41 protein-coding genes (1 of these 41 cut by a window edge) are annotated in these 44,225 nt (G+C 63.8%); 29 read left to right on the forward strand and 12 right to left on the reverse strand.

Translation table 11 applies throughout. The annotated features are described in order from the left end of the window. The 5 genes in view from CN97_RS09540 to CN97_RS09560 are tightly spaced (at most 52 nt apart) and all read left to right on the forward strand, a layout consistent with a single transcriptional unit that may run on beyond the window. Positions 1-296 carry the 3' end of an NRAMP family divalent metal transporter gene (locus CN97_RS09540; protein WP_035710411.1) on the forward strand. It extends 934 nt beyond the left edge of the window, so 296 of the gene's 1,230 nt are visible here — the last part of the coding sequence; its start codon lies beyond the left edge, outside the window; it ends in the stop codon at positions 294-296. A gap of 52 nt (positions 297-348) precedes the next feature. Beyond that, on the forward strand, positions 349-1,116 hold the full coding sequence (locus CN97_RS09545; RefSeq protein WP_035710418.1) for a LamB/YcsF family protein: 768 nt from the start codon (positions 349-351) through the stop codon (positions 1,114-1,116). After that, positions 1,113-1,898, forward strand: a complete 786-nt coding sequence (locus CN97_RS09550) for a putative hydro-lyase (protein ID WP_035710424.1) — start codon at positions 1,113-1,115, stop codon at positions 1,896-1,898. Before CN97_RS09545 ends, CN97_RS09550 begins: the two co-directional genes overlap by 4 nt. Position 1,899: 1 nt before the next feature. Further along, positions 1,900-3,468, forward strand: a complete 1,569-nt coding sequence (locus CN97_RS09555) for a 5-oxoprolinase subunit B/C family protein (protein WP_035710429.1) — start codon at positions 1,900-1,902, stop codon at positions 3,466-3,468. Continuing rightward, on the forward strand, positions 3,465-5,237 hold the full coding sequence (locus CN97_RS09560; RefSeq protein ID WP_051911113.1) for an acetyl/propionyl/methylcrotonyl-CoA carboxylase subunit alpha: 1,773 nt from the start codon (positions 3,465-3,467) through the stop codon (positions 5,235-5,237). Before CN97_RS09555 ends, CN97_RS09560 begins: the two co-directional genes overlap by 4 nt. A 186-nt stretch (positions 5,238-5,423) precedes the next feature. Here the strand turns inward: CN97_RS09560 and CN97_RS09565 are convergent, their stop codons facing one another. Next, positions 5,424-6,410, reverse strand: a complete 987-nt coding sequence (locus CN97_RS09565) for a TerC family protein (protein ID WP_035710433.1) — start codon at positions 6,408-6,410, stop codon at positions 5,424-5,426. A 653-nt stretch (positions 6,411-7,063) separates the two neighbouring features. Between CN97_RS09565 and CN97_RS09570 the strand changes: the two genes are divergently transcribed. Then, a complete protein-coding gene (locus CN97_RS09570) occupies positions 7,064-7,390 on the forward strand; it encodes a DUF1330 domain-containing protein (protein ID WP_035710439.1) in 327 nt (108 codons plus the stop codon). Between the two features lie 14 nt (positions 7,391-7,404). On the opposite strand, the gene CN97_RS19855 is transcribed toward CN97_RS09570, so the two are convergent. Next, a complete protein-coding gene (locus CN97_RS19855) occupies positions 7,405-8,022 on the reverse strand; it encodes a LysR substrate-binding domain-containing protein (RefSeq protein WP_051911114.1) in 618 nt (205 codons plus the stop codon). Positions 8,023-8,060: 38 nt separating this feature from the next. After that, complete coding sequence (locus CN97_RS21455) at positions 8,061-8,360, reverse strand: helix-turn-helix domain-containing protein (protein WP_084684074.1); 300 nt, start codon at positions 8,358-8,360, stop codon at positions 8,061-8,063. Between the two features lie 229 nt (positions 8,361-8,589). Here CN97_RS21455 and CN97_RS09580 point away from each other — a divergent pair, with 229 nt between their 5' ends. Then, positions 8,590-9,168, forward strand: coding sequence for a hypothetical protein (locus CN97_RS09580; protein WP_035710440.1), 579 nt, complete (start codon positions 8,590-8,592; stop codon positions 9,166-9,168). Between the two features lie 52 nt (positions 9,169-9,220). Here CN97_RS09580 and CN97_RS20630 read toward each other — a convergent pair whose 3' ends face one another. Beyond that, positions 9,221-9,700 carry a hypothetical protein gene (locus CN97_RS20630; RefSeq protein WP_131389659.1) on the reverse strand — a complete coding sequence of 160 codons (480 nt, stop codon included), beginning with the start codon at positions 9,698-9,700 and terminating at the stop codon, positions 9,221-9,223. A 320-nt stretch (positions 9,701-10,020) separates the two neighbouring features. Between CN97_RS20630 and CN97_RS09590 the strand changes: the two genes are divergently transcribed. Both CN97_RS09590 and CN97_RS09595 read left to right on the forward strand, forming a co-directional pair. Continuing rightward, entirely contained in the window at positions 10,021-11,211 is a 1,191-nt protein-coding gene (locus CN97_RS09590) for an acyl-CoA dehydrogenase family protein (RefSeq protein WP_035710454.1), read from the forward strand. Further along, a complete protein-coding gene (locus CN97_RS09595; RefSeq protein WP_035710462.1) occupies positions 11,208-12,275 on the forward strand; it encodes a phosphotransferase family protein in 1,068 nt (355 codons plus the stop codon). The genes CN97_RS09590 and CN97_RS09595 overlap by 4 nt, the downstream gene beginning before the upstream one ends. 495 nt (positions 12,276-12,770) lie before the next feature. On the opposite strand, the gene CN97_RS09600 is transcribed toward CN97_RS09595, so the two are convergent. After that, positions 12,771-13,166 (reverse strand): VOC family protein, encoded by a 396-nt coding sequence (locus CN97_RS09600; protein ID WP_035710470.1) that lies wholly within the window; start codon positions 13,164-13,166, stop codon positions 12,771-12,773. Between the two features lie 817 nt (positions 13,167-13,983). Between CN97_RS09600 and CN97_RS09605 the strand changes: the two genes are divergently transcribed. After that, on the forward strand, positions 13,984-15,009 hold the full coding sequence (locus CN97_RS09605) for a DmpA family aminopeptidase (RefSeq protein ID WP_035710477.1): 1,026 nt from the start codon (positions 13,984-13,986) through the stop codon (positions 15,007-15,009). 265 nt (positions 15,010-15,274) lie between these two features. Here CN97_RS09605 and CN97_RS09610 read toward each other — a convergent pair whose 3' ends face one another. From CN97_RS09610 to CN97_RS09620, 3 genes are read right to left on the reverse strand one after another with little or no spacing between them, the layout of a single operon-like run. Beyond that, the gene (locus CN97_RS09610; protein WP_035710481.1) at positions 15,275-17,518 is read right to left on the reverse strand and encodes a xanthine dehydrogenase family protein molybdopterin-binding subunit; all 2,244 of its coding nucleotides are present in this window, start codon (positions 17,516-17,518) and stop codon (positions 15,275-15,277) included. Then, on the reverse strand, positions 17,515-18,546 hold the full coding sequence (locus CN97_RS09615; protein WP_035710482.1) for an FAD binding domain-containing protein: 1,032 nt from the start codon (positions 18,544-18,546) through the stop codon (positions 17,515-17,517). The genes CN97_RS09610 and CN97_RS09615 overlap by 4 nt, the downstream gene beginning before the upstream one ends. Then, a complete protein-coding gene (locus CN97_RS09620; RefSeq protein ID WP_035710485.1) occupies positions 18,543-19,040 on the reverse strand; it encodes a (2Fe-2S)-binding protein in 498 nt (165 codons plus the stop codon). The genes CN97_RS09615 and CN97_RS09620 overlap by 4 nt, the downstream gene beginning before the upstream one ends. A 110-nt stretch (positions 19,041-19,150) precedes the next feature. Here CN97_RS09620 and CN97_RS09625 point away from each other — a divergent pair, with 110 nt between their 5' ends. Together CN97_RS09625 and CN97_RS20635 are read left to right on the forward strand one after the other, a co-directional pair. Continuing rightward, entirely contained in the window at positions 19,151-19,702 is a 552-nt protein-coding gene (locus CN97_RS09625; protein WP_035710495.1) for a TetR/AcrR family transcriptional regulator, read from the forward strand. Between the two features lie 188 nt (positions 19,703-19,890). Further along, positions 19,891-20,106 (forward strand): hypothetical protein, encoded by a 216-nt coding sequence (locus tag CN97_RS20635; RefSeq protein ID WP_131389661.1) that lies wholly within the window; start codon positions 19,891-19,893, stop codon positions 20,104-20,106. 28 nt (positions 20,107-20,134) lie between these two features. On the opposite strand, the gene purU is transcribed toward CN97_RS20635, so the two are convergent. Then, positions 20,135-21,019 (reverse strand): formyltetrahydrofolate deformylase, encoded by an 885-nt coding sequence (gene purU, locus CN97_RS09635; protein ID WP_035710507.1) that lies wholly within the window; start codon positions 21,017-21,019, stop codon positions 20,135-20,137. A 225-nt stretch (positions 21,020-21,244) separates the two neighbouring features. Between purU and CN97_RS09640 the strand changes: the two genes are divergently transcribed. Beyond that, positions 21,245-22,105, forward strand: coding sequence for a glycoside hydrolase family 25 protein (locus tag CN97_RS09640; RefSeq protein WP_248700077.1), 861 nt, complete (start codon positions 21,245-21,247; stop codon positions 22,103-22,105). A gap of 24 nt (positions 22,106-22,129) precedes the next feature. Here the strand turns inward: CN97_RS09640 and CN97_RS09645 are convergent, their stop codons facing one another. Next, the gene (locus CN97_RS09645; protein ID WP_035710510.1) at positions 22,130-24,127 is read right to left on the reverse strand and encodes a BCCT family transporter; all 1,998 of its coding nucleotides are present in this window, start codon (positions 24,125-24,127) and stop codon (positions 22,130-22,132) included. A gap of 611 nt (positions 24,128-24,738) precedes the next feature. Here CN97_RS09645 and CN97_RS09650 point away from each other — a divergent pair. The 14 genes from CN97_RS09650 (at position 24,739) to CN97_RS09710 (ending at position 40,523) form a co-directional block, all read left to right on the forward strand. Next, entirely contained in the window at positions 24,739-25,818 is a 1,080-nt protein-coding gene (locus CN97_RS09650; protein ID WP_035710589.1) for a LacI family DNA-binding transcriptional regulator, read from the forward strand. Then, positions 25,815-26,840 carry an ABC transporter substrate-binding protein gene (locus CN97_RS09655; protein WP_035710512.1) on the forward strand — a complete coding sequence of 342 codons (1,026 nt, stop codon included), beginning with the start codon at positions 25,815-25,817 and terminating at the stop codon, positions 26,838-26,840. The genes CN97_RS09650 and CN97_RS09655 overlap by 4 nt, the downstream gene beginning before the upstream one ends. Before the next feature lie 70 nt (positions 26,841-26,910). Next, entirely contained in the window at positions 26,911-27,738 is an 828-nt protein-coding gene (locus tag CN97_RS09660) for an ABC transporter permease (protein ID WP_035710514.1), read from the forward strand. After that, positions 27,735-28,514 carry an ABC transporter permease gene (locus CN97_RS09665; protein ID WP_035710516.1) on the forward strand — a complete coding sequence of 260 codons (780 nt, stop codon included), beginning with the start codon at positions 27,735-27,737 and terminating at the stop codon, positions 28,512-28,514. The genes CN97_RS09660 and CN97_RS09665 overlap by 4 nt, the downstream gene beginning before the upstream one ends. Continuing rightward, positions 28,507-29,532, forward strand: coding sequence for an ABC transporter ATP-binding protein (locus CN97_RS09670; protein WP_035710518.1), 1,026 nt, complete (start codon positions 28,507-28,509; stop codon positions 29,530-29,532). Before CN97_RS09665 ends, CN97_RS09670 begins: the two co-directional genes overlap by 8 nt. 4 nt (positions 29,533-29,536) lie before the next feature. Continuing rightward, the gene (locus CN97_RS09675) at positions 29,537-30,457 is read left to right on the forward strand and encodes a nucleoside hydrolase (RefSeq protein ID WP_035710520.1); all 921 of its coding nucleotides are present in this window, start codon (positions 29,537-29,539) and stop codon (positions 30,455-30,457) included. Further along, positions 30,454-32,235, forward strand: a complete 1,782-nt coding sequence (locus CN97_RS09680) for an adenine deaminase (protein ID WP_211253667.1) — start codon at positions 30,454-30,456, stop codon at positions 32,233-32,235. Before CN97_RS09675 ends, CN97_RS09680 begins: the two co-directional genes overlap by 4 nt. Positions 32,236-32,237: 2 nt before the next feature. Then, a complete protein-coding gene (locus tag CN97_RS09685) occupies positions 32,238-33,416 on the forward strand; it encodes a M20 aminoacylase family protein (protein WP_211253668.1) in 1,179 nt (392 codons plus the stop codon). Continuing rightward, the gene (locus CN97_RS09690; RefSeq protein WP_211253669.1) at positions 33,403-34,068 is read left to right on the forward strand and encodes a phosphoribosyltransferase; all 666 of its coding nucleotides are present in this window, start codon (positions 33,403-33,405) and stop codon (positions 34,066-34,068) included. Before CN97_RS09685 ends, CN97_RS09690 begins: the two co-directional genes overlap by 14 nt. A 106-nt stretch (positions 34,069-34,174) precedes the next feature. Beyond that, on the forward strand, positions 34,175-34,321 hold the full coding sequence (locus CN97_RS20215; RefSeq protein WP_211253670.1) for a hypothetical protein: 147 nt from the start codon (positions 34,175-34,177) through the stop codon (positions 34,319-34,321). 363 nt (positions 34,322-34,684) lie between these two features. Then, positions 34,685-35,074 (forward strand): acyl-CoA thioesterase, encoded by a 390-nt coding sequence (locus tag CN97_RS09695; protein ID WP_035710528.1) that lies wholly within the window; start codon positions 34,685-34,687, stop codon positions 35,072-35,074. A gap of 689 nt (positions 35,075-35,763) precedes the next feature. Next, positions 35,764-38,001, forward strand: coding sequence for a FepA family TonB-dependent siderophore receptor (locus CN97_RS09700; protein WP_035710530.1), 2,238 nt, complete (start codon positions 35,764-35,766; stop codon positions 37,999-38,001). Positions 38,002-38,047: 46 nt separating this feature from the next. Further along, positions 38,048-39,337 (forward strand): class I SAM-dependent methyltransferase, encoded by a 1,290-nt coding sequence (locus CN97_RS09705; RefSeq protein ID WP_051911116.1) that lies wholly within the window; start codon positions 38,048-38,050, stop codon positions 39,335-39,337. Between the two features lie 226 nt (positions 39,338-39,563). Beyond that, positions 39,564-40,523 carry a dihydrodipicolinate synthase family protein gene (locus CN97_RS09710; protein WP_035710534.1) on the forward strand — a complete coding sequence of 320 codons (960 nt, stop codon included), beginning with the start codon at positions 39,564-39,566 and terminating at the stop codon, positions 40,521-40,523. A gap of 17 nt (positions 40,524-40,540) precedes the next feature. Here the strand turns inward: CN97_RS09710 and CN97_RS09715 are convergent, their stop codons facing one another. Continuing rightward, positions 40,541-41,563 carry an Ldh family oxidoreductase gene (locus CN97_RS09715; RefSeq protein WP_035710537.1) on the reverse strand — a complete coding sequence of 341 codons (1,023 nt, stop codon included), beginning with the start codon at positions 41,561-41,563 and terminating at the stop codon, positions 40,541-40,543. Between the two features lie 134 nt (positions 41,564-41,697). Between CN97_RS09715 and CN97_RS09720 the strand changes: the two genes are divergently transcribed. Both CN97_RS09720 and CN97_RS09725 read left to right on the forward strand, forming a co-directional pair. Further along, positions 41,698-42,972: an NAD(P)/FAD-dependent oxidoreductase gene (locus tag CN97_RS09720; protein ID WP_051911117.1), complete on the forward strand. Its 1,275-nt coding sequence runs from the start codon at positions 41,698-41,700 to the stop codon at positions 42,970-42,972. Positions 42,973-42,982: 10 nt separating this feature from the next. Further along, positions 42,983-43,984, forward strand: a complete 1,002-nt coding sequence (locus CN97_RS09725) for a 4-hydroxyproline epimerase (RefSeq protein WP_035710539.1) — start codon at positions 42,983-42,985, stop codon at positions 43,982-43,984. A gap of 61 nt (positions 43,985-44,045) precedes the next feature. Here CN97_RS09725 and CN97_RS21110 read toward each other — a convergent pair. Continuing rightward, the coding region (locus tag CN97_RS21110) for a hypothetical protein (protein ID WP_211253671.1) at positions 44,046-44,225 on the reverse strand (180 nt) is incomplete at its 5' end.

The following is a 44,225-nucleotide window of genomic DNA, read 5'->3' on the forward strand; positions in this document are numbered from 1 at the left end:
TGGATGAACGTGCGCGCAACATCGTCACGGTGATTTTCATCGCGGTTTCGCTGGCGGTCTATCTCTCGCTGGGCGCAGCGCCCGCGGCCATTCTGATCTTCGTGGGCGGCTTCAACGGACTGATCCTGCCGATCGGCCTGACCATCTTCACCTATGTGGGCTTTGCGCGGCCCGATCTGATGGGCGGCCATGTTTACAACCGCATGCTTCTGATCCTGAGCGCGGTGGTCTGTGCGCTGACCTGGTACATGGGCTTCATGTCCATCGGCACCATCTTCTCCTTCCTGGGGGTGTAATCATAGGGCGCGCCTCCGCGGCGCGCCCCGGAACTGAGAACGGAGGACCGAGATGCGGAGCATCGACCTGAACAGCGACCTGGGCGAGGGTTATGGCGCCTGGACCATGGGGGATGACACGGCGATGCTCGACATCGTCAGTTCCGCCAATGTCGCCTGCGGATTTCACGCGGGCGATCCGGCAACGATCCTTGCGACGGTCCGCCGTGCGGCGGAGCGGGGCGTGGCGGTGGGCGCGCATGTCTCCTACCCGGACCGGGTAGGCTTCGGCCGTCGCAATATGGACGTGACATCGGAGGAACTGACAGCTGATGTAATCTATCAGATCGGTGCGCTTCAGGGCCTCTGCGCCGCAGCGGGCACGCGGGTCAGCTATGTCAAACCCCATGGCGCCCTCTATAACACCATCGCGTCGGACAGCCGACAGGCCGCGGCCGTGATCGCGGGGATACAGGTGGTGGATCCATCGCTCGTGCTAATGGGCCTCGCCGGGGCGCCGATCCTCGTACAAGCCAGAGAGGCGGGGCTGGCCACTATCGCGGAGGCATTTGCCGACCGCGCCTATACGCCCGAGGGCACGCTGGTCTCGCGGCGGCAGGCAGGTGCGGTTCTCGAGGATGCGGAAGCCATCGCCCGGCGGATGCTGAGGCTCGCGACGGACGGAGTGATTGACGCGGTGGACGGCTCGCCCCTGAGCCTGGAAGCGGAGAGCATATGTGTCCACGGCGCCAGCCCCGGTGCCGTCGCCATGGCCGCCCGCATCCGCGAGGTTCTGCTCGCGCATGGGGTCAAGGTGGCAGCCTTCGGAGGCGACGCATGACCCCCGATATCACCACCGCCCGCGCCGCGCGGCTTGCCTGCCGGAGCAACACACCGCTTCCCACAGCGGGGATGGCGCCGGGGTTCACCCAGTGCAACATGATCTCGCTGCCGAAGGACTGGGCTTGGGATTTCCTGCTTTATGCGCAACGGAACCCGAAGCCCTGCCCCGTGCTCGACGTAACCGATCCGGGCAGTTATCGGACGGCGCTCGCGCCGGATGCCGATCTGCGGACAGATATTCCGCTCTACCGAATCTGGCGGGATGGTGAGCTTGTCGAGGAGGTCGCCGATGCCACGCCGACCTGGGCGGAACACCCTGATCTGGTCACCTTCCTCATCGGCTGTTCGTTTACCTTCGAAACCCCCCTGCAGCAGGCCGGGATCGAGGTGCGCCATATCGCACAGGGGCGCAACGTGCCGATGTTCCTGACCGACCGGGACTGCCGACCGGCGGGCAGGCTGCATGGAAAGATGGTCGTCTCGATGCGTCCGATTCCCGCCGGCCGCGTGGCGGAAGCAGCGATGATCTCCGGGCGGACACCCGCTGTTCACGGCGCGCCCGTCCATATCGGAGCACCGGAGGCGATCGGCATCCCGGATCTTTCCCGCCCCGATTTCGGCGATGCCGTGGATATCCGCGAAGGTGAGATCCCGGTGTTCTGGGCCTGCGGCGTGACGCCACAGGCGGCGGTCATGGCTTCTCGCCCGCCTTTTGCCATCACCCACGCGCCGGGGCACATGTTCATCACCGACGTTCCCGACACGCATTGGCAGGCCTGAGATGCAGGATGACATCCGCTTCCTTCCCGTAGGGCCGCAGAGCCTGCTGGTGGAGCTCGCCGATCTGGGCGAGGCTCTGGCGCTCTTTGACGCGTTGCGGGAGCGGCCGCTTCCCGGTGTGGTCGAAATCATTCCGGCCGCGCGGACGCTGATGATCCGCACCGCTCCGGGCGTGACCGCGGACAGAAACGTTGCACGTGAGATCGTTGCCCGCAGGCCCGCTCCCGGCACGCCTCCCGCGCTTCGCGCCGCCGATATGGTGGAACTTCCGGTGATCTATGACGGCGAGGATCTCGCCGATGTCGCGACGTTCATGGGCCTGTCCACCACCGAGGTAATCGCCGCCCATCAGGAGACCGTCTGGCAGGTCGCCTTCTGCGGTTTCGCGCCGGGCTTTGCGTATATGACATGCGAGGATCCGCGCTTCGATCTGCCCCGGCGAAAATCGCCCCGGACGCGTATTCCGGGCGGCTCCGTGGCGCTTGCCGGCCGGTTCTGCGGCATCTATCCCAAGGAAACGCCAGGGGGCTGGCAGCTTATCGGGCGGACTGAGGTGCCGATGTGGGATCTCACACGGGAGCCGCCTGCGCTGCTGCGACCGGGAGTGCGCTGCCGCTTCGTCCCACAAGGGGGCAAGGTCTATCCCGCCGCGACACCGTCGGCGAAAGCGGAGGCGGTGGAGGGGCTGCGCATCCTTTCCACCGCATTTCCCATCCTCTTTCAGGATGAAGGGCGCGCAGGGCAGGCCAGTCAGGGGGTGTCGGCCTCCGGTGCGCTGGATAGGGCCGCGTTTCGGCGGGCGAACAGGGCGGTGGGCAACGCCTCCACTGCACCGGCGCTGGAGATCACGCTCGGGCCCGTTCGCCTTCTGGCTGAGAGGGCGATGGTGCTCGCGCTGACCGGTGCCGGGGAGGCCCGCCTCGCCGGTCGTCCCGTCCCGCGCGGGACGGCCTTCGCCGTCGATGCTGGCGACGAGGTGGAGATCGCTCCGCCCAAGGCCGGTATGCGCAGTTATCTCGCGCTGAGAGGCGGCTATGACGTCACCCCGGTTCTCGGCTCCGCCGCGACCGACACCCTTGCGCATGTGGGGCCGGAGGCGCTCGTCGCCGGCAGCGTCGTCGCGCCCACGGATCATTCCGTGAGCGCTGTCACCGGGCCGGAGGTGGAACCGGCCCTCCCCACGGCAGGAGATATCGTCGAACTGCCGATCACCCTCGGCCCCCGGACCGATTGGTTCACGCCCGAGGTGGTGGAGCGGTTTCTGACGACCGAATGGCTGGTCACGCCACAGAGCTCCCGCGTCGGCATTCGGCTGGAGGGAGAAACCGTGACACGGGCCGATGCCGATGAGCTGCCCTCCGAGGGCACGGAAACCGGCGCCATACAAATCCCCCATTCCGGCCAGCCGGTGCTTTTCCTGGCCGACCATCCGTTGACGGGCGGCTACCCCGTGATCGCCACCGTGCTGCCGGAAGCGCTGGATCGCGCCGGTCAGATCCCCCCAGGCGCGCGCATCCGCTTTACCGCCGCGGCCCCTTTCGATCCCATCACCCTCGGGAGCCTTGCATGACCCTGTTCCTCGATTCACCGTCCCCCCGTCCGATCCGGCGTCTGCTGATCGCCAATCGCGGCGAGATCGCCGTACGCATCATCCGTGCCTGCCGGGACGAGGGTATTTCCGCCATCGCCATCTATGCCGACAGCGATCGTGACGCGCTCTTCGTGCGTATGGCGGACGAGGCCTATCCTCTGGAAGGCGAAACGCCGGGCCAGACCTACCTCGATATCCCGAAGATCATTGCGATCGCCGGCAGGGCGCGGGCAGACGCCGTGCATCCCGGCTATGGCTTTCTCTCCGAAAGGGCGGATTTCGCCGAGGCGGTGGAGCGGGCTGGCCTCATCTGGATCGGACCGGAACCGCGGGTAATCGAGGCGCTCGGCGACAAGATTGAAGCGCGTCGCATCGCGGAGGCCGTGGGCGCCCCGCTCGTCGCAGGCACGCCCGGGCCGGTCGGCAGCGGAGCGGAGGCCCTGGCCTTCGCCCGTGAAAAGGGTCTCCCCATCGCCATCAAGGCAGCTTTCGGCGGCGGCGGCCGGGGCATGAAGGTAGCGTGGCGGATGGAGGAGGTGCAGGAGCTCTATGACAGCGCCGTGCGGGAGGCAGAGACCGCCTTCGGTCGCGGGGAGTGTTTCATCGAGCAGTTCCTCGACCGCCCGCGCCATGTGGAAGCGCAGGTATTGGCCGACCGGCACGGCACGGTGAAGGTGCTGGGTACGCGGGACTGCTCGTTGCAGCGGCGGAACCAGAAACTGGTGGAGGAGGCTCCCGCGCCCTTCCTGACTGATGAGCAGCGTGACCGTATCCACGATTCTGCCCGCCGCATCTGTGCCCATGCCGGCTATTCCGGGGCGGGAACCGTGGAATACCTGCTTTCCGCCAACGGGACGATCTCCTTTCTGGAGGTCAATACGCGGCTTCAGGTCGAACATCCCGTGACGGAGGAAACGACGGGTATCGACCTCGTCCGCGCGATGATCCGCGTGGCGGAGGGCGCACGTCTTGCGGATGAGACGGTGCCGGCACCGCGTGGCCATGCCATTGAGTTCCGCATCAACGCGGAGGATCCCGGACGCGGCTTCCTGCCCACTCCCGGCCCTGTGGAGGTCTGGGAGGCCCCCTCCGGCCCCGGCGTGCGGTTGGACAGCGGTGTTGCGGCGGGATCGGTGGTGCCCGGCAGTTTCGACTCTCTCATGGCCAAGCTCATTGTCACGGGTGCGACACGGCAGGAAGCGTTGGCCCGCGCCGCCCGCGCTCTGGCCGAGTTCCGCATCGAAGGCGTCGCGAGTGTCCTTCCCTTTGACCGCGCCGTGGTGGAGGCCAAGGACTTCTGCGGTGAGGGTGCGGATTTTCGCGTGCATACCCGCTGGATCGAAACGGACTTCGCCGAGACCTTGGCGAAAACACTGAAGCCCCACCAGCGCGTAACATCTGCCGAGACAGGCGCGCTGCGGCGCTTCCCGGTGGAGATCGATGGCAAACGGCACGAAATCGCGCTCCCCGCTGGCCTTCTTACCAGCCTGACACCGAACGGGGGACACAGTCTTTCACCGGGTGAAAGCGCCGCCGACAAAGGCGCCCTGTCCGCGCCCGTTGCCGGAACTCTCACGCTCTGGCTGATCGGGGATGGCGAGGATGTGGCGGCTGGCGATGCCGTGGCTGTCATCGAGGCGATGAAGATGGAAACACGGGTCGAGGCGCCGCGCGCGGGCAGGCTCCATCATGTGACGGATGCAGGAACGACCGTCACGTATGACGAAATCATAGGGCGGGTGGAGTAACCGGATATCACGACCTTCCGGAGCTTCCCTGTGAACGGGCAACGGCCATGTTGCAGGGAGTCCGGGCATCGTTCCTTCCGTATCGGAGTTCGTGGCTCTCATGAATGGAGTTCCGGCGGCATCTGACCAGCAGACGCCTTGCGCCAAGATCGCGAGGCGACCTTGGCGCAGGGCAGGCAGCAGTGGTCAGGGAGCGGCGTTCCCCTCTTTCCCGCTCTTGGTCTTCAGCAAAGAGACGATGACCCCCGCGCCCAGAATGGCGAAGGTGATGCCGAGCGACCATACCGGCGGGAACTTCTCCCACCCCATCAGGTCTGCGATGAAGATCTTGGAGCCGATGAACACCAGCAGGAGCGACAGCGCGTATTTCAGATAGGCGAAACGGTGAAGGATCGCCGCCAGAGCGAAGAACAGCGCGCGGAGACCAAGAATGGCGAAAATGTTCGACGTGTAGACGATGAACGGCTCCGTCGTGATCGTGAAAACGGCGGGGACGGAGTCCACTGCAAAGATCAGGTCCGCGAATTCGATCATCACCAGCGCAAGGAACAATGGCGTGGCATAGCGTACCATCCGTCCCGCACTGTCGGGCAGCTTGACAAAGAACGCGTTGCCGTGGAGTTCGTCCGTGACGCGCATGTGCTTGCGGGCGAAGCGCAGGAGCGGATTACGGCTCAGGTCAGGCTCCTCATCGTCTCCGGCAAAAAACATCTTGATGCCGGTGAAGATCAGGAACACCGCAAAGACGTATAGCACCCAGTGATAGTTCGATACGATCGTGGCCCCCAGCCCGATCATGATCCCGCGCAGCACGATGACGCCCAGAATACCCCAGAACAGCACGCGGTGCTGATATTTCCTCGGGATGGCGAAAAAGCTGAAGATCAGCGCAATGACGAAGATGTTGTCCAGCGCGAGCGTCTTCTCCACCACGAACGCGGTGAGGTATTGCGCCGTCGCTTCGGGCGTCATCTGCCACCAGACAAAGCCTGCGAAGGAGAGGCCGAGCGTGATGTAGAAGAGCGACATCTTCAGGCTGGCCGCGATCTCGATCTCCTTGTCTTCCTTGTGGAAGACGCCGAGATCCAGCGCGAGAAGGGTCAGGACGATGCCCATGAACACCAGCCACATCCAGACCGGTGTTCCCATGAAGAGTGAAGTAAGTATATCCATATCCGAATCCGACCTCTTTTCCGCATAAACGCGCGAGATCGGCGGATCGTGCCAGGGCCAACCTCGAGCAAGCTCGAAGTGGTCCGACATCACGGCGCAACGCCGTCAGAGGGGCCCGGTCCACGGCGATAAGATAGCAAAGGCCATGCCGCTTTCAACCGGGACGGCTGACGTGCGGCTGCGGCAAAGTGACCCTGTCGTGCATATCTCGCTCACGGCGCAACGGCTCGTCCAACGAGCGAAGACGGGTTCACCCCGGTCGAATAGGGGTGGCGGGTCGCCGACCCGGTCAGGCCCGTCCTCGCCGGCCAGGGCGAGCGGCTGCGGGCCCGCAACGCCGCGCAGAAGGTTACACACGCCGCTACCGTGATCCCCGCTGAGCAAGACACCGAGCCGGACATCCCAGCCTGACTGGAAGACGATGGATCATGCCATGGAGATGGCGTGCGCAATACCATCGTCTCAGGCAATGATTTTTTTCAGCAGCACATTTCGCGCAGCCTCCAATCGGGGAAGGTGCCTTCCCCGATTGGAGGCGCTGAGAACCCTTAGCTTTTCATCGAAGCCGCGTGACATGCGAAGGCAGCTTCACCATTCTGCCTCTTGCCGACCGCCGTCCTTCGACCGCAGCGGCAGTAAGGGAGAGAGACCGAATGACCGCATTCCTGATCGCCGAGGTGAAGGTCACCGATGATACCTGGGTTCCTGACTATGCTGCGCGCGTCCATGACATCGCTGCCCGGCACGGCGGACGCTACCTTTCGCGCAGTGGGAACATCGAAACCCTGGAAGGCGCTGCGACGGATGAGACGTTGATCGCCCTGATCCAGTTTCCCGATCGCGCGGCCGCTCATGCGTTTGCCAACGACCCCGAGTATGCGCCTTTCGGGACGGCGCGGCAGAAAGGGTCGGTCAGCCATTTCCGTGTAATCGACGATACGGATTTGGCGGGTGCCATTCCGTACCTGCCCAAGCCCTGACAACACTTTCATAGTTATTCCCATCCGGCCGGTGGCTTGGGGCGTCTTATCATCACGGCCCAAGCCACCGGCCGGGCGCTGCCGAACGAGTACGAATTCTGACAGGCGATCACCAACCCGCAGCAGGCTTCTGCGGCCAACCGGCTAGTGCGCCTGATACCTCGCTGCAACCAGAGCTTGAAAAGGCTGGCCGAGGGCTTCTGATTTCTGCGCTCTGGCTGGACAATCCAGAAGCTCTCCTCGGTTGCAACCGGCGGCCCGAAAGGACACCAGAGCTGTCCTGTCAAGATTTCCCCCTCCACATAAAGCGCGGGAACCAGAGCGATGCCCAGACCATGGATGGCGGCGGATATAAGCGCCTTACTGTTGTCAAAGCGCGGGCCGATAATCGCACCGCTGTGCTTCTGGCCGGCCAGCCGGAGCCACGTCAGCCACAGGTTCGGTCGACTGGAGTTCTGCAATGTCCGCATCCTACCGAAGTCGGGATGCTCCGGCGCCTTGTCGCGAGGGATCAGAACAGGGGAGGCGACCGCAAGGATCAGTTCCCCGATGAGTTTCTGGTAATGGGCCCGCGCCACGACCGCGGAGGATGACGAGATCCGCGTCGGTATCCTCAAATTTGACATGGCCATCAGTATTTCCGAGCTCAACCATCGCGGTCGGGTTCGCATCAATGAAGCCTGCGAGCCGTGGTGTCAGCCAGCGAGAGGCAAAGGCGGGCAAACTGTCGGTCGTCGAGCTTGCGACCCCGGACTGTACCGATCGACGCCTGCTCGATCTGATCCAGCAGGACTGTGATATCCGCAAGACAGCTGCTGCCCGCCTGTGTCAGAACGATGCGCGAGCCGATCCTCTCGAACAACCGCACGCCAAGCAGGTTCTCCAGATTGGTGATCCGCCGGCTTACACCTCTCTGGCTGATGGCATGTCTTCGCCAGCCTTGGTGAAACTGCCGTAGCGTGCCGCAGATTCGAACGCCTGAAGCGCGGAGAGCGAGGGCTACCTCTCATGAGAGGTAGTCATGACGACGTGCGCCTTTCAAGCATTTTACAACGCAGCGGTCCCAGGTCACATCGAGCAATCGCCTTGCTGACCATGAGAACGACCAATGCGCCATAGGACTGTCGGAGGAAGCCCTGCTGGCGACCGTCGTCTTTTCCGCGGCTCCCCCGCTGAGTTCCGCCCCCGCGATCGCGCTGATGCTGGGCCATGACGCGCGGCTCGCGATGCGGCTGATGTTGACGGGAACCCTGCTCTCTCCGGTAATGGTTCCCGTGAGCTTCTGGATGGCGGACTTGTCCGGCACGCTACCCTTTGCCCTGAGGACCGGCGCCATGCTGGCGGGCGGAGTTTTTCTCGGTCTGGGGATGTGCCGTTTGCTCGGGTCCGAGCGTCTTGCGGCCGAAGCCCGCGCGCTTGACGGCGTTGCGACCGCCTTGATGCTGGCGTTCCTGCTGCCGGTGATCGACGGGCTTGGCGCGCGTATCCTCTCCATGCCGGGTCTGGCGCTGGAGCTTGCGGCGCTGGCCTGCGCTCTAAATTTCGGCGGCAACCTGCTGCTTCGAACGTTCGCAAGGGACCGCGCCTCTACCCCTTCCGCCGCGAGTGCGGGGCTGGTGTTCGGAAATCGCAATGTCTCGGTGGTTCTTGCGGCGCTGCCGGGTCCGACAGTCGCCCTTTTCGTCGGCCTCGCCCAGTTGCCGATTTACCTGACGCCTGTACTCCTTGGCTTTTACGACAGGTTCGTGTCCAGATGTCGCCTTTCATCGGAATCCTGAGCCTCGACACGCGCTTCCCCCGGATCATGGGCGATGTCGGGGATCCCGCGAGCTACCACTTGCCCGCGCGCGTTCGAATGGTCAGCGGCGTCGGCAGTCCCAACATTGTCCGCGAAGAACGCCAGTCGGCAGAGGTTGTGGCACGCTTCATCAACGCCGCGCGCGACGGGAGGCAGAGGGCGCGGTCCTTATCACCTCGACCTGTGGATTTCTCATGCTCTTGCAGGATGAGATTGCCCGAGCCGTTCGGGTGCCTGTGCTGCTTTCCTGCCTCACGCTGATCCCCATCATACGCCGGCTGACGGGGGATCGCCCCTTGGGGATTCTGACGGCCTCCGCGCGCGATCTCGGGACGCAGGCCCTTGCGAGAGCCGGATGCTCCGGCCTGCAGATAGATGTCGCCGCTATGGAGCAGCACCGGATTTTCGCCGAAACCTTGCTCCCACCAAAATCCGCGCAGCTCGCGACGCTGGACCCCATGGCCATGAGCGCTGCCGTCACGGATGTCGCACGGAAGATGATCGCCGCTCATCCGGATATCGCGGCGCTGATTCTCGCAGCTGCGCTCAGCGGCCGGACGGCCCGTGTACTCGATCCTCGACGGACCACGTCTCATCGCCTGACCGGCGGTCAGGCACCGAGCCCCGCGGATCGATAAAGGCCACTTCGAAGGGCGCTTAAGCGATGCCGTACATACCGGCTCGCGCCCCACTCCTATTACAAACATGTCTCCGTGCAACTGCGCCGGTCTGCGTCCTATGCCACTACAGATTGTCTGACAATATTTCCTTTGATAAGGTCTCAGGCAAATCAAACGCTGAGGCCCCGGCTCGACAGCGGAAGGAGATGAACATGACACATACACTCGAACGTGCGGGACTGTCCGACCGGGCGCTGGACATGGCGGACCGGGTGGAGCGGTTCGTCCTGGATATTGTCGCGCCGTATGAGAAGGATCCGCGCCGCACGTCGCACGGGCCGAAGGATGAGCTGGTCACGGAACTGAAGGGGTTGGCCCGTCAGGCGGGGGTACTCACCCCGCATATCCTGCCCGACGGGAGCCATCTGACGCAGAGGGAAACGGCGGCGGTTCTGATCCGTTCCGGGCTCTCGCCCCTTGGCCCATTGGCCTGCAACACCGCAGCGCCGGATGAGGGCAACATGTATCTGCTGGGCCATGTCGCCTCCCCCGCGCTGAAGACGCAGTTCCTTCAGCCGATGATCGAGGGAGAGAAACGCTCCTGCTTCCTGATGACCGAACCTGCAGAGGATGGCGGCGCGGGATCGGACCCGTCGATGATGCTGACGACCTGCCGGCCTGACGGCAACCACTGGGTCATCGACGGGCGGAAGACCTTCATCACCGGAGCGGACGGTGCGGGCGTCGGCATCGTCATGGCGAAATCGGACGAGGGCGCCTGCATGTTTCTCGTCGACCTTCCCCACCCGGCCATTCGGATAGAGCGGGTGCTGGACACCATCGACAGCTCGATGCCGGGAGGCCATGCCACGGTGCGGATCGACAATCTCCGCCTGCCCGCGGATCAGATGCTGGGTGAGAGCGGGGAGGGTTTCCGCTACGCGCAGGTCCGTCTGTCCCCTGCTCGGCTCAGCCACTGCATGCGCTGGCTTGGCGCCTGCGTCCGGGCGAACGAGATCGCTACGACCTATGCCAACCGCCGCATGGCCTTCGGTAAGCCGCTCATCGACCATGAAGGTGTCGGGTTCATGCTGGCGGAGAACATGATCGACCTGAAGCAGGCCGAGCTGATGATCTACTGGTGCGCGGATGTGCTGGACACCGGCACTCTTGGCACGGCGGAAAGTTCGATGGCCAAGGTCGCGGTGTCGGAGGCACTGATGCGGGTCGCAGACCGCTGCGTGCAGATGATGGGGGGTCGGGGGGTCACCGAAGATACCATCGTCGAACAGGTCTTCCGCGAGATCCGGGCCTTTCGCATCTATGACGGGCCGACGGAGGTACACAAATGGTCGCTCGCCAAGAAGATCAAGCGCGACTGGAAGAAAAGGCAGACGGTATGAGCACGACGGGCGGCGACGCGAATCTCGGCGCAGGACCGGTGCGGGAGGGCTTCCACTTCGACGAAGCGGCCCTGAGCCGCTGGATGGCGGAAAACGTGCCGGATTTTGCCGGCCCGATGACGGTACTTCAGTTCAACGGCGGTCAGTCCAACCCGACCTATCGGCTCCACACGCCGAACCGCGACTATGTGCTCCGCCGGAAACCGGCTGGGCAACTCGCAGCCGGTGCGCATGCGGTGGACCGGGAAGCGCGGATACTCAAGGCACTGGGAGGTGCAGGCTTCCCCGTGGCGCATGTTCATGGCCTGTGTATGGATGAGACCGTCATCGGCAGCTGGTTCTATGTCATGGAACTGGTGGAGGGGCGCATCTTCTGGGACGCGGGGTTCATAGAACTGCCGAAGGCGGAGCGGCGGGCCTACTACGAGGAGATGAACCGGACCATTGCCCGCCTTCACGGGTTGGACTATGCCGCGATCGGGCTGGCCGACTATGGCAAGCCCGCCAGCTACTTCGAGCGGCAGATCACCCGCTGGAGCAAATCCTACCTCGCCGATACCGATGCCGGACGGGATCCGGGAATGGATCGGATCGTCGAGTGGCTACCGACGGCCATACCTCCGGGAGACGAAACGAGTCTCGTCCACGGGGATTTCCGCTGCGACAACATGATCTTCCATCCAACGGAACCCCGCATCCTCGCCGTGCTGGACTGGGAGCTTTCCACGCTTGGCCATCCGCTGGCGGATTTTGCCTATCACGCCATGATGTACCGCATGCCGCAGGACATCGTGGCAGGCATCGGCGGGCGGGATCCCGTGGCGCTCGGCCTGCCGACGGAGGAGGAGTATATCACGATGTATTGCCGAAACACTGGCCGAAGCGACCTGCCGCATTACGACTTCTATATCGCGTTCAACTTCTTTCGCATGGCGGCGATCTTCCACGGGATCAAAGGCCGCGTCGCGCGCGGGCAAGCCGCCTCCGCCAATGCCGCGCAGCGGGTGCAGGCCTATCCCCGGCTCGTGAATCTTGCTCTCGATGCGATGAACAAATGCCGCTGAACCGGCGCCCGGCAGCATGCCCTGCAACTGCCGGTTTCAACACAAACTGGCCAGACGGAGCGCCGTCTGCACGACAATCCTGAACCCGGAACGCGCATCATCCAATCGAACAGGCCCCGCCGGCTGCCGCATTGTCGAGCAGTTTGCGCCCCCGTCGTCATACGGGCGCGTCTCTCTCGCCGTATCCAGGGCCTCGCCGGCTCTGGCACAGGACCGGCTTTCCAGCCGGTCTTGGCCGGTGTCGCGCGTCATCCAGACCAGGGCCAGAGCCTAGGGTCTAAGCACATGAGTCTCCAGCAACCAGATCCACATCCCTGACCTATCATCCCTGTGGCCATCCGCCCCTGCTGCACGGATGAGCAGCACGCCGGGTGGTCCCGCGTGCTGCAAGCCATGCGGAGCGCAGCCCTACGGCTTGTCGTCACCCGTGTGTCGCAACATTACGGTGGCACCCCAAGGCATCCGCCGCCGCGGTGAACCCTTGTCGCATCATCACTACAGATAACGTCCGGCGCGCTGCAGCACCTCTATTTCGTAACCGTCCGGATCCTGAATGAAGAAAAACTTCGCAATCACCTCGCCCCCCGGCGCGAAATCGACGAGCTTTCGGGGCTCAAAACCCTGCTGCGTCAACCGCGCATGCTCGCTGACGACATCATCGACGGAAACACCCAGATGGCCATAACCGTTGCCACGCTCGTAAGGTTCTTCCCGCCCCTTGTTCACCGTCAGCTCAAGCTCAAACGTGCTCTCGGCATTCGCGAGGTAGAGCAGTGTGAAGCTTTCGAAATCCAGCCGGTCCGCAACTTTCAGCCCGAAGGCTCGGTTGTAGAAATCGACAGACCGCGCTTCGTCCCTCACCCGGATCATGGAATGGATCATTTTCGCCATGGTCACTCTCCTTGCTGCCAACGAAAACCGCTTTCGACCGGCGGGCATTGCGTCATCTTACCGCCTATTTCGTGAATCCGGGCGGTGGCCGTCCCGCACATATCGCATGGGCGCGCTTGCCAGACCAGCCGAAGCCGCGCCGGGCCCGGCGCCCCTGCGCCGCCCTACCTGATGCTTTGAAGGACGAGGCGGGAGCGTCGTGGCAGCGATAGTCCCGGCCTTTCTGTAAAGCTCCGAAATCGCCTTGTCCAAGGGGGCAGAAACGGCGTCTGTGCACATGGCCTGATCGGTAACCATCTGACATGGGATCGCTCGAAACGCCACTTCCAGTTAGGTCAAAGCGCTCCCTTCTGCCTGAGCCGAAGGGCCCAGGGTGGTATCCGCATCCCTCCGGGAACATCCGTGTCGCCCGCACCGCGAAGTGCTTACCGGAGGTTGCGCTGATCTCGAACAAGCGCCGTGTGTCAGTACCTCGATACTCCCCTTCGATTGCCTCTCCGCATGGATCAGGGCTTCTTCGGCGGGGCCGCTACACGCCAGGGCATCTTTCTCACCGCCTTCTTTCAGGAGGAGTGGACAACTGGCCCACAACCACGGAGCCCTTCCTCTCGATCCTGTCGGCGGCGGCTCGTTACCCTGTGCTCGTCCTGCATGGGATGCACTTCGCACGGGAGGTTGCAGGCCGTATCTGCTTCCTGCAAAACGTCAGTGTCAATGAACACGGTCCGTCGTTCGACCTTCGATGCGCCGCAGAGGGTGAGGAGACAGACCCTCCTGCAATGCGTGGTCGCGGCAGGCCATCCTCGGAGAGGATCCTATGCTCATCCGTGATTTCGGGATCGTCCCCGGTATTCTCCCCCACGGCCCGTTCAACGCGATCACTGATGTAGCCGGCGTCATGGTTGGGCACAGAACGATCCGCGTCGGGCAGATAAATACGGGGGTAACGGCAGTTGTGCCCCATCCGGGCAATATGTTCCGAGAAAAGCTTCGGGCGGGGGTTGCTGTCATCAACGGGTTCGGCAAGTCGGCTGGGCTGGTTCAGGTGGAGGAACTCGGCACTCTGGAAAGTCCGGTCCTGCTCACGAACACCTTCGCGGTGGGCACCTGCACGACGGCCTTGATCCGGCGGGCGCTTGCCAATGATCCCGCCATCGCGCGGGAAACATCGACTGTCAACGTCGTCGTGTGCGAATGCAATGACGGGGTGCTTTCCGACATCCGGGCGCTTGCCGTGACGGAGGCAGATGCGGAGGCTGCTCTCGATGCCGCGCGGGGCGGGCCGGTCCAACAGGGATCCGTGGGCGGCGGAACTGGCATGACTGCCTTTGGCTTCAAGGGCGGCACAGGAACTGCTTCCCGCGTGATGGAGATCGCGGGAGAGCGATTCACTCTGGGCGCGCTGGTGCAGGCCAATTTCGGCAATGCCGGCGATCTTGTCCTGCCAGATGGGCGGCGTCCGCGTCCCGAGGGCATGACGCCTGCGGTGCCGGAGCGGGGCTCGGTCATCATCCTGCTGGCGACAGACCTGCCGCTGGAAAGCCGACAACTCACCCGGATCGCTCGCCGGGCGGGAGCGGGGCTGGCACGGCTGGGGAGCTTCTGGGGCAACGGCAGCGGCGATATTTCGCTGGCCTTCAGCACGGCAGATCCGGTGCCACATGACGGTCCTGCCTTCCGCTTGTCACGCGTACTGGCCGAGGAGCAGATCGACATCGCCTTTCGCGCCGCCGCCGAGGCGACGGAGGAGGCCGTGCTGAATGCGCTGGCCGCTGCAGAACCGTTTGTCGGGCGAAATGGAGCGTGGCGACCCTCGCTTGGCCAATGGCTTGCGGATCAATGATTACGACGCTCTACGCCCGAAGTCGTAGTCTCATCACAAGTATCTGTCTGAGGGCGGGAGGGAGGGGAGCGGCGACCCCAGGGAGGAGGAGGGGGTCGCCGCCATTTTCCGAGGCTCGGGGAGGAGGAGTGAGCCTTGGGAAACCCTTAGCACCGAAGTGCTGTGGGACTTATTTCGTCCATCCGCTTGCAGATTGCAAGTGACCCTTTGAGCAAGTCTGACTTGCTGCAGATGCATAACTCATAACCGCAATCTCACGATGGCGTCAGATCAGGCTCTCTGGATGGATCGGGAACCTTGCAGGCCGCACGCCGGTGGCGTGCCAGACGGCGTTGGCGATCGCGCCTACAGTCCCTGTTATACCGATTTCTCCCACTCCCTTGATGCCGAGCGCATTCACGAAGGGATCGTCTTCATGCACCGTCATCGCTTCCACGAAGGGGGCGTCGGCATTCACCGGGACATGATATCCGGCCAGGTCGGCATTCGTGAAACGCCCCGTGCGGGCGTCATGGATCGCCTCCTCCTGCAAGGCGAAGCCGATGCCCCAGATCATGCCGCCGAGAAGCTGGCTGCGGGCAAGGCGCGGATTGATGATGCGGCCTGCCGCGAACGCTCCGATCAACCGGGTCACGCGAACCTGTCCCAGATCGGGATCAACCAGCACCTCCGCGAATACCCCACCATGAGAGAACATCGCGCGGGCCTCACCGGCCGCGGCCTCCCTCTTGCCCGAGCCTGTGCCCCGCAGCAGGTCCAGCCCCGCACGGGCGAGGATGTCCTCATAGGCCTCGCTCCGGGCATCGTCATCATTGCGCCACAGCCGCCCATCGCGCGCCGTCACCCCGGCGTTGCCCGCACCGAAGAGCGGAGACGCCGGATCCTGCACCGCTAGATCGGCGAGCTGGCGCACCACATCGGCTCCGGCATTGAAGAGCGCAGTGCCCGCCGTCGCGGTATGCCCCGATCCCCCCGCCACGCCCGCATCCGGAAGGTCGGACTGGCCAGAGCGGAATTCCAGCCGCGCGATATCTATCCCCAGCCCGTCCGCGGCAATCTGCGCCAGCGCCGTCCATGCCCCCTGCCCCATATCCGCGGCAGACGTTTCAACGACGGCCCGCCCATCCGCGTGCAGCGTCGCATGGGCGGCAGCCTGAAACATCGGGCAGGGAAACTGGGCAGTGCCCATGCCCCAACCCTTCAGCAGCCTGCCTGCGCGCATCTGCCGGGGCTGCAGAGGACGGTCGTGCCAGCCAAAAGCCTCAGCCGCGCCGGCATAGCATTCCCTGAGCGCCTTGGAGGAGAAATTCAGGCCGGAAGCCGGGTCCGTCTCGGCATAATTCTTCAGGCGGAAGGCCAGCGGATCGATGCCCATCGCAAACGCGGCCTCGTCGATCGCCACCTCCAGCGCTGCCGAGCCAGAGGCCTCCCCCGGTGCGCGCATCGGCCCCGGCGTCCCGGTATCCGCGCTGACTGCACCATGCGTCGTCCTGAGCGCGCGCGTGGCATAGACGCTGTGAGAGGCATTGGACGCGCTTTCGAGAAAGTCATCGAATGTCGAGCCGGCAGACACCGTATGGTGCTCAAGCGCCCGGATTTCGCCCGAGTCATCCAGATCGAGCCGCAGCGTCTGCCGGGTTGCAGGCCGGTGCCCGACGGGGCCGTACATCTGGTCCCTGCGCAGCGCGAGCTTCACCGGTCGATCCAGATCCTTCGCCGCAAGCACCGTCAGAAGCTGAGCGCCGAAAAGGAGCGCCTTCGAACCGAAGCCGCCGCCCAGGAACGGGCTACGGATCAGGACATTGTCGGGATTGATCCCAAGGTAGGTCGCAAAGCTGATCTTTGCCAATCCGATCGCCTGGTTTGGCGTGTCGATCTCCAGCCGGTCGCCTTTCCATTCCGCAGTGATCGCGTGCGGTTCCATGGCGTTGTGATACTGTGCCGGTGTCTCCACCGTGGTGCCGAAATGCCGCGATGCCTGGGCGCGTTCAGCCTCCATATCTCCGGCCTCTAGAGTGGGCTCGCCGCCGATGCCGACGGTTTTCGGAGTATAGGGAACGCCGCCGTCCAACCCCATCCGGGGCGGCTGTGCTTCATATGCGGGGTTCAGGAGCCGCGCCCCTTCCATCGCGGCTTCAAGCGTTTCTGCGACGACCAGAGCGATGGGCTGACCGGCATAGCGCACCGTGTCATCCTGAAGGGCTTCCATGCGCCAGGCAAACCCATGGATCTTCTCGTCAGGTCCCTTGGCGAGCGGTGGACGGTTCCGGGGTGTATAGACCTTGACCACGCCCGAATGTGCCTCAGCCGCTTCGGTGTCCAGCCGCGTGACACGTCCCCGGGCGATGCCCGCAGTGGCGACGACCGCATGAAGCAGCCCTTCGGACTGCCTGTCGGCGGCATAGGGCGCGCGGCCCGTGACCTTCAGCAGACCATCGCGGCGCGTCATCGACTGACCCGCGTTGGAGCCGAGCCGCACATGGCCCTGCAGGGGAAGCACGTCGGTCATGGGGCATCTCCTTCAAAAACGGATGCCGGGAGGGCTGGAAGCCGGTCGGGCGTTCCCAGAGCGGCGCGGCTGAGCGCGAGAACTGCGATCCGTCCAGCCAGCACGATCTTTGCCGCGTTGTCACCTGATGGCGCGGCGTTGGCCAAAGAGAGGGCAACCGCCGCGGTGAAGGTATCCTCTCCCGGAGCGGTGCCCTCCAGCGCCTCCTCCGCCTCCCGGCAGCGCCAGGGGCGGGCCGCAACCCCGCCGAGCGCCAGCCGCGCCGCCATGATCCGGCCCTCCCGCACATCCAGAGCGGCGGCGGCAGAAACGATGGCAAAGGCAAAGGAGGTACGCTCCCGCAGCTTCACATAGCGGGCATGCCGCGCCATTGCCCCGCACTCAGGCAGACGGACGTGAGTGATGATCTCCCCCCGCGCGAGCGGCGGCGGGCCCGCCCCTTCCGCATCGGGGAGCGGGTGGAAGCTCTCCATCGGCACCTCGCGCCTGCCTCCCGGCCCGGCAATCTCGACGACCCCGTCATAGGCGGCAAGCGCCACACAGAGATCGGAGGGGTGGGTTGCGATACAGCCCTCCGTCCAACCGAGGATGGCGTGGTTTCGCGTCACACCGCCAAGGGCGCCGCAACCCGTCCCCGGCTCCCGCCGGTTGCAGGGAGAGAGCACGTCCTGAAAATAGCTGCACCGGGTCTCCTGCATCACGTTGCCACCGGTGGTCGCGGCATTGCGAAGCTGACCGGAAGCGCCCGACAGAACCGCCTCTGCCACGGCGGGATAGCGCGCCAGCACAGCAGTGTTCCGCGCCAGATCGGCATTCGGCACCAGCGCGCCGATCCGCAAACCGCCCTCCGCTTCCTCCACCCGGTCGAGACCCGGAAGGTGACCGATATCAATGAGCGAGGCGGGCCGGGCCACATCGAGCTTCATGAGATCGAGAAGATTGGTGCCCCCTGCAAGAAGGGCTGCGCCCGGCCCCGCGGCCATCGCCTCCTCCAGCGTCGCGGCGCGACTGTAGTCGAAGGGTCTCATGCCGATTTCCTTTCGGCGCCCGCGGAGAGTTGCCGCGTGGCCTCCAGCACTGCTTCGGTAATCCCGGCATAGGCGGCGCAGCGGCAGATATTGCCGCTCATCCCCTCCCGCACGCGTTCCGGGTCCAGCCCCGCCTCCGCTTCGGCGATGAGAGCGACGGCCGACATGATCTGCCCAGGCGTACAGTAGCCGCATTGGAACCCGTCTGCCTCGATGAAGGCCGCCTGAACCGGATGCAGCCTGTCGTCCGAGGCAAGCCCCTCTATCGTGGCGATTTCCGCGCCGTCGCAGCTCAGCGCGAGTTTCAGGCAACTGTTCATCCGCCGCCCGTCGATGAGAACCGTACAGGCCCCGCACTGGCCACGATCGCAGCCCTTCTTGGTGCCGGTCAGGCCAAGCCGCTCCCGCAGGAGATCAAGCAGCGTGACGCGCGGATCGTCGAGCGCAATCGTCTGCGCCATTCCGTTTATGGTGAGATGAAGGCTATGTGTCATCTTTCCCTCTCTGGCGGTAAGCTGTCGGGAAGTCGGGTGGCGCGAGGCCATGATCTGTTTATACGGAGGGTGCCTCCGTTTTGCAACGGGAAAGAGGCAACGGGTAACAGATGGGCGAGAGTGGGCCGAAGGCAAGAAAACCTCGCACGGACCAGATCCGCAACCGTGAGCGTCTGCTCGTCGCCGCGCGCGAGGTCTTTCGTGCCGAGGGCGCAAGTCTGGAAGCCGTTGCCCGCAAGGCCGGATTGGGGATCGGCACGCTCTACCGGCATTTCCCGACACGGGAATCGCTTTATCAGGCCGTCTATGAGCGGGAGGTCGAAGAGCTTGTGCGGCTGGCAGAGGCGATGGGGGCGGAGGAAGGTCTGGGCCGCTGGATGATGGCCGCGCTCGACATGATGGCGACCAAGAAGGGGATGATCGCCGCGCTCGCCCCGGTGATCGATCCTGCGGCGCCGTTTTATTCGGAGCAGTCGGCGCGCATGCGATCAGCGCTGGCCTCCCTGCACGCGAGGGCCGTGGTTGCGGGCAGCATGCGCCCGGATGTGACGCCCGAAGATCTCATGCGTATCCTCATCGGGTTGTCCTACGGACCGGGCGCCGATCCCACCCGATCTCAGCTGCTTCTGGAGGTTTTCCTGACCGGCCTCACACGTCCCTGAGGGTCAGGCCTCATTGATCTTGTTCGCTCAGCATGGCTCAAGGCTCTGCAGGGAGACCGATGGATAAGCAATCTTTGCTGGCTGACGGATGCGCTGGGGGAAAGGCTCGCGCCGTCTTTCCCAAACCGGACGGTGATGATCCGCGGGCTCTGGTGGGTGATCTTCGTCCATTCGAATGGGTTGGCGAGATGCGCCCTCACAATACCCTTCCCAACCGCTGGAGCGACAGCGGTGTCCTGTCACGGCTGGATCGTCTGGCGACCGAGGCTGTTGTTCCAAGGATCTGGATGATCGACGCGACATATCGGCAGATCGTCGCACGGGCGACCACCCTTCAGGCAGTCATCGCTGCCCTGAAGCGCCGGGATGCCGGCGCCCGTAACAATCCTGGGGCTGCAGAATAGTCGATCCCAGCCCAGCGGGGGTTACCTGCTACCCCATCCGCTCCGAAGCATAACTGCCGGGCGATGCTGCGAAGACAACCGTCTTGTTTCCACTCTGGAACACACGGCGATGAATGTGAGCGTGGATCGCGCGGGCCAGCACCTGCGCCTCCACATCGCGGCCCAGACTGACATAATCCTCAGGCGACTGCGCATGAGTCACGCGGATTGTGTCCTGCTCGATGATCGGGCCTTCGTCGAGATCGGCGGTGACATAGTGGGAGGTGGCGCCGATCAGCTTTACCCCGCGTTCATAGGCCTGCTTGTAGGGATTGGCCCCCTTGAAAGACGGCAGGAAGGAGTGATGAATGTTGATGATCCGCCCCGACATCGCCCTGCACATCTCGTCAGACAGCACTTGCATGTAACGGGCCAGCACAATCAGTTCCGCCCCCGTTTCACGCACGATGCGCATCTGCTCCGCCTCTGCCTCAGGCTTGTTCTCCTTGGTAACCTTGATGCAGTAGAAGGGAATGTCATGGTTCACGACCACCTTCTGATAATCCATGTGGTTGGAGATCACCGCCACGATGTCTATCGGCAGCGCCCCGATCCGCCAGCGGTAGAGCAGGTCGTTCAGGCAATGCCCGAAGCGCGACACCATGATGACGACCTTCATACGTTCAGCCTCATCATGGAACTTCGCGGTCATCGCAAAGGCCTGTGCGGTCTGCGCAAACCCCTCTTCCAGCGCGGCGAGGCTGACGCCCTCCTGCGAAGTGAAGCTCACCCGCATGAAGAACCGCTCCGTCTGCGCATCGTCGAACTGCGAGCTGTCGGTGATGTTACAGCCGTTATCCGACAGATAGGTGGCGATGGCAGCGACGATGCCGCGGCCGGTCGGGCAGGCAACGGTCAGGCAATACTTGGTCATCTTTGTCTTCCGTCGAGGTGGAAAGGGCGGGGCCGGCCGAAGCCGGAAAACGGCTGGGCAAGGGTAGCATTACCGCCTTAGCGCTCGCGCCGTAAGCCCCATGGTCCCGGGAGCGGAAACTGCGGTTCTCGTGGGAAGCACCTCAACAAGTGGCGTGCCTCGCTATAACGGCGCTGGATGCACCGCCCCGAAAGGCTATCATGCGCCAAAACGATGGGGTGGGATATGGACGGGGCGAGAAAGCGGGCATTGCTGCCGCGGATGATGGCTGCCCTCGCAATGGTGATGCTGACAGCCTGCGGGGGAGGCAGGCCCGAGACTGCCCAGGACTACAACGGCGGACGGCTCGAAAGCCCCGCTCCGCTCAAGGTGAGCAACTACGCCGCCCCCGGCATTCCCCGGCCCTTCGGAGACACCAGGCCTCATGAGTGGTCCGGCCTGTCACCCGCCCATTATCGCGTACACGGCATTGATGCCTCACGGTATCAGGGACGCATCGATTGGTATCAGGTTGCGGCAAGCGGGGTAAGCTTTGCATGGCTCAAGGCGACGGAAGGCGCAGATTTTCTGGACCCGGGCTACGCCGTCAATGCCGAACCGGCACGACGGGCAGGCGTCCCGCTCGGCGCGTATCACTTCTATTACTTCTGTCGGACGCCGCGGGAGCAGGCGGAATGGTTCATTGCCAACGTGCCGCGACGAGAGGGCGATCTGCCGCCCGTGCTCGATATGGAATGGAACCATACCTCCCCCACGTGCCGCCGCAGGCCGGATGCCGCCACGGTACGGTCCTACATCCGGGAGTTCGCGGCGATCATTACCCGCCACTACGGCACCTCGCCCGTCATCTATACCACGCCGGATTTTTATGCGCACAACGACCTTGGCGCGCTCGCCGGATATGAATTCTGGCTGCGCGCCGTTTCGGATCATCCCTCTGAACGCTATCCCGACGAAAGGTGGACTTTCTGGCAGTATACCGGCACGGGCGTCGTACCGGGCGTGAACGGGCGGGTTGATCTCAACGCCTTTGCCGGAACGCCTGCGGAGTGGGGACGCTGGGTCGGACAACGGCGGCAGAGATAACGCCGGTACTGGAAACGCCGCGTTTCACCCTTCCGCAGGGCGCTCCGCAGCGTGTTCGGGTGCGGCGTGCATGAGATGCGATTCCGGGCGCTGGAGCAGAAGCAGATACCGCTCGAACTGGACCAGCACATCGGCGATCAGCGCCTCGCGCGTCAGCCCCATGACGTCATAGCCTTCGCTACCGCTGGAGAAGTAGGTTCGCGCCTCATAGCGGTAATCGGGGTGACCGATGCCGCGTGCGGAAAAGGAGGGTAGCGGCTGTGCGACCGGTCCCACGCCATAGACGAAGTCACGCATGTCGTCCGCCGGGGCGCGAAGCTCGACCCCACCCCCTTCAGCGTCCTGAACGGTGGCCGCCTTGCCGCGGCGCGTCAGCTCCGTAGCCACGTCATCCAGAGCGGAGCGAACGTCCCGCGTGATGAAACGCTGCACCTCCGCCTCTGCCGGCGAATGAAGGAGCAGAGCGAGCCGTTTCTGCCATGTCACGCCAATGGCAGGCGCGGCAGGGCGTCGCGCTGTTCTCAGCCGTTTTTGCGCAAGATCCGAGCGCATCCCCATGTGCAACCCCACAACGAGCGCCAGCATCACGAAGGTGAAGGGCAGCGCGCTCGCAATGGTCGCCGACTGAAGCGCACTGAGGCCGCCCGCGACCAGCAGGCAGGCGGCGACCATGCCGGACAAGGCGCACCAGAATACCCGTTGCACCACCGGCGTGTCCTCCTCCCCACCCGAGGCGATCGTATCCATCACGAGCGAGCCGGAGTCCGCCGAGGTCACGAAAAACACCCCCACCAGCAACACGCCGAGCGCAGAGGTCACTGCGGGAAGGGGCAGATAGCTGAAGAACTGGAACAGCCCGACAGATACATCGTCGGCAATGGCCCGTCCCAGATCCCCGTTCGCTATCGTTGTATCAATAAAAATCGCGGTATTTCCAAACACCGTCATCCAGAAGAACGTGAAGCCGGAGGGTATGAACAGGACGGCGAGCACGAACTCCCGGACAGTCCGCCCGCGAGAGATCCGGGCGATGAACATTCCCACGAAAGGGGACCAGGAAATCCACCATGCCCAATAGAACAGTGTCCATGCGTCGATCCATGGCGTCGGCTCATAGGCGTAGGTGTTGAAGGTGCGCAGCACCAGCGCATCAAGGTAAAGCCCGATATTCTGAACGAAGTCGCGGAAAAGCTCAGCAGTGGGGCCGACCAGAAGAACGAAGATCATCAGCAGGATGGCGATGATGAGGTTCCACTCCGAAAGGATACGCACCCCCTTGTCGAGCCCGCTTACGACGGAGACGGTCGCAAGCGCTGTCACCACCAGGATTATCGGGATCTGGATCGACAAGCCAATGGGCAGGCCGATCAGGTAGTGGAGTCCGGCGTTGATCTGGGCCACTCCGACCCCGAGCGACGTGGCGAGGCCGAAGATCGTGCCGACGACCGCAAAGATATCAACCACATTCCCGATCGGCCCGTTGATCCGCTCTTTCAGCAGCGGATAGAGGCCGGACCGGATCGTCAGCGGCAGATTGTAACGGTGGCCGAAATAGGCGAGCGACAACCCGACGACCGCATAGACTGCCCAGGCATGCATGCCCCAGTGGAAGAACGTGACCGACATCGCCTCCCGGACCGCCGCCACGGATTGGGGTACGGCGGTGGGCGGAGCGAGAAAATGGGTCATCGGCTCCCCCACCCCATAGAACATCAGACCAATACCCATGCCCGCAGCAAAGAGCATTGCGACCCAGGCCGAGAAGCTGAAGTCGGGGGTAGATTCGTCCGGCCCAAGCCGAAGATTGCCCCCCTCCCCGATGCAGAGGATCAGCAGTGATATGAGGAATACCGCAACGGCCAGCAGATAGAGCCAGCCGAAGCGGCTCAGGATCCAGCTCTGCACCTTGACAAGAATGTCGGCGGCTTCTCCGGGAAGCACGATTGCGATGCCAAGAAACAGGAATATAACGGCCAGCGACCCAAAGAAAACTGGCGGGTTGATCCGGAAGCTTCTGAACATTGGGATTCCACGGGAAGGGTTGTTCTTCCTCATGATGGTATTGAGGCGGGCATTTCCAAGTTTCCGTCACGTTGAAAATACAGGCCCCCGGTTTCCGCGTCGCTACGGGGCAGACCGCGCACCCTCCGCCAACGCTTTCGGGACGAAGACAACAGTCGATTTAACGGGAGAAAGAGCGCGGCCCGCTGCGAAGAGCGAAGTCTGCTCGCCTTGGAGTGCTCCCCGCGGCTTCTCTCTGACAATACGGAATGAACGCCTTTCGGGGGCAGGTCGACTTGCCGTCAATGCGGCATAGGGAAGTGGCCGGTTACATCCCCGGCATGATGGTACTTACGGTACTCGCCCTTCCTTCAGCGAGTTTGAGCGGGACGCAGGTGAGTGGGGTGGGCCTGTAGCATCGGGTTCTGTGGCCTCGCACCTCTCACTTCGCAACAAGCGTGGTCCCGGGCAGCATTGCCGACACGTTCTCGCGCAGCGGCTGCCCGGGAGAGCGCTGCGCGGCACGGTCTCAAAGCCGCGTCCCTTTCGCTTCGCCGTCATCAAAAAAGCTCGACATGGGGAACTGTTTCGTCTACCCGTGCTTAATCGTTTAATCATCCATGGCACCGCCGGTGACTGCCCCCCGCATCCGTCCCAATCTTACTCAGATCGCGGCCCGGCTGAATGTATCGGTCGCAACGGTTTCCAACGCGCTGTCGGGCAAGGGCCGCGTGTCGCCTGAGGTGGCTGAGCGCATCAAGGCGACCGCATCCGAGATGGGCTATGTGCCTGCGCGGGCAGCGCGGGCGTTGCGGACGGGGCGGTCTCATGTCATCGGCCTCGTGCTCCCGGACATCTCCAATCCGCTGTTTCCGCAGATCGCCCGCGCCATAGAGCAGGCCGCCGCAAATGTCGGCTATGCCGTTCTGATTGCAGATGCCCGTGATGACGTGAGCATGCAGACGGAAGCCATCGAGCGCCTGCTGGAACGCGGCGTGGACGGGATCGTCGTGGTTCCGCGCCGCGGCAGCCGGATCGCGGAGATCGGCAGCCCGGTCGCCGTGATCGACAGCCCCTCAACACCAGGGAACACGGTGTCTGCAGACCATTGGCAGGGGGGACGGCTCGTCATGTCGCATCTGCTGTCTCTCGGTCATCGCAAGGTGCTGATCCTGGGGAACGACCCAACCTCGAATGTGCAGAACGATCGGGTGGGTGGCATGCGATCCTGTCATCCGCACGTCGTCGAGGTGATGTGGGCGGAGCGGATCGAACGGCAGGGTGAGCCGGGCCAGCCGCTGCGGCTGGCAGAGAAATTCGCGCAAGGCTTCACTGCTTTCGCCACCGTCTCCGATCTGCTGGCCATCCGCGCGCTCACCGAACTCTTGGGCGCGGGTATCGGCGTGCCCGAGCAGGCCAGCGTCTCGGGGTTCGACGATCTGCTCTGGTCCTCCGTCGTCCGGCCCGCACTCACGACAGTGCGGATGGACCTGCCGTTGATCGCCGAGCGGGCAATCACCGCCCTCACCGATGCGATAGAGCACAGCCTCGCCACCCCGGAAAGGCCGCTGTCCTTCGGCTCCGTCAAGCTGGCCGCACCTGCTCTGGAGCGGGTGCCCATGACACTTGTCGTGCGCCAGACGACGGCACGGGCGAGCGACGCCGGTACTGCCAATATAAAAACCGTCCAGCATGGAGGAAGATATCAATGAAACTGCGGACCGCCCTGGCTTCTGCCACCGCCCTTGCCCTCAGCCTTTCTGCCGCTCACGCGCAGGAAAAGACGCTGACGATTTCCGTCTATGCCTTCGCGCAGGATGAGTTCAAGGAACTGGTCTATGATCCGTTCGAGGCCAAATGCGGCTGCAAGCTCGTCGTGGAGACCGGCAACAGCGTCGAGCGCCTGGCGAAGATGGAGGCAAACAAAGCCAAGCCGGTGATCGACATGGCGGTGGTCTCGATGGCCGACGCCCTGCAGGCCAGCCGCGCGGGCCTGACCGACACGATAGACACGGCAAAGCTCTCCAACCACGACAAGCTCTACGACATCGCCAAGGATCCGAATGGCGACGGGATGAGCGTGGGCTACACCTTCTACGCGACCTCCATCGTCTATCGGACCGACAAGATGAAGATCGAGTCCTGGGCGGATCTGCTCAAGGACGATGTGGTCTCCCACGTGGCCTTTCCGAACGTCACCACCAACCAGGGGCCGCCCGCACTTTATATGCTTGGCATCGCGCTCGGGCAGGACACACCGGATTTGAAGGCGCCGATCGAAGCGGTGGGCGCTAAGCGCGACGAGATCGTGACCTTCTACGTCAAATCCTCGCAGCTCGTGCAGCTCATGCAGCAGGAGGAAATCTGGGCCGCCCCCATCGGACGCTTCTCTTGGGCACCCTTTACCAAGCTGGACCTGCCCCTCGCCTGGGCGACACCGAAAGAAGGGCAGACGGGAGGCATGAACGTCATGATCGTGACCAAGGGTTCCCAGAATCGGGATCTGGCGCTGGAGTTCATGGATTTCTGGCTCTCTACCGAGGTACAGACGAAACTGGCGGAAAGGCTGGTGGACAGCCCCGCCAATGCCGAAGTCCGTGTTTCCGACGAAGTGGCCCAGAACATCACCTATGGCGAGGAGACGGTGAAGAACCTCAAGCTGATCCCCTCGTCCATCTCGCTCGACAATCGTGACGGCTGGCTTGCCGACTGGAATGCCAAGGTCGGTCAGTAACCGCCTACGGACCGGGGGAAACTCCCGCCTCTCCCCCGGCCGATCCTCCCCCTAGCAAAGGGCCATCCCCATGTTCCAGAACCGGGCAGAAGCGCTGGCGCTCGCCCTCCCGGCAGCGCTTTTCGCGGCTATCGTCTTCATGATCCCGGTCGTCCTGCTGCTGTCCGAAGGTTTCCGCTCCTCCGGCCAGTGGACGTTTTCGGCTTATGTGGATTTCTTCTCCCAGCCTCTGAACAGGACGATCTTCCTGCGCACCCTGCGGCTCGGGCTGATGGTGACTGCTGTGGCGGCGGTGATCGGCTACGTTACCGCCTATGCCATCGTCTCGCTGCCGCCGGGGGCCAAGGGGCGGATGATCGGGCTGGTCATCCTGCCACTCATGATTTCGCCCGTCGCGCGGACCTATGCCTGGATCGTCATTCTGGGCCGCACCGGCATCGTCAATCAGGCGCTTCAGCTGTTCGGACTCACAGATGAGCCAATACGGTTCCTGTTCACCGAAACGGCAGTGTTCATCGGCCTTTTGCAGCTCTTCCTGCCGTTGATGATCATCTCTCTCATCAGTGCGCTGGAGAACCTGCCCCGCGACGTGGTGCCTGCTGCGCGCGTTCTGGGCGCCAGCTGGCTTCAGGTGTTCTGGAAGATCATCCTGCCGCTGACGCGAGAGGGGTTGATCATCGGCGGCACACTGGTCTTCACAGGTTCCCTCACCGCCTATATCACCCCCGCGATCCTCGGCGGTTCCAAGGTGCTGATGCTGGAGACGCTGCTCTATCAGCAGGTCACGGTCGCCAACAACTTCGTCGCTGCAAGTGTCATCGCCTTCATCCTGATCGTGATGAGTTTCGCCGCAAACATCCTGCTGCGCCGCATCGCTTCGGCAAGGAGTGGCAAATGATCCGCAAGGCGCTTGCACCGCTCATCCTGCTTCTGGTCATGACGTTCATGATCGGCCCGTTCTTCATCATCGTCGCGGCATCGTTTTCGGCGGGCGACACGCTGGCATTCCCGCCCCAGGGCTTTTCCTTCAAGTGGATTGCCAAGGTCTTCACGGTGGAAAGCTTCCGCCAGAGCTTTGCCATGTCGATGTTCCTCGCCGTGGGGGGCACTTTCGTGGCCCTGCTCCTCGGCATTCCGGCGGCCTATGCGATGTCGCGGTACCGGCTGCCCGGGGCAGAGACGGTGCGGTTCATGGTATCCTTGCCGATCATCGTTCCGGGCATCATCGTTGGTCTGGCACTGCTGCGCTACTTCGTGATCCCTGTCGGTATTCCGATCACACTGGCGCTGTTCGTGGCGCATACCGCGCTGGTGCTGCCCTATGCAGTGCGCGTCGTGTCCGCCAGCCTCGCGAACCTGCGTTCGGACATGGAGGAGGCGGCCGTCCTGCTCGGGTCATCGCGGATCGGCGCCTTCTTCCGCGTGGTTCTCCCCAATATCCGCGGCGGGATCCTGTCCGCCTTCATCCTGGGTTTCGTCACCAGCTTCAATCAGGTGCCGGTATCGCTGTTCCTGTCCGGGCCGGGGGTGCGCACGCTGCCGGTGGACATGCTGGGTTACATGGAGATCGTGTTCGATCCCTCCATCGCGGCCCTGTCCTCCCTTCTCGCCTTCCTGTCCATCGGCATCGTTTTTGCTGCCGAACGTTTCCTGGGGTTCTCGCGCTATGTCTGATGCGTCCTTCCTTGTTCTCGACAAGCTCACGCTGGCCTATGGCAAGACCCCTGCCGTCAGCGGGCTGGATCTCCACATTCGGCGGGGGGAATTGATTGCGCTGCTGGGGCCTTCGGGCTGCGGCAAGACCACCACGATGCGGGCGATCGCCGGCCTCATGCCGGTCAAATCGGGCCACATCCGCCTGGATGGGCGCGACATCACCCATACGCCTGCCAACAAGCGGGAAGTCGGGCTGGTCTTTCAGTCCTACGCCCTGTTTCCTCATCTGACGGTCTATGAGAACGTGGCCTTCGGGCTGCGGCTGAAGGGCGTCTCGGGAAGCGATCTGGACACGCGCGTTACAGGAGCCATCAGATCCGTCGGCCTGGACCGCTTCGCCGGTCGCAAGACGCCAGACCTGTCGGGGGGTCAGCAGCAGCGCGTGGCGCTCGCCCGCTCCATGGTGATGGAACCGAAGGTGTTGATGCTGGATGAGCCGCTTTCCAACCTCGACGCTCGCCTCCGGCTGGAAATGCGCAACGAGTTGCAGCGGGTGCAGAAAGCAAGCGGCGTAACGATGATCTTCGTCACGCATGATCAGGTGGAGGCGCTGGCGCTGGCTGACCGGATCGTCGTCATGCGCGACGGCGCAATCGAGCAGATCGGCACGCCGGAGGACATCTACAACCGCCCCGCCTCCAGCTTCGTCGCCGATTTCGTGGGATTCGAGAATATCTTCGCGGTGAAGGACGGCAGGATGATCACGCAAGCCAGCGATATCTCGCCGCCTGTCGGAGTGGCGGGGGCGGCGGGCCTTGCATGGCGCCCCGATGCGGTGCCGCTCGGCATCGGTCCCTATTCAGGTACGGTGCGTGGTACGTCCTTTGCCGGCAGCACCCGTGAATATGTGTTGGACACCCCGCTTGGCCCGATCAAGACGGAGGTGGATGCCGGCAAACCGGCGCTTCAGCTGGGCGATCCCGTGCGCTTCGATCTGCCGCTGGACGCCGCTGCCCCGCTCCATCGTTTCGGTTAGCACCATGGGCGTGTGGGTCGACACCGACATGGGCTTTGATGACATCGCGGCGGTGCTGGTCTTGCAGAATGCGGGGCTGGAGATCGACGGCATGTCGCTCACCTTCGGCAATGCGGCGCTCGCGCAGGTATGCCGAAATGCCGCCGGAGCGGCCGCGGCGTTCGGCTGGCGCTTTCCGATCCATGTGGGGCGCGCCCTGCCCGTGATGGGTCGGCTGGAGACGGCACAGACGATCCTTGGGGAAACCGGCATCCCGACGCGCGGTCGCACCCTCCCCGAGGCGCAGCCTCTGCCGGTGAGCGATGCATTCGCCGCGCTCTGTCACTGGCTGGAGCGGGAGGGACCGCACCGCATTCTTGCCCTCGGACCGCTCGGCAATCTGGCATCTCTCGCACTGGCGCGGCCCGACCTCGCCTCCCGCATCGACGAACTCGTGTGGATGGGCGGCGGCCTGACCCGCGGCAATCACACCGCCTCGGCGGAGTTCAACGCCTTTGCAGACCCGGAGGCCGCGGCCATCGTGCTCGCCCAGGGCCTGCCGCTCACCATGGTCGATCTGGATTTCTGCCGCCAGATCCTTGCGACGCCGGTGGATGTGGAGACTCTGCGCAGGGCGAAGGGCGTCAATGCGCAGCTTCTTGGTGACCTTTTCGGCGGCTTCGTCGATATCGCCCTGTCACGGGCGCGCCCTGCCATGGCGCTCTACGATCCGGCGGCGGCAGTCGTCTTCGTCCGGCCCGATCTGATAACGTTCCAGCCGGCCCGGATAGACGTCGAATGCGGCGGGCAGCTGACGCGCGGCCGCACCGTCGTGGAAACGCGGGCGAGCCACGGCCTCTTCAACGCCCGTTACGCCGCTGACTGCGATGTGCAGCAGGTCCGTGACACAGTCCTCGCCGCGCTGCATTGGGAGGCCGGAAAGTGAGACAGCCATTGGACCTTGCCAACGGAGACCTTCGCCTTCGCGCCACAGCCGCAGCGCGGGGCGATCAGCCTTTCGACCTGCTGATCCGGGGCGGCACCCTGATCGACATGGTGACGGGGGAGCGCCGGCCTGCGGATATCGGCATCGTCGGCCCGCTGATCGCGTCCGTCCATGCACCGGGCACCCGCAGCGACGGGCGCGATGTGCTGGACGTGGCCGGTGCGATCCTCTCTCCCGGACTCATCGACACGCATATGCATGTCGAAAGCTCAATGGTGACGCCAGCGACATACTGCGATGCGGTCCTTGCCAACGGGGTGACAACCGTCGTCTGGGATCCCCATGAATTCGCCAATGTGCACGGCATCCCAGGGGTCGATTACGCAATCCGGGCAACGGAGGATCTGCCGCTGCGGTTCGTCGTGCTCGCGCCCTCCTGCGTCCCCTCCGCACCGGGGCAGGAGCGCGCGGGCGCCGATTTCGACGCGGCGACGGTCTCCGGACTGCTCGACCGCTCAGACATCGGCGGCGTGGCGGAAGTGATGAACATGCGCGACGTCATCGCTGGCGAACCGCGGATGAGCAGCATCGTGCAGGCCGGCCTTGCTGCGGGGAAGCCGGTCTGCGGCCATGCCCGCGGACTGACCGGGGCGACGCTGCAGGCCTTCATGGCCGCAGGCGTAGGCTCGGACCATGAGCTGACCTCCGGCCCCGACCTGATGGAGAAGCTTCGCGCCGGACTGTTCATCGAACTCCGCGGCTCGCATGACCATCTCCTGCCCGAATTCGTGGCGGAGCTGAACCGGCTCGGGCATCTGCCGCAGACACTGTCGCTCTGCACCGATGACGTCTTTCCCGACGATCTGCTGCAGGGCGGCGGGCTGACCGATGTGGTCCGCCGGCTGGTGGGCTACGGACTGCCCCCGGAATGGGCGTTGCAGGCGGCAACTCTGAACGGCGCGCGGAAGCTCGGGCGGGAAGATCTGGGGTTGATCGCGGCGGGTCGCCGCGCCGATCTCGTGATCTTCTCCGACCTGCGGTCGTTCGCTGCAAGTCACGTCGTTGCAAACGGCAGGATCGTCGCGCGGGACGGAGTGGTGCTGCGCCCCTCCGTCGCGGCAGAGGCAGGGGACTTCCTCCACTCCACCCGGCTCGCAGCGCTGACAGCCGATGACTTCCGCATCCGCTCCACAGGCCGCCGTGTCCGTGTCGCCACCATCGACAGGCCGCGCTTCACCCGTTGGGGAGAGGCGGAAACAACCGTGGAAGGAGGCGTTGTCGTCCCGCCAACCGGTTCCACGCTCATCGCCGTCGTGCATCGCCACGGGTTGGGCGACACCACTCCGCGCTTAGGCTTCCTGCGGGACTGGGGGGCGTGGAGGGGCGCCTTTGCCACCACCGTCTCCCATGACAGCCACAACCTCACCGTTTTTGGCGGCAACCCGGAGGACATGGCCATAGCCGCGAATGCCGTCATCGCGGCAGGGGGCGGCATGGCGGCCGCCGCAGGTGGAGAGGTATTGGCGGTTCTCCCCCTCCCTGTCTCGGGCCTCGTTTCCCCCGCCAGTCTGGCAAAGGTGGCGGCTGATTTTGCGGCGCTCCGCGAGGCGATGGATCGTATCGTCGACTGGCAGCCCCCCTACCTGATCTTCAAGGCCTGCTTCGGCGCGACGCTCGCCTGCAATCTCGGCCCGCATCAAACCGATCTCGGGATCGCCGATATCGCGCGTGGGCGCGTTCTGTCGTCGCCCATCCTCGCCATTCTTTCCGGGGCATGACCATGAGCGACACGATAGAAGCAGACCTCCCCTTCCTGACGGCCCTCCGCCGCGATCTGCACGCCCACCCGGAGCTTGGCTTCGAGGAGTACCGAACCTCCGATATCGTCGCCAGGCTTCTGGAAGAGGCAGGACTTTCCGTGCACCGCGGCCTTGGCGGCACCGGGGTCGTCGGCACGCTGCAGATCGGCAACGGGACACGGCAGATCGGGCTGCGGGCGGATATGGATGCGCTGGCGATGCCGGAATTGGTTGACCGCCCGCACCGATCCACCGTCCCCGGTAAGATGCATGCCTGCGGTCATGACGGGCATACCACGCTGCTTCTTGGCGCAGCGCGGGAACTGGCGCGGCGGAGGGGCTTCTCCGGGACCGTGCATTTTATCTTTCAGCCGGCGGAGGAGGGGCGCGGAGGCGCCGATCGCATGGTTTCGGAAGGGCTTTTTGACCTCTTCCCCTGTGATGCGGTTTACGGGCTTCACAACATGCCCGGTCTCGACGTGGATGAGATCGCGGTGGTGGAGGGGCCGCAGCTTGCTTCTTCCGACAGCTGGCGCGTGACCTTCCGCGGGATCGGTACGCACGGGGCGAAGCCGCATCTGGGCCGCGACCCCGTGACGGCAACAGGCAGCTTCCTCGTCGCCTTGCAGACCATCGTGGGACGGGTGGTCGATCCGCTGCAACCGGCGGTGGTCAGTGCCTGCTCGGTGCAGGCGGGGCAGGCAGACGTGCTCAACGTGATCCCGGAGACGGTGGAGATCGGGGGGACCGCGCGCGCCTATTCCGCCGAGGTGCGCGATCAGCTGGAAGCGGAAATCGGGCGGCTGGCGAACGGCACTGCCACGACGTTCGGCCTTAGTGCCGACTACCGCTATACCCGCCGCATCCCCCCGGTGGTGAACCATCCCGATGCGACATCCCGTGCGCTCGGCGCGGCGCGGGATGTTTTCGGAAAGGTGCGAACCTCGTTTCCGCCCTCCACCGCCGGTGATGATTTCGCGGCCCTCGCGCAGGACAGACCCGGTTGCTATGTCTGGCTTGGCAACGGCCCCGCCGTGGAAGGCGCCATCCACCACAACGGCGGGTATGATTTCAATGATGAGGCGATCGGTCCCGGTGTTCGGTTCTGGACACGGCTGGTGGAGCGCGAGCTTGCGGCGGATGACCATGGAACCGCATGACTTCTGGCAGGAGATATTGCCGCCCGATGCGTCCGCATCCCTGCCGGGCGATACGTACTACACGGCAACGCTGGCCGATGGACGGCGGCTCCGCCTGCCGATAAGGCCACTGCCTGACGGGCGGCACGGGCTGGCATCGCTGATCATCAACCAGGCGAGCTTTGCCGTGCTGGATGCGCTCGCCACCGATCTGGCGGCGCATCTGGCAGACTTCGAGCCGGACGTGGTGGTGGGCCTGCCGACGCTGGGGCTGACGCTTGCAGCGGAGGTGGCGCGGAAGCTGGGCCACACCCGTTACGTACCGCTCGGCACGTCGCGCAAGTTCTGGTACGCGGAAGCGCTATCGGTACCGCTCTCCTCCGTGACGACGCCGGATCAGGTGAAGCGGCTTTACATGGACCCGCGGATGCTGCCCCTTCTGCAAGGCCGCCGCGTGGCGCTGATCGACGACGTGATCTCGAGCGGGCGATCCATCCGCGCAGGGCTGTCGCTGCTGGAGGCGCTCGGCATTCGGCCGGTCGTGCTCGGCGCTGCGATGCTTCAGTCGGACCGCTGGCGCGACCAGGCCAGCGCGGAGGGGTGGAGTTCCCTCGTGCGCGGCTGCTTCACTACACCACTGCTGGAAAGGAACCCGCAGGGGAGATGGTGCTGACAGATCGGCCGCTCCCGCCCCGGTACAGGGTGGCAGTACCGCTGTGCCAATCCCCGGATTGCCTGGTACGCGGAAGCGCTATCGGTCCCGCTCTCCTCCGGAGCAGGTGAAGCGGCTCCACATGGACCCGCGGATACTGCCCCTTCTGCAAGGCCGCCGCGTGGCGCTGATCGACGACGTGATCTCGCGCGGGCGATCCATCCGCGCAGGATTGTCGCTGCTGTCCGTCGCCGACAGCCGGTTTCGGTCGTAGATGGCACGGCGCCAGGGGGAAGGGCCGCCATCGGGAGCGAAATGAGAGCTGTCCGCCGGATGACGGACAGCCGCACCCGACCCCGAATGGCTGCGGCGCGCGGCCGGCTGCCACGCTGAGACAGAACCCTGCCGTCGCCAGATCGCCCCGATACCCTGACCGGAAATGGGTCGGCAGAACAACCGCGATAGGCCTTGCTCCTTGCATGCCGCGTTGGGAAAGTTCATCCGCCCGCGGATCATACGTTTCCACTGATATCCCGTCTCTGCGGCATCCCGGACACGCTTTGCCGAAAGCGGTCTTTCCCGCGCCGTGCTGAACGGGCAAGATCGACCATCTTCTCCAGCCAAGGTCGATCCGCCTATGCCAGATACGCCGCCGAAAGATCAGCCGACGATCCGCACTATCGCCATGCCCGCTGACACCAATCCGGCGGGCGACATCTTCGGCGGGTGGCTGATGAGCCAGATGGACCTTGCCGCGGGATCGGTCGCTGCCCTCACAGCCCGCGGACGAAGCGCCACCATCGCCGTGGAGGGAATGAAGTTTCACCGCCCCGTCAAGGTCGGGGACGAGGTTTCGCTTTTTGCCGAGGTACAGCATGTGGGGCGCACATCCATGCGCATCCATGTGGAGGCATGGCGCCGCCAAAGGGAAAGCGACCTGACCGAGAAGGTGACGGAGGCAATCTTCACCTTCGTTGCCCTGGATGAGAACGGCGCCGCACGGCCGGTCTGGTCAGCGGGGGTCTAGGCGGTGACTCGGCCGGCTGCCGCAATGGGGTCGGCAGCGAAGAGACGCGCCGCCTCTGGCGGATGCCGGATTTTCCAGTCATGAGGCCACATGGGTTGCCGTTAAACCCTTAGCAGCAGAACCAGTGACATAGGCTGCGGAATAACCCGTTTCGCGGGGGCAAGCCCGCCCGGGCTTGCATTCGCCATCCATCGCTTCGCGCCCGTTCTGGCTGAGGAATGCAGGCTCACCGGTGAGGGCCAGACCTGCGCGTCTGTCAGGAGCCACGACTTTGCGCCCGCCGAGGGCAGCTTTTACTCACGCCGGCCCATCCGCAGAATACGAACGGGACAGCCAATTCAGCCAGCGCAGCGGATATAGATACTGCAGAAAGGCCTGGAACAACCGCTGGCCAATGGCAGCGATGGGGCGACATGCGCGGTGCATCTCCGCCGCGAGGCAAGAGTACCTTCATATGACGGCGTTGGGAGCATCGCAGGTAGTCCGGCCGCATCTATGAAAGCCCCTTGACCGCGACAAATGCGCGCATCCACACAGCAGCCGTGTCAATTCTGCATCAGGTGATGCGAAAGGCCTGTCACGAATTCTTGACGTTTTCTCTCGTCATTCGTACCCGGCATCTCAAGACGAATTTGCTAGCCAGCATCATGTCCGCAAGGCAATTCGCATCCCCCCATTGCGGAGCTCTCATGCCTGTCCCATTGCGCCTTACATCCTCGACCGCGCTTTGCCTCGGTCTTGCCCATTTCCCCTTCAGCGCGCTTGCGCAGGAGGAGGTCTTCCAGCCTGAAGACAATCAGGCGGAAGTGACCGTTCTGGAAACGGTTGTCCTCTCGGCAGAGAAGCAGCTCAAGCAGGCCCCCGGCGTCTCGACGATCACCTCCACCGACCTGCAGCGCCAGCCCCCGGCAAATGACCTGTCGGAGATCATCCGCAGGATGCCGGGCGTCAACCTGACCGGCACGTCTGCCTCCGGCCAGCGCGGCAACCAGCGCCAGATCGACATTCGCGGCATGGGGCCGGAAAACACCCTTATCCTCATCGACGGAAAACCCGTTCTCTCGCGGAACGCTGTCCGCATGGGACGTGCGGGCGAACGCGACACGCGGGGCGACAGCAACTGGGTTCCGGCCGAGATGGTCGAACGGATCGAGGTGCTTCGCGGCCCGGCAGCCGCGCGCTACGGCTCGGGTGCCTCCGGTGGCGTGGTGAACATCATCACCAAACGCCCGGAAGCGATGATGGGCACGATCGGTTTGCGCTTCGGCTTTCCGGAGGACTCGCGTGAGGGAGGCACCCAGCGCGGCAACCTGATGCTCGGCGGTCCGATCAACGACGTGCTCTCCTTCCGCGTCTACGGAAACTACAACAAGACCAAGGCAGACGATCCCGACATCAACGCCGACGCCAATGTCAATCCGGCGCAGGTACCGCCCGCCGGACGCGAAGGCGTCGTCAACAAGGATGTCGGCGCGCTGCTCAGCTGGGACGTGACGCCTGATCAGAAGCTCGACTTTGAATTCAACTTCTCGCGCCAGGGCAACATCTTCAACGGCGACCGGCAGCTTGCCGGGGTCAACGACATTCTTGAGGAGCTGGCGAACTCGGGGGCCGAAACCAACCGCCTGTATCGCCGTACCCTCTCGGTGTCGCATACCGGCGCTTTCGATTTCGGCGATTCCTTCAGCTACCTGCAGTGGGAGAATACCCGCAACAACCGCAACCTCGAAGGTCTCGCAGGGAGTTCCGAAGGGGCGATCAACACCGGGGAAACCGGCACGATCACGCTCGACAACATTACTGCGAAGTCCGAATGGAACCTTCCCTTCGCCATCGCTGGCCGGGATCAGGTGCTGACCCTTGGGGCAGAGTTCCGCGGCGAGTACATGGACGATCCGGTTTCCAACCGGCAGGCGCTTGTCCCGGGCGTGCAGATTCCCGGCACGGATCCGCAAGGCGAACGCGATCCGAAAACCGACCAGCAGACCTATGGGATCTATGCGGAAAGCAACTTCTACTGGTCCGAGCAGTTCGTCGTCACCCCTGGGCTACGGGCGGACTACAACTCCAACTTCGGGTCCAATTTCAGCCCCTCGCTGAACGCGACGTATCATGTGAACGACCGGTGGCAGCTGAAGGCTGGTGTCGCCCGCGCCTTCAAGGCGCCGAACCTCTTCCAGCTGAACCCGAACTATGTCTACTACACCATGGGCAACGGCTGCCCGGCCGATTTTCCGGCCCAGAACGGCGTCGGCTGCTATGTCGTCGGCAACCCGGATCTGAAAGCGGAAACCTCGGTCAATACCGAAGTCGGCGTGGCCTATAATGATGCTGCATCGGGCGTCGTCGCGGGCCTCACCTACTTCCACAACAACTACAAGGACCGCATCGCGTCGAGCCGCGTGCCGATCGCAAACGCCAACCCGAACAATGCCGGCGGTTGGGTGCTGCAATGGGACAACGTGCCAAAGGCCGTGGTCTCCGGCCTCGAAGCCAACTTCGCCATGCCGTTCAGCGACACGGTCAACTTCACCACCAACGCGACATACATGATCGAGTCCGAAGACAAGTCGAACGGGCAGCCGCTCAGCCTCGTTCCCGACTACACGATCAACGCCTCGGTGGATTGGCAGGCGACGGACGAGCTGAACCTGATGGCCTCCGTCAGCTGGTACGGCACCATCCATGCGCCCACCGCCAGCGCGACCACCGGCGGCGCGCTCACCAATACGGAATCGCGTCGCCCCTACTCGATCGCCAACCTCGGCGTGACATACCAGGTCCGCGAGAACATGGTGATCAACGGTGGCATCACCAACTTGCTCGACAAGCGCATCTATCGTGAGGGCAATGCCAACGCAGCGGGCGCAAATACATTCAACGAGCCCGGTCGTGCCTTCTACATCGGCATGAACGCGTCGTTCTGATCTGACATCCCCCGACCGCCTGACAGGTCGGGGGAAACCTTGCCCCATGTCAAATTATCTGACCGACCTTCAGTATCCCGCGCGTTTTCACCGCGAGCATGCCCCTCTGTGGCTGGCCTCCGTGCTTACCGCGCTCGGGCTGAGGGCACCCGAAGGACGCCTTTCCTGTGGAGAGATCGGCTGCGGCCCGGGTTTCGGATTGCTCGCGCTGGCCGCGGCCAATCCCGACATGTCATTTCACGGCTGGGATCTGAACCCGGAACATATCGCCCGCGCCAGGGATGTGGCGGCTCGCGCGAGCCTCACGAACATTCGCTTCGACGTTGCTGACATAGAACAGCTTTCACCGCATCCTGTCGATGTGCTGCTCTGCCACGGTCTTTACTCCTGGGTCGGCGCCTCCACGCGCGCCGCGATCGCTGCTTTCGCGGGACACAGCTTGAAGCCCGGCGGGGTTTTCCTTCTCCATTACATGACGCTTCCCGGCGGCGCGGCGTTCCAAGCGTTCCACGCGCTTTTCGCGGCGCTTCCGCGGAGTTCCGAGCGAATTGCGAACGGCCTGAACCGGCTGAAAGCGCTGCAGGAAAGCGGGGCCGGTTTCTTTGCCCTCCACCCGCATGCGACAGGCACACTGGAAAGCCTGACGCGAGAGGATCCGGCATATGTCGCGCATGACTATCTGACCCCGGAGTTTCATCCGCTCGCCGTGGCCGACGTCATCGCGGCCATGGAAGCCGAGGGATTGGAGCACGTGGGCAGCGCCACACCCTTGGAGAATATTGATGCGCTGTCTCTGCCCGCACAGACTCAAAATCTGATTGCGCAGGAAGCGGACCTACCTCTTCGCGAGACGATGAAAGACATCGCCCGCAATCAGGCACTGCGGCTTGATCTGTACATGAAGAAGCCTCGGAGGCTGTCGGCGGGGGACCATCTGGAAGCGCTACGTCGGCAGACCTTTTCGGCCCTTCCCGGCGCGCCATCGTCTGGCAGCCTGACCTTCAGCACCCGAATTGGCGCCGTCGAGGGGCCTCGGGAAATCTTCTCACCGCTGCTCAGCCGCTTGGCGACGGGACCGGCAACCGGAGCGGAGCTGGAGCAATTCGTGCCCCAACCCGGACTGCTGAATCAGGCGATGCAGATGCTGCTATGGTCGGGCATAGCGCACCCGACCCGGAAAATCGGCGATACGGCGCCCGCGCGTCGTTTCAATCGGTTGATGATGTCATTCTCGCTGCAAGGCACGCAGGTTCCCGCGCTCGTCGCCCCTTCGCTAGGCTCTGCACTGCCGCCGGCGGGGCCGCAGGAGGCTCTGAACCGGCTCTGCCTCCTCTGACGGCCAGGCGCTACGCGCCCGGCTGTCGCCCTGGATTGTCGTGAGGGTAGCCCTGCTGCCCGCGGGTCCCATGGTTCCATTTGTTGCCGGACTTCACCGGCCCGGTCGAAATTGGCTTCGGCAGACACCGACCCTATCTCCCTGCGCTTTATGTCGACAAATAAAATGCAAAGACTATACTGTCGAAAAAATGGCTCGCTGTGAGCGTTGAGATTGGGGATCACAGATGAATAGCGGCATCTTCTCAGGAACAATCCCGGCGCTGATGACGCCCTGCCGGGCGGACCGGAGCCCGGACTTCGACGCCCTTGTGCGCAAAGCGACGGAACTGGTTTCGCTGGGAATGTCTGCGGTGGTGTATTGCGGGTCCATGGGTGACTGGCCGCTGCTGAGCGATGCCGAGCGGATGGAAGGTGTCGAGCGTCTGGTGAAGGCAGGACTGAAGGTCATCGTCGGCACCGGCGCGATCAATACCACGGCGGCTGTCTCGCTTGCTGCGCATGCACAGAAAGTCGGTGCGGCAGGGCTGATGGTCATCCCGCGCGTTCTCTCCCGCGGGTCCGTGATTGCCGCGCAGAAGGCCCATTTCAAGGCCATTCTCAACGCCGCGCCGGATCTGCCGGCGGTCATCTACAACAGCCCGTATTACGGCTTTTCCACCCGCGCGGATCTGTTCTTCGCCCTGAGGGGGGATCACCCCAACCTTGTCGGCTTCAAGGAGTTCGGGGGGGATGCGGATCTCTCCTACGCGGCTGAGCACATTACCAGCCGCGATGACGGGGTAACCCTGATGATCGGCGTCGATACCTCCGTGTTCCATGGCTACGTGAACTGTGGTGCAAGCGGCGCCATCACCGGGATCGGCTGCGTTCTGCCGCGGGAGATCCTGACGCTCACCAACCTCTGCCGCGCCGCTGCAGGGGGGGATGTGGCGGCACGCAGGCTCGCGAAGGAACTGGACACGGCGCTTTATGAGCTTGCGAAGGTGGATGCCGGGCCGGACCTCGTGCTTTATTTCAAGCACATGATGGTCTTGAAGGGTGGCGCGGAATACGCGCTTCACTTCAACGAAACCGATGCCCTCTCGGCCAGTCAGCAAGGGTGGGTCGAACAGCAACTGGCGCTGTTCGACAAATGGTATGCTGACTGGGCGCAGGCCGAGACAGTCCGACCCTATCTGGCGTGACACGCACGGCGGCGGTTTCAGACCGCCGCAAGCCCCTCTGCCGCGAAACGCGCGAGCTGCGCTTCTTCCTCCGCAGTCAGTGAGATACCCTGCGCCGCTGTCTCCTCACGGGCGCGGAACCGCCGCTGGGAGGGGAGGCGCGCGCCCTGCCCGATAATCGCATCAAGCAGGATTTCCGCGCGGGCAAAGGGATCTCCCGGACGCCCCTTGGCGAAGACCTCCGGCGAAAACGCAAGGATCAATTCCCCATGCCGGGGCGCCAAAGTCGTGGTTCCAAGAAAATCGAGGACTTCCGGGCTGGTCAGATCGCCGATCATGATCCCCGCGAGCAGTTCGATCATGGTTGAGATGGCAGACCCCTTATGACCGCCGAAGGGCAGCATCGCACCGGCCAGCGCCGCTTCGGGATCCGTGGTGGGTTGACCACCCGCATCCAGCGCCCAGCCTTCCGGCAACGGCTTTCCGGCGCGGCGGTGAAGCTCCAGCTCTCCCCGCGCGGCGACGGATGTGGCAAAGTCGAAGACATAGGGGTCTGCGCCGATCCGGGGCCAGCCGAAGGCAAAAGGATTGGTCCCAAGGAGCGGCGTGGTGCCCCCCGTGGGCGCAACGGTGGCATAGCTCGGGCACATGACCATTGCGGCGAGACCATGCGCAGTGACGGCCTCCACCTCAGGCCAGAGCGCGGCAAGATGCGTGCAGTCGTTGATGACCATCGCTGCCATGCCGAGACGCTTCGCCTTGGTCACCAGTTCCGGCAGGCCAAGATCGAAGGCGGCATTGGCAAACCCGCCGCGCGCATCGACACGGACCAATGCGGTGCCATCATCGGGAGACAGAAGCGGCTCCGCTTGCGGGTCGACCTTTCCCGCCTTCACCGTGCACAGCGTTCCCTCGATACGATAGATACCGTGGGATTTGCAGTGGTCCCGCTCGGCTGCGGCAAAGGTCTGCGCCAGGGCACTGGCCTGTGACCCATTAAATCCCGCACCGCGCAGGATGCCGTCGATCTGCTGCCGAAGATCCTCTGTCGTCGTCGCCATGCCGCTTCCCCCTATTTATTGCGTAGAATGCATACAAGCCGGGCCGGTAACGGGTCAACGACCGTGGAACTGGAAAGACTTGCGGGTGTGCTTTTTGCATACTATTTGTATTCATGATCTGCCGATGAGATACGATGCCGGTTGACGCCTCTTCCTTGTCCCCTCCAAATCCCCCACCAAAGGATGTGGCGGTTGTCGGCGCGGGCGTCATAGGGCTTTCCATAGCACTCGCCTTGCAGGCACGTGGACTGTCTGTCATCGTTCTGGATCGCGAAGGACCAGCGGCAGGCGCCTCCGAAGGCAACGCGGGTGCCTTTGCGTTCACCGATATCCTGCCTCTCGCCTCCCCCGGCATTCTGCGCAAGGCACCGGGCTGGCTGATGGATCCTCTGGGGCCGCTCAGTATCCCGCCCGCCTATGCTTTCCGCATTGCTCCATGGATGTTGCGCTTCTGGCAGGCCTGTGCACCTGACAGGGTTGCAGCCGCCACGACGGCGCAGACCGCCTTGATGGACCTGTCGAAAGCCGAACTGGAACCCTTCCTTGCCCGGACCGGCACCTCCGGGATGCTGGCGAAACGGGGCAATCTTCAGGTCTATGAATCGCAGGAGGAATTCGCGGCGTCCCTCCCCGGATGGGACGCGCGCGAGGCGCATGGGATTGCGTTCCGCCATATGACGGCGGAGGAGATGGCGGATCTTCAGCCGGGCCTTTCACCCCGCTTCACGCATGGCACCTTCACGCCGGAATGGTACTCCATCTCCGACCCGAAGCTCTACACCCTGAAGCTCGCCGAGCGGTTCCGGGCTGAGGGCGGTCAGATCGAGCGGGCGGAGATACTGGCCCTGCAGCCCACTGACAAAGCGGTCGTTCTGCAAGCCACCGACCGAACTTTCCAGGTCCGGCAGGTCGTTCTGGCTGCAGGCGCGTTTTCGCACCGCATCGCACGCAGCGTGGGCGACCGGATTCCGCTGGAGACGGAGCGGGGTTACAATACCACTCTCCCTGCGAATGCCTTTGACCTGCGGCTTCAGATCACCTTCGGTGGCCATGGTTTCGTGGTGACACGATTGTCAACGGGCATCAGGGTCGGCGGCGCGGTGGAGCTGGGCGGGCTGCGCCTTCCGCCGAACTTCCGCCGGTCGGAGGCCATGCTGCGGAAGGCCAAGGAGTTCCTGCCCGCGCTGGAGACAGGCGGAGGAGTTCAGTGGATGGGCTTCCGTCCGTCCCTTCCCGACAGCCTGCCTGCCATCGGGCATTCGTCTGCCAGCAGACGCGTAATCTACGGCTTCGGGCATGGGCATCTCGGTCTGACCCAATCGCCCGCGACGGCGCGGCTGGTCGCCGACATGGTGACGGGCGCGCCTCCGGCAATCGACCTTTCCCCTTTCTCACCCCAACGCTTCTAAGGTACCGGCGATGACGAACCACACGTTCTCCTGCCTTGACGGCCACACCTGCGGCAACCCGGTACGCCTCGTCTCGGGTGGCGCCCCCCGGTTGGAAGGCAGGGACATGCTGGAGCGCCGCGCGCATTTCCTCAAGGAGTTCGACTGGATCCGCACCGGCCTGATGTTCGAGCCGAGAGGGCACGATATGATGTCCGGCTCCATCCTCTATCCGCCGACCCGGGCGGATTGCGAGGTCGCGGTGCTGTTCATCGAAACCTCCGGTTGCTTGCCGATGTGCGGTCACGGCACCATCGGTACGATCACCATGGGGATCGAGAACGGGCTGATCCAGCCGCGCACTCCGGGACGCCTCGCCATCGACGCGCCGGCGGGACGGGTGGAGATCGAATATCGGCAGGAAGGCCGCTTCGTCGAGGAGGTTCGGCTCACCAATGTCCCCTCATTCCTTCATGCAGAAGGGCTGACGGCGCATGTCGATGGCCTGGGCGAGATCATCGTGGACGTCGCCTATGGCGGGAATTTCTACGCTATCGTGGAGCCGCAGAAGACTTTCCGGGACATGGCAGACTTTACCGCGGGCGAATTGATCGGCTTCTCACAGAAGTTGAGGCGCGCGCTGAACGAGAAGTACGATTTCGTTCACCCGACAGACGACCGGATCAACGGCCTGTCCCATATTCAATGGACGGGAGCCCCAACAGTCGCAGGCGCTCATGCCCGTAATGCAGTCTTTTATGGCGACAAGGCCATAGACCGCTCCCCCTGCGGGACAGGAACCTCTGCGCGGATGGCGCAGCTTGTCGCGAAAGGCAGACTGAAGGTGGGGGACGAGTTCTGGCATGAAAGCATCATCGGTTCCATCTTCAAAGGCCGGGTAGAGGCAGAAACCTCCGTCAGCAACCGTTCCGCGATCATTCCCTCCATCGGAGGATGGGCGCGGCAGACCGGCATAAACACCATCTTCATCGACGACAGAGACCCCTATGCGCACGGGTTCGTCGTCCGCTGATAGATGACCGCAAGCAGTGCGGATGGGCACCGGAAGGGGCTGAGGAACATTCCGATGCCTTTTAACCTCCCGTCTCACGAAGCCGGGCGATGCCGGTTGCGGCGGAGCCATGGCTGGCAGGAGACGATCGGGCTTCTGCCGGAGCATTGTCGCGCCGGAGAAGGAGGATGAGGAAACAGTTGGGAGAACTGTTTTCCGGACGATGGGCCGGTCCTTCCGCCTCTCCGACATGATCTCCCTG

Origin of the sequence: Haematobacter massiliensis, from assembly GCF_000740795.1 — a bacterium.
GTDB classification, from domain to species: Bacteria; Pseudomonadota; Alphaproteobacteria; order Rhodobacterales; family Rhodobacteraceae; genus Haematobacter; species Haematobacter massiliensis.

Coding starts and splice junctions, on each gene's coding strand:
- CN97_RS09610 (WP_035710481.1), bottom strand. CDS start 17,518: ATGACCGACGTGCTTCCCCTGCAGGGCCATGTGCGGCTCGGCTCCAAC.
- CN97_RS20635 (WP_131389661.1), top strand. CDS start 19,891: ATGCGCCCTCACAATACCCTTCCCAACCGCTGGAGCGACAGCGGTGTC.
- CN97_RS09580 (WP_035710440.1), top strand. CDS start 8,590: ATGCTGGGCCATGACGCGCGGCTCGCGATGCGGCTGATGTTGACGGGA.
- CN97_RS09640 (WP_248700077.1), top strand. CDS start 21,245: ATGGACGGGGCGAGAAAGCGGGCATTGCTGCCGCGGATGATGGCTGCC.
- CN97_RS09660 (WP_035710514.1), top strand. CDS start 26,911: ATGTTCCAGAACCGGGCAGAAGCGCTGGCGCTCGCCCTCCCGGCAGCG.
- CN97_RS09560 (WP_051911113.1), top strand. CDS start 3,465: ATGACCCTGTTCCTCGATTCACCGTCCCCCCGTCCGATCCGGCGTCTG.
- CN97_RS09645 (WP_035710510.1), bottom strand. CDS start 24,127: ATGTTCAGAAGCTTCCGGATCAACCCGCCAGTTTTCTTTGGGTCGCTG.
- CN97_RS09720 (WP_051911117.1), top strand. CDS start 41,698: ATGCCGGTTGACGCCTCTTCCTTGTCCCCTCCAAATCCCCCACCAAAG.
- CN97_RS09600 (WP_035710470.1), bottom strand. CDS start 13,166: ATGGCGAAAATGATCCATTCCATGATCCGGGTGAGGGACGAAGCGCGG.
- CN97_RS09605 (WP_035710477.1), top strand. CDS start 13,984: ATGCTCATCCGTGATTTCGGGATCGTCCCCGGTATTCTCCCCCACGGC.
- CN97_RS09710 (WP_035710534.1), top strand. CDS start 39,564: ATGAATAGCGGCATCTTCTCAGGAACAATCCCGGCGCTGATGACGCCC.
- CN97_RS09555 (WP_035710429.1), top strand. CDS start 1,900: ATGCAGGATGACATCCGCTTCCTTCCCGTAGGGCCGCAGAGCCTGCTG.
- CN97_RS09570 (WP_035710439.1), top strand. CDS start 7,064: ATGACCGCATTCCTGATCGCCGAGGTGAAGGTCACCGATGATACCTGG.
- CN97_RS09590 (WP_035710454.1), top strand. CDS start 10,021: ATGACACATACACTCGAACGTGCGGGACTGTCCGACCGGGCGCTGGAC.
- CN97_RS09705 (WP_051911116.1), top strand. CDS start 38,048: ATGTCAAATTATCTGACCGACCTTCAGTATCCCGCGCGTTTTCACCGC.
- CN97_RS19855 (WP_051911114.1), bottom strand. CDS start 8,022: ATGGCCATGTCAAATTTGAGGATACCGACGCGGATCTCGTCATCCTCC.
- purU (WP_035710507.1), bottom strand. CDS start 21,019: ATGACCAAGTATTGCCTGACCGTTGCCTGCCCGACCGGCCGCGGCATC.
- CN97_RS09690 (WP_211253669.1), top strand. CDS start 33,403: ATGGAACCGCATGACTTCTGGCAGGAGATATTGCCGCCCGATGCGTCC.
- CN97_RS09685 (WP_211253668.1), top strand. CDS start 32,238: ATGAGCGACACGATAGAAGCAGACCTCCCCTTCCTGACGGCCCTCCGC.
- CN97_RS20630 (WP_131389659.1), bottom strand. CDS start 9,700: ATGAGCGGCGATCATCTTCCGTGCGACATCCGTGACGGCAGCGCTCAT.
- CN97_RS09550 (WP_035710424.1), top strand. CDS start 1,113: ATGACCCCCGATATCACCACCGCCCGCGCCGCGCGGCTTGCCTGCCGG.
- CN97_RS09675 (WP_035710520.1), top strand. CDS start 29,537: ATGGGCGTGTGGGTCGACACCGACATGGGCTTTGATGACATCGCGGCG.
- CN97_RS09700 (WP_035710530.1), top strand. CDS start 35,764: ATGCCTGTCCCATTGCGCCTTACATCCTCGACCGCGCTTTGCCTCGGT.
- CN97_RS09655 (WP_035710512.1), top strand. CDS start 25,815: ATGAAACTGCGGACCGCCCTGGCTTCTGCCACCGCCCTTGCCCTCAGC.
- CN97_RS09615 (WP_035710482.1), bottom strand. CDS start 18,546: ATGAGACCCTTCGACTACAGTCGCGCCGCGACGCTGGAGGAGGCGATG.
- CN97_RS09695 (WP_035710528.1), top strand. CDS start 34,685: ATGCCAGATACGCCGCCGAAAGATCAGCCGACGATCCGCACTATCGCC.
- CN97_RS09725 (WP_035710539.1), top strand. CDS start 42,983: ATGACGAACCACACGTTCTCCTGCCTTGACGGCCACACCTGCGGCAAC.
- CN97_RS09665 (WP_035710516.1), top strand. CDS start 27,735: ATGATCCGCAAGGCGCTTGCACCGCTCATCCTGCTTCTGGTCATGACG.
- CN97_RS09595 (WP_035710462.1), top strand. CDS start 11,208: ATGAGCACGACGGGCGGCGACGCGAATCTCGGCGCAGGACCGGTGCGG.
- CN97_RS09545 (WP_035710418.1), top strand. CDS start 349: ATGCGGAGCATCGACCTGAACAGCGACCTGGGCGAGGGTTATGGCGCC.
- CN97_RS09565 (WP_035710433.1), bottom strand. CDS start 6,410: ATGGATATACTTACTTCACTCTTCATGGGAACACCGGTCTGGATGTGG.
- CN97_RS09670 (WP_035710518.1), top strand. CDS start 28,507: ATGTCTGATGCGTCCTTCCTTGTTCTCGACAAGCTCACGCTGGCCTAT.
- CN97_RS09625 (WP_035710495.1), top strand. CDS start 19,151: ATGGGCGAGAGTGGGCCGAAGGCAAGAAAACCTCGCACGGACCAGATC.
- CN97_RS09715 (WP_035710537.1), bottom strand. CDS start 41,563: ATGGCGACGACGACAGAGGATCTTCGGCAGCAGATCGACGGCATCCTG.
- CN97_RS09620 (WP_035710485.1), bottom strand. CDS start 19,040: ATGACACATAGCCTTCATCTCACCATAAACGGAATGGCGCAGACGATT.